The sequence below is a fragment of the Shewanella sp. genome (assembly GCF_048265805.1).
Lineage (GTDB): Bacteria > Pseudomonadota > Gammaproteobacteria > Enterobacterales > Shewanellaceae > Shewanella.
The window spans coordinates 1-52082 of the sequence record NZ_JBLXAT010000028.1 but is presented as its reverse complement, the minus strand read 5'-3'; the positions used below and the strand labels follow the sequence as shown (position 1 = coordinate 52082).

The following is a 52082-nucleotide window of genomic DNA, read 5'->3' as shown; positions in this document are numbered from 1 at the left end:
GGGGTCGCGGGTTCGAGTCCCGTCCGCTCCGCCAACACATTAAAGCCTCGTCATGCGACGAGGCTTTTTTGTTTCTGTAGCACTTAAAAAAACCTAATGCTCATTAGCTGTCCCTGCAAATGTTACCTATTCACGACGCTTGCAAGGCGTCAATACAGCAGTAATTGCTGTTATCCATACCGCGATCACCTCAGCATGCCGTCACATACTGCTGCTGTAATGCAATCAATTATCAATCTGCGTGGTTCATCAGCCGCTTAGCTACATATTTGTAATCAATGCCTCCTTAATTTAGCGTGTTGTAAGTAACACTGACATATATCAATAATCCCGATAAATCATTTCCATAGAATACTCTGGTCGATATTGCCATTGGGGGGCAGCTGTTGACAGTGGCGACTTAGCGCCTGAACTGTAAAGGGATAACGGAGTATGAATCAGTTTGTCATTGCTAATTCGCGTGACTGTTTGGGGTGTCGTGCTTGTGAAGTCGCTTGTGTGTTGTCTCATAACGATGGCAGCTTTCCCGTCTCTGAGGCGTTGTTTCAACCGCGCATTCATGTGTTAAGGCATGAACGTGGTGCGACGGCCTTAGCTTGTCATCATTGTGAAGACGCGCCTTGTGTTAACGCTTGTGCGGTTGCGGCAATAACTTATAGCAATGGCGCCGTACAACTCAAGCAAGCGGAATGCATTGGCTGCCGTAACTGCGTTATTGCCTGCCCATTTGGGGCGGTAGAGATGGTCGAGTCAGTCGCACAACCATTGTTAGCGCAGAAGTGCGATTTATGTGTTCATGACACTTCTGGCCCTGCGTGTGTTGCTGCTTGCCCAACTGGGTCGTTGTCGGTGCTCAATAATGCCGATTTAGCGCAGCTACGGCGGGCGAAACAGCTGAATACCACAAGTGGTCGAGTTACACCTGCAACAGGCCGTTTTGGTGTATTACATCCCCAGATGAATTCGTTAGCGCTTCGACCCCGGCAGATGGCAGCTAAGGCGCCATTGACTGCACGCCAGCAGAGTTTCGTTGAGACCTACCAACCGCTTACAGCTACTCAGGTAGTTGAGCAAGCATCGCGCTGTTTAAGTTGCAGTGATAAGCCGTACTGCCAATGGCGTTGTCCGTTACATAATCAGATCCCTGATTGGTTACAGCTTGCTGCTGCGGGTGATGTTATTGGTGCCGCAACTTTATCTAATCGCACGAGTTCACTACCGGAGATCTGTGGTCGCGTATGTCCACAGGATAAGCTGTGTGAAGGTGGTTGTACGCTTAAGCCGAGCCATGGTGCGGTCACTATTGGTAACATTGAGCGCTACATCAATGACCAGGCGCTGGCGTTAGGCTGGCGTCCAGAACAACATGATGTCGAGCGCAGTGGGCACCGTGTCGCAATCATTGGTGCTGGTCCCGCTGGTTTGGGGTGTGCTGATGTACTTTTGCGTCATGGTGTGCAGCCGATTGTGTTTGAACGCCAACCTGAGATTGGTGGCATGCTCACCTTTGGTATTCCGTCATTTAAATTGGCAAAAACGGTGGTGCAGCAACGGCGTGAGCTGTTTAGTGAGATGGGCATCGAGTTCCGCTTAAACACTGAGATTGGTACAGATGTCAGTATTGACCAGCTACTAGAAGAATTTGATGCGGTGTTTGTGGGGGCAGGCACCTATCAATCTATTCCTGCTGGCTTGGATAACGAGCAAGCTAATGGTGTGTATGAGGCGTTAGTGTATCTTACCGCCAACACCAAACATCTTATGGGTTTGCCGCAGTTGCAACATGAGCCTTATATCAACTTGGCTGATCAACGGGTGATTGTGCTAGGTGGTGGCGATACTGCGATGGATTGCTTACGGACGGCACGGCGTCAACAGGCAGCTAGTGTCACTTGTGCTTATCGGCGTGATGAAGCGAATATGCCAGGCTCAACCAAAGAGGTGGCTAACGCCAAAGAGGAAGGTGCAGAGTTTCTGTTTAACGTACAACCAACGTCGATTCTATGTGATGACCACGGCCACCTTCGGGCCGTGCAGTTTGTCAGAACGGCGCTTGGCGAGGCCGATGCCTCCGGTCGCCGCCGCCCCCAAGTGCTGGTAGGTTCTGAATTTGAGCTAGCGGCCGATGCCTTGATTATCGCGTTTGGCTTTAGTGCCCATTCGATGCCGTGGTTGGAAACTGCAGGTGTTGAACTCAATCGTTGGGGCTTGATTGAAGCCAAACTCACTAGTCGCTATCCGCTACAAACCTCGCATCCTAAGATCTTTGCCGGTGGTGATATAGTTCGAGGCGCTGACTTAGTCGTGACCGCTATGGCGGATGGTCGTTTGGCGGCAAAGGGGATTGTTGCTTCGTTGGGGTTATAACCCGCAGTAACCATGTTAAAAAAGCGTCTGCAATACAGGCGCTTTTGTCGTTTATAGCGCAAGCTAAAAAGTCATCATCTCATACCTTTTTTGCGCCATTTGGCGTACCCTCTATAAGCAATATCGATTAAACGCAGGAGCATGAATGAAGCTGGAAATGATTTGTACCGGAGAAGAGGTGCTGTCCGGTCAGATAGTCGATACCAATGCAGCATGGTTCGCTAATGTCATGATGGAACATGGCATTGAAGTTCAGCGCCGTGTCACCGTCGGCGACCGCGTGGAAGATCTGGTTGCCGTATTTCAAGAACGTAGTCAACATGCGGATATTATTCTGGTTAACGGTGGTTTGGGGCCAACGTCAGATGATCTTTCCGCAGAGGCGATGGCCAAGGCCAAAGGTGAACCTTTGGTGGAAAATAAACAGTGGCGTGAGCATTTGGAACAATGGTTTAGCCAGAATAATCGGGTGATGTCGGCCAATAACCTCAAACAAGCGTGGTTACCGCAGTCAGCCATTATGGTGGATAACCCCGTCGGCACCGCTTGTGGTTTTCGCGTTAAGCTCAACCGCGCATGGTTGTTTTTCACCCCCGGTGTACCGTTCGAGTTAAAGCATATGGTTCGCGAGCAGTTCTTACCGTTTGTACAGCAAGAGTTTGGTATTAATGCTCATGTGGCACTGAACAAGATCTTGACCTTCGGTCATGGTGAATCCTTGCTGGCATCCAAGCTGGAGCCATTGACCATCCCTGCTGGTATTACTCTCGGTTACCGCTCCTCAATGCCGCATATTGAGATTAAGCTGTTTGCTCGCGGCGATGCGGCTATTGCGCAGTTGCCAGCGATCACTGAGCAAGTGAAATCCGTATTGGGTGCTGCCGTTGTTGCGGAAAATAAACCTACGTTAGCGGAAGAGATCCATTCCAAACTGTACCGCTCTGGCAAAACCTTAGCGACCGCCGAGTCATGTACGGGCGGCTTGATCACCAGTCAGCTGGTAGCGTTTCCGGGTAGCTCCAGTTACTTGCATCATGGGTTAGTGACTTACTCCAATGAAAGCAAAGTTAAAGTGCTTGGGGTGCAGCCGCAAACTTTAGATGATTTCGGCGCGGTGTCGATTCCGGTGGTGGAAGAGATGGCCAAAGGGGCGCGAGAGCTGTTAGATAGTGCTTTTGCTTTAGCGACCAGCGGTATTGCGGGGCCTGATGGCGGCACCGAAGAAAAGCCCGTCGGTACGGTAGCTATTGCATTAGCAACACGTAATGCGGTGTATAGTCAGATGGTAAAAATCTCGGGGCGCTCGCGCGAATTAGTCCGTTCCCTTAGCGCTGCAGTCGCGTATGACATGTTGCGTCGTGAGTTGAATGACGAAGCGGTGATTGTCGATTACAGCTCGATTAAACGTTATCCCAAGTAACTTCATCCATAATGAAAAAGGGCTCAATTGAGCCCTTTTTGCTATTTGAACAGTAGAATCAGTTGTCCCGGTTCCACCTTGATACTTTTCGTCATTGACGCGATTTTTGCCTCAGTGGCTTGGTTGCTATCCAACACGTAAATCGGTTGATTTTGTAACAGTACCTTGGCCTGATTAGCAAACTCACGTGCCACCGGACTAATCAGTGTTTGCAGTTTCTCTGGCGTTAACTGCACATCTTCCACCTGCATATCATCCAGATACAAACCGTGATTGCTGGGTTGATAGCGCGGCTTGGCGTTAAACTTTGCCACCATAGTGGCAGACAGTGGAAACAGTGGTGTCTTAATGATTAACGCTGCAGTGGCTTTCACTGAAATCCGCTCTGGTTGTTCACCGAGAGATACCTCCAGTGACTTAACCCCTGATTCAATCCGCATTTCGCCGCTATCCAGCTGGAAGTGCTTCACCACTTTGTCATTAAGATACTGCTGAACTTGCTGTTCAGACACGCTGTACTGGCTAGCACACCCGCCTAGCCAGTACAGCAGCGGTAATAAAAGTAACCGTTTGATCAACCTGTATTCCTCATGCCGGCGGCAACACCGGCGATAGTTAACATCAGTGCCAGCTCTAGTTTAGCACTGGGTTGAGTCTCCTTGCGAGTACGGCCGAGCAGCTCGGCTTGCAGGAAGTTTAATGGGTCGATGTACGGGTTACGCAGCTGAATAGATTCACGATTCCATGGATTGTGAGACATCAGATATTCGCTACCTGTGAGGCGGCTGACTACATCAATCCCTAGCTGTAAGCGATCGATCAGCTTTTTGCCCAAATGGTGCAGCTCTGTTGGCACTAAACATTTCTCATAATAACGGGCGAGGTTAGGTTCTGCTTTGGCAAACACCATCTCCATCATTGAGATACGTGTGGTGAAAAATGGCCACTGCTGTTCCATCTCTTTCAGTAGCGTTTCTTCACCGCGGTCAATCGCTTGTTGCAGAGATTCACCGGCACCGAGCCAAGCTGGCAGCATTAGACGGTTCTGCGACCAAGCGAAAATCCAAGGGATCGCCCGCAGGCTCTCAATGCCGCCGTCCACTTTACGTTTTGCTGGGCGACTGCCGAGTGGCAATTTGCCCAGCTCGATCTCGGGGGTCGCGGCCCGGAAATAGGGCACAAAGTCTGGCTCATTACGCACCACATCGCGATAGGCGGCTACTGAGTCCGCCGCAACACGGTCCATACAATCGCGCCACTCAGCTTTAGGTTCTGGCGGTGGTAACAAGGTGGCTTCCATCACGGCCGAGGTGTACAGCGCCAGCGATTGAATAGCGACTTTTGGCAAGCCGAACTTAAAGCGGATCATCTCGCCCTGTTCGGTCACGCGGATACGGCCTGCGACTGAGCCCGGAGGCTGGGACAAAATTGCATCATGCGCCGGCGCGCCACCACGGCCAACGGTGCCGCCGCGGCCATGGAACAGTACTAATTTAACGCCAGCTGCTTTACACACGGCTACCAGCTGATCTTGTGCTTTGTACTGCGCCCAGCCAGCAGCCATCACGCCTGCGTCTTTCGCTGAGTCTGAGTAACCAATCATCACCTCTTGCATACCGTGGGTGTAATCTCGGTACCACTCGATGCTGAGCAGTTGCTGCATTACATCCGACGCATTGGTGAGGTCTTCCAATGTTTCAAATAACGGCACCACGCGAATAGGATGTTTGCAGCCGCATTTTTTCAGTAGCAATTGCACCGCCAATACATCAGACGGGGTGCTCGCCATGGATATCACGTATGAACCTAAGGCTCGTGGTGGCTGGGCGGCAATTAACTTGAAGGTTGACCACACTTCGTTGACGTCATCCGATGGCTTCCACGTGTTAGGAATGAGTGGGCGACGGCCTCGCAGCTCTTTGAGTAGGAAGGTTTGTTTCTCTTCTTCACTCCAACTGGCGTAATCCCCCATCTCTAAATACTGGGTTAGTTCACTGAGTACTTCTGTGTGGCGGCTGGAATCTTGACGAATATCCAATCGCAGCATGTGAATACCGAAGCAAGCAATGCGGCGCAGCATATCTAGCAGTAAGCCGTTGGCAATCAGGCGCATGCCGCAGTCATACAAGCTGGTATACAGCATCATTAATGGTTTTTTCAGGTCATCTTCGTGCCAGATAATACTGGTGAAATCCACTTCTGGTCGGTGGCCTTCAATGCGTGCATTGAGATAGTCGATAGTGTTGCGTAGTTTTTGCCGAAGATCGCGCAGTACCACGCGGTAAGGCTCAGGGCTGTTGTTGGTGTAAGCCAACAGCTCATCGTTGGCCTTGGTCATCGACAGTTCATCCACCAATAGCACTATATCCTTAAGGTGTAAGCGCGCTGCGGCATGGCGGTTTCGGTCAAGCACCTCTTCGGTGACTTTAGCGGTAACAAACGGGTTGCCGTCACGGTCACCGCCCATCCAGCTAGAGAAGCGCACGGGGGCGAAGTCAGTGGGTAATTGCTCGCCGGTGCGGTCTTGCACTCGGTCATTAAGCTGACGCAGAAAATCGGGAATCGCTTGCCACAGTGATGCTTCAATAGTGGATAGTCCCCAGCGAGCTTCATCAACGGGCGTTGGCCGCTGTTCGCGGATTTCGTTGGTATGCCAAATTTGGGCAATCAATTGGCGCAGACGCAGATGCAACTGTGTGGTTTCCCGCTCACTTAGCTGGGTGTTCTCTAACGCGGCTAAGCAGTCCACAATGGCCGCGTATTTGTAGATCAGCGTGCGGCGCGAAATCTCAGTTGGGTGGGCGGTCAATACCAGATCGATATCGAGGTTGAGTAAACAGTCCATCATTTGCTGCTGATCGACCGCACCATCATCTAACATTTTGCCCAGCAGTTGCTCCACTGGATCTGGCACGCATACCATTTCATCGCAGTTGCGGCTAATGGTATGAAACTGTTCTGCAATGTTGGCTAAGTTGAGGAATTGGTTGAAGGCTTTGGCAACGGGCACCAGTTGATCATCTGGTAGCGCGGTGAGTAACTGCAGCATCTGTTCGCCTGCAGCGGTGTCACCTTGACGTGATTGCTTCGCTAGCAGTCGAATCTGCTCCACCTTATCTAGAAATGATTCACCTAGATCGGTACTCATAGTTTCACCCAGCATCTGACCTAACATACCGACGTTAGCTCTTAGCGGTGCATACATATCTGCCATTTATTGCGTACTCCATTCTGGTGTTAGGCATCGGCCAAACTGAACCATGCACAATACCCATCCTTTTACCTATTGGTCAATATGTAATACAAATGTGACAGCTGCGATTATGAATTCTTCAGTTATTTGCATTTGGTTTGCATATTTAGCGTTTTTGCCGCGTGAGCACCGCCATAATGGTGTTGTGGCCCAATGTGTCTGCCACGTTAAGCACTTTGGCATCGCTTGTGTTGTCGTTGCTCACTAGCCGTTGTGTGAGCTCACTGGCAAATTATTCGACAGTTGGCCAAAAAATCATTATATAAATATTCACATATATTGCATAGATAAACGATTGTGGTAATCTTGCACCCAATTCTGACGTATGTGAATCTCTGTCATCTGGCGCGGCCATGCTTGCCGCCATCGCGATGCTCACGGTTCTCCAAAAATAATAGCTGCGAATAATCCTAGTGGCGTTAAACTAAACAGCGTGCAGTTTTATTGGGCAGTACTATGCTGCCCATTTTTATTGATCAGATAACGATGCGAGTGCGATGAAAAATATTGCCATTATCGGTGCTAGTGGTTACACCGGCGCCCAAATTACCGCCCTTATTCAAGCTGAAGCAGGACTCTCCGTTCAGGGGCTGTATGTATCGGAAAACAGTCTTGACCAAGGTAAGCCTTTGGCCGAGCTGTACCCTGTTTATCAGCAAGTGAAGCATAGCTTGCAACCCTTAACCGCCGCAGCCAAAGCGGCGATTGTGAATGAAGCTGATGCCGTAGTGTTAGCTACTGAGCACGTGATCAGCTTAGAACTTGCTGCCTATTTTTATCAGCAAGGGTTAGCGGTATTTGATTTGAGCGGTGCCTATCGTTTTAGCGATGCTGCGCAATATCCAAAATGGTATGGCTTTGAGCATAACCAGCCGGAAGTATTAGCACAGGCGGTGTATGGTTTAGCGGAGTGGAATGCTGACGCCGTGGCTAAAACGCGCATGATTGCGGTGCCTGGTTGTTACCCAACAGCATCATTAACCGCGCTAAAACCATTGAAGCCATTTTTGACCGACGCTTATCCCGTGATCAACGCCGTCAGCGGTGTGACTGGTGCTGGTCGTAAAGCGCAACTGCATACCAGTTTTTGTGAAGTGTCATTAACGCCATATGGCGTATTGGGGCATCGTCATCAACCCGAGATTGCGACTCAGTTGGGGCAGGAAGTGATCTTCACCCCGCATCTTGGCAACTTCAAACGTGGCATTTTGGCCACGATTACAGTGCAACTCAAATCCGGTACCACCACTGAACAAATCAGTGCCGCTTATGGGGTATACGATAATTCTGACATCGTTAAAGTTATGCATAACCGTTTCCCGAAAGTGGACGACGTAGTGCTCACACCTAACTGTATCCTCGGTTGGAAATACGATGAGCAAAGCGGTTATCTGGTGGTGTCTAGTGCCATCGACAATTTAATGAAAGGTGCAGCGAGCCAAGCTTTGCAATGCATAAAGATTCACTACCAATTGGCTTAATGTGACCCATAAGGAGATTGTAATGAGCACAAATGAAACCGTATTGGTATTGAAGGTGGGCGGTGCATTAATGCAAAGCCCAGAAGGCCTGCAAGGTTTGATGAAAACGGCGGCCAACATGGTCAATGCCGGCCGCAAAGTGGTGTTGGTACACGGTGGTGGTTATCTGGTTGATGAACAGCTGCAAGCCAACGGCATGGTGTCAGAAAAAGTCGATGGCCTGCGGGTGAGCCCGAAAGAACATATGCCGATTGTGGTAGGCGCATTAGCTGGCACCTCCAACAAAGTATTGCAAGGGGCTGCGACCGCTGCCGGCGCCACGGTAGTCGGCCTGAGCTTGGCCGATGGCAATCTGGTTGAGGCCAGCATTAAAGATCCTCGCCTCGGCATGGTGGGGCAGGTCGCACCTAAAGATGGCACTTATTTGAAATTTATTTTATCGCAAGGCTGGTTGCCGATTGTCAGCTCGATAGCGATGACCACTGATGGCGAACTACTCAACGTGAATGCTGATGATGCGGCCACTGTATTGGCTAAATTAGTGCATGGTCAGTTGATCTTGTTGTCGGATGTACCTGGGGTACTCGATGGCAACGGACAACTGTTGAATAGTTTGAATCGCACACAGATTGCTGAGCTTGTCGCACAAGGCGTTATTGCCAAAGGCATGAAGGTGAAAGTGGAGGCTGCCTTGGAGGTAGCCGAACAGATGGGGCAACCAGTTCAGGTTGCTTCATGGCGAGATGCAGCCCAGTTAGCTGCGCTGGCCCGGGGAGAGCACATCGGCACGCAAATACAACCATAGAAAGGACGAATTATGAAGCACCTGTTGTCTCTGAAAGAACTGAGCCAATCGCAATTGTTAGCGTTACTTGAGCTAGCAAAAAAGATTAAAGCCGCACCTGAGGAATACCGCACCGCGCTGGATGGCAAAAGTGTGGTGATGCTGTTTGAAAAGCCCTCGCTGCGTACTCGCGTCAGCTTTGATATCGGAATCAACAAGCTGGGTGGCCACTGTGTCTACATGGATCAGCAAAACGGTGCTTTAGGCAAACGTGAGTCAGTAGCGGATTTTGCCGGCAATATCTCGCAATGGGCGGATGGGATTGTGGCGCGTACCTTTAGCCATGTGACCGTTGAAGAACTCGCCGAGTACGGTTCAGTGCCAGTGATCAATGCGCTATCTGACTTATATCACCCCTGCCAAGCATTGGCCGATTTTCTCACCTTGTATGAAAACGAAGGTGATCTGAAAAACGTCAAATTGGCCTACATGGGTGATGGCAACAATGTGACGCATTCACTGATGCTGGGGGCTGCGGTACTCGGCATGCAGATGACGGTTATCTGCCCTGAAGGCCATTTCCCAGATGGCTTTGTCGTGACCCAAGCGCAACAGCTAGCAGCGGCTTATGGTGGCAGTTTGCTGCTGACCTCAGATGTCGCCGCGCTAGAGGAAGTTGATGCGGTCTACACCGACACATGGATCTCAATGGGTGATAGCACCAAGCTTTCAGATATCGCCGCCAAATTTGGGCAATACCAAGTAACGCGCGAGCTGATGGATAAATATCAAGTAAAATACTTCATGCACTGCCTTCCAGCCCACCGCGGCGTCGAAGTCACCAATGAAGTGATGGATGGTGAAGGCTCGCTGATCCTTCAGCAAGCTCAAAACCGCATGCATGCGCAAAATGCGGTACTGGTAACTCTATTAAGTTGATGGCTGCGGCCTTGGAATTCAGGAAATAATCATGTCTATCGCAAAAGCAAATACTCAAGTAAAGAAAGTCGTATTGGCATATTCCGGCGGCTTGGATACCTCGGCGATTATCCCGTGGCTGAAAGAAACCTATAACAACTGCGAAATCGTCGCGTTTTGTGCCGACGTGGGTCAAGGTGCAGAAGAACTGGTGGGCTTGGAAGAAAAAGCCCTCGCTTCTGGCGCATCAGAATGCTACATCGTCGATTTGAAAGAAGAGTTGGTGAAAGACTACATCTACCCAACCATCGCCACTGGTGCGGTATACGAAGGCACTTACCTGCTGGGTACCTCAATGGCTCGTCCAATTATTGCCAAAGCGCAAGTGGAAGTTGCCCGTAAAGTCGGCGCAGATGCACTGTGTCATGGTTGTACCGGTAAAGGTAATGACCAAGTGCGTTTCGAAGGCTGTTTTGCCGCTTTGGCGCCAGATCTGACCGTGATCGCCCCATGGCGTGAATGGACCATGGAAAGCCGTGAAGATCTGCTGTCTTACTTGGCAGAACGCAATATCAAAACCACCGCATCAGCCACCAAAATCTACAGCCGTGATGCCAACGCATGGCACATCTCTACCGAAGGCGGTGAGTTAGAAAGCACATGGAACGAACCTTCTAAAGCGGTGTGGACTTGGACAGCTGAGCCAGAAGATGCACCTAATAAAGCTGAATATGTGACGCTGAAAGTAGAAAACTGCCGCGTTATTGAAGTTAACGGCGAAGCGCTGTCACCTTACGGCGTGCTGCTGAAACTCAACGAAATTGCTGCACCACACGGTGTTGGCCGTGTCGATATTACCGAAAACCGTTTGGTCGGCATGAAGTCTCGCGGTTGTTATGAAACCCCTGGGGGTACCGTCATGATGGCGGCACTGCGTGCTATCGAAGAGTTAGTGCTGGATAAACCAAGCCGCTCATGGCGTGAACAGATTGCCGGTCAAATGTCGCACTTGGTGTATGACGGCCGCTGGTTCACCCCATTGTGTGAATCGCTGGTGGCGGCATCAGAAGCTTTAGCGAAAGACGTCAACGGTGAAGTGGTACTGAAGCTTTATAAAGGCCAAGTTACCGCCGTTAAGAAACAATCACCTAACAGCTTATATTCTGAAGCATTTGCCACCTTTGGTGCCGACAATGTTTACGACCAGAAACATGCTGAAGGCTTTATCCGTCTGTACTCACTGGCCAGCCGCATCCGCGCACTGAACAGCCAAAAGTAAGCGAGTAAAGCGCAAGGGCGCCGCGGCGCCCTTTTTTATTGAACCGAATACGAGGGATTTATCATGGCGTTATGGGGTGGCAGATTCAGCGGTCCTAGCAGCGAGCTGTTTCAACTCTTCAATGACTCTTTGCCAGTGGATTATCGGCTGGTAGAGCAAGACATTCAGGGCTCAGTCGCATGGGCGAGCGCGATTGCGAGCGTAGGCATTCTAACGAGCGATGAACTTGTCGCTTTGCATAAAGCGTTAGCAGAATTGCTTGATGAAGTGCGTGCCGAGCCAGCGCAAATTGTTGCCTCCGGCGCAGAAGATATTCACAGTTTTGTCGAGCAAAAGCTGATTGAGAAAGTGGGTGACCTCGGTAAGAAACTGCACACTGGCCGCTCGCGTAACGACCAAGTGGCGACCGACTTAAAGCTGTGGTGCAAAGAGGAAGGCGCCGCAGTGCTTGAGTTGCTGCAAGGCTTACGGCAAGAGATGCTGGCCGTTGCTGAACGCGAAGTCGACGCAGTGATGCCGGGCTACACCCATTTGCAACGTGCGCAACCGGTCACTTTTGGCCACTGGGCGTTGGCTTATGTGGAGATGTTTGAGCGCGATATTTCGCGCCTTGAAGACACCGTGAACCGCCTCAACACTTGCCCTCTCGGCAGTGGCGCATTGGCGGGTACGGCGTATCCGATTGACCGTTATGCGCTGGCTCAAAGCCTTAACTTTGCCGCGCCAACCTTGAATAGCTTGGATAGCGTATCGGACCGTGACCACGTGGTCGAGCTGTGTTCCAACGCCTCGATTAGCATGATGCACTTGAGCCGCATGGCCGAAGATATGATCTTCTTTAACTCCGGCGAAGCGAACTTTATTGAGTTGGCGGATAACGTCACTTCTGGCTCATCCTTGATGCCACAGAAGAAAAACCCCGATGCGCTGGAACTTATCCGTGGTAAAGCGGGACGGGTTTATGGTTCGCTGGTGGGCATTCTCACCACCATGAAAGCGCTGCCACTGGCGTACAACAAAGATATGCAGGAAGACAAAGAAGGGCTGTTTGATGTGATCGACAGCTGGAGCTTGTGTCTAAAAATGGCAGCTTTGGTGCTAGAAGGCGTGCAAGTTAATCGCGACAACGCCCGTACCGCAGCACAACAAGGTTATGCTAACGCGACGGAATTGGCTGATTACTTAGTCAGTAAAGGCATGCCATTCCGCGAAGCGCACCATGTGGTGGGGGAAGTGGTGGTGCAAGCGATCAATGAAGGTAAGGCGATTGAGGAGTTGCCGCTGGCACAGTTGCAAGGTTTTGCCGCGGTGATTGCTGACGATGTTTATTCGAACCTGACCATTGAAGCTTGTTTGGAAAAACGTGATGTGCTGGGTGGCACAGCAGTTAACCAAGTGAAAGCTGCAATTGCTGCTAAAAAATAGTAGGGCTACGCTGCACCGCTTTCAAAAACGTTTGATACGTGTCGTCATGAGCTAGCGCTGGACTGCACAATAAAAAGCACGCTACCAAAGCGTGCTTTTTTGTTATGAGCCAATCATTGATGCTATTCGTTGGCGGCGACCACGGCCTCGCTGGCTTCATCGCGTTTAATACGGTAGGTGTACAAGGTCTGCAGCAGTTTATCTTCTAGCGCGAAGCGAGTTTCCATCGTGTCACCCAACTGGGCTAAGTCTTGGTCAAGCGCTAGCAACATGTCATCGTTTTCGGCGTTAGAGTAGGTATCAATAAAGTCGAGCAGGCTGTCGGTAGTTTCGAGTACCTCCGGCATGAGCCGATCAGTAATCGCAGAACCTTCAGGGAAGGAGTGCATAATATGGTTGATGATACGGAAATGACATTCCGAGATGTAATCCACCATATGATCACAAAAAATATGCACCTGCTGCAGCCCAGGTAAGGACTTTTCTGCAGCACCGCGCGGCGATAATCCAGCGAGCTTGAAGTATTGGATGAGCAGTTCTCGACGGGTTTGCAACCAACGGTCGATCAGGCGGCTTTCTCCACCCCATTTTTCTTCGGCTTGAGCGAGTTTTTTCAGCATATTGAGACTCCTTACCGCCTTGATAAATTAAATTTAGGCGAGTTCGACTCACCTTGGCAATCTTTCTTGACTCATCGGACGACTTGATGACACTACTACGCCAGTTTGTTTGCGTCATGACAACAAGAAAATAAAAAGCCCAGCGGCAGATAACTACAGCTGGGCGAGGAAATTTTTTAACGGGCTCGATGTGACGAGCTTCTTGATTGTTCTTGCTAGCGCAGAATTTTTATACCAAAGCGAGGGAACTGGTGCAACTGTTTTTGGTCTTAAGTGGGCTTAGTATGTGTCACTTTCCGCTATTTTATTTCAGTCCGTGATCTGCCATTCAAAACCATTCATTGTGTTAAATTTCATCGAATTGGAATATTCATGGTTGATGGTCACAGAAATACGGTGTTTCGGGTTACATTAGCGCAGCAAATGCTAAACTAGCGCCCCAGCACAACCAACCCAAAGCAACTCAAGGGACAGCCAAATGGCAGAATTGAAGAATGATCGTTATTTGCGTGCACTGCTGAAGCAACCAGTGGACGTAACGCCTGTATGGATGATGCGCCAAGCTGGCCGTTATCTCCCAGAATATAAAGCAACGCGTGCGCAAGCGGGTGACTTTATGTCACTGTGCCGTAACGCTGATCTGGCGTGTGAAGTGACTCTGCAACCTCTACGTCGTTATGACTTAGATGCGGCGATTCTGTTTTCCGACATTCTGACTGTGCCTGACGCTATGGGTTTAGGCTTGTTCTTTGAAGCGGGCGAAGGCCCACGCTTTGAACGTAAAGCTAATACTATCGATACCATCAAGGCGTTGCCAATCCCAGATCCAGAAGATGAACTCGGTTATGTGATGAAGGCCGTAAGCACTATTCGTCGTGAGCTGAACGGCGCTGTGCCATTGATTGGTTTCTCTGGTTCTCCTTGGACCTTAGCCACATACATGGTGGAAGGCGGTTCAAGCAAAGCGTTTGAACAGATCAAACGTATGATGTACTCAGAGCCTGCCGCACTGCACATGCTGTTAGACAAGCTGGCCGATTCGGTGACCCTGTACCTGAATGCGCAAATCGCTAACGGTGCCCAAGCGGTGATGATCTTTGACTCATGGGGTGGCGCACTGTCGCACGCGGCTTATCGCGAATTCTCCCTGCGTTATATGCAGAAAATCATCAACGGTTTGACCCGTGAAGCCGAAGGCCGCCGTGTACCTGTGACTTTGTTCACCAAAGGTGGCGGTTTGTGGTTGGAAGCGATGGCAGAAACCGGTGCCGATGCTCTGGGTCTGGATTGGACTATCGACATCGCCGATGCTCGCCGTCGTGTGGGGGATAAAGTCGCGCTACAGGGCAATATGGACCCATCAGCGCTGTATGCACCTATCCCTCGCATCGAGCAGGAAGTAGCTAACATTTTGGAAAGCTACGGTGAAGGTACTGGCCACGTATTCAACTTGGGTCATGGTATTCACCAACACGTAGATCCAGAACATGCAGGAGCTTTCGTGAAGTCGGTACACGAGCTGTCACGTAAATATCATAAATAAGCATTAGTCTTGCATATCTGTAAAGCCTCCTTGTCGGAGGCTTTCTTATTTTTAAGCACTATTTTCGTGTTAGAGGTTCAATCTACTGCGCTAAATCAATAAAATATGCCCTGATTTTCGGCATGCTGTGCAGGTTTGATTAGCAAAGCATAATAAAAGGATTTTCTAGGATTTGTCCTAGGGCTAAGGTGGCCCGTCTTATCAGTGATATGGCGTTATCTTGTAGGCGGTACTGATGCAGTTGGTGGGCTCACTCTATGTTGTTTAGCGATAGAATTCGCATCTTTATCTTGGTGTTTTGTGTTCCGGCATTATTTGCCGTGAGCTACGGTTTACATCAATGGTTTGAATACCGGATAGAACATCAGCGGACACAAACACAAGCGCTAGAGAATCAGCGCATTGTTAATCATTTTGAAACCGACACACGTCGGCTGTTGTTATTGGCGCAACTGTACGCGACTAATACCGATGAGGTGCAACTGCAACCGCAGTGGCAAGTACCGCTAGAGCAGCGCGGCGTGCAGGTGTTCCATCTGCAAGATAATGCGTTAACGCAACTTGGTAACAGCGCTCCCATTAACAAGCCGCTGCAACACGCTATCCTGCAACTACACTCCCTTGGGCAATACGGTTTTGGTGCATCGTTACTCGATCAACTCCCGCTGGCAATCGGCTATCAACGTGTCGGCGATGATGACTATATTTTAATGGTGCGTCAGTTATCGGCCAGTTACTTTGCCAGCCTACGCCAAGGCGAACTAACCAATAGCATCACACTGCAAGAAGCCAACGGCGCCCAAGTACTAGGCACTGGCAACCAGCATGCTAGTCAAGTGGCGGTGACGTCGGTCTCTGGTGTGCCGTTAATGTTAGCCATTCAACATCAACCCGATTTGTTTGCTGCCATGGCGTGGCGTAATACTGCAATGGTTCTCGGTCTGTGTGTTGGTGGCTTATTAATTATATTGCTCGGCTATCTGTGGTTGCGGCGTTATCTACTCACGCCATTTGGCGCATTAATGCGCCAAATCAATACTATTGACCTTACGTCGGCGCAGATGACCTCGCTTAATGCAGTCGGCCCGCAAGAGTTTCATGCCTTAAGTGACAGTATCAATAGTTTGCTGACGGGCTTCTCACACCACCGTGCGCGCGCTCGAATTACCTTGGAAGCAATTGCCGAAGCGGTGATTGTGACCGACCGTCAGTCCGTGGTGACTTATATGAACCCACAGGCTGAGAAGCTGCTGCAGCTTGCAACGCCGCTAGAGAAGAGCACCACTGTGGGGAATTTGCTCAATATTGATAACAGCCTTGATGCTGAATTGCAGCAGTTTATGGCATCAGCGAGCCACTCGATTGAACATCGTAAAATGCGTTTGCAGTTGGAGCAGGCCAGCATTATTGATCGTTCGCTCACCAACTTGCGCGATCAGCAAGGTGAGGTGATTGGCTCGGTAATGGTGTTGCGTGACATCACCGCCGAGGAAAAGCTCAAGCTTGAATTAAGACGCCGTGCCAACAATGACGCAGCCACCGGTTTGCTCAATCGCCATGCGTTTGAGTGCCAACTTCCCAACTACATTAACCATGCTCGGTCTATTGCCGTGTGTTATCTCGATTTAGAGCAATTTAAATTGATTAACGATAACTGCGGCCATGTGGCCGGTGATCGTATGTTGGCGCTGGTAGCCAAAGCGATGACCAGCGTTATTGGCAAACAGGGGCTGCTTGCCCGCTTAGGTGGTGACGAATTTGGTTTGGTATTACGTGACATCTCCGCCGTCGCGGTAGCGCGTCTGCTAAAGCAAGTGGCGCAGCAAGTGGCAATGCAAGCGGTGCATCATGAAGGTGTGCACTATCGGGTGGGAGTAAGCATCGGCGTGGCGTTTTATCATGGTCATCAGCCTGAAACTCATGAGTTGCTGAAAGATGCCGATATTGCTTGTATCGCCGCTAAACGCAAAGGCTCCAATAAAATCCATTTCTATGATCGACATGATCAACAGCTGAGTTACGAGCGTAACGCGCCAAAGTGGGCGCATCGCATTACTCAAGCGATTGAAACCCAAGAGTTGATGCTGTACTTCCAACCGATACGATCGCTCAATGGCATCAGTAAACGCCAGCGACTAGAGATCTTATTGCGCATTAAAGGCGAGCAAGGCCGAGTGCTACCGCCTGCGCAGTTTATTGCAGCGGCTGAGCGGTTTAAATTGATGCCTGATGTCGATAAAGAGGTGATCCGTAAAGCGTTTGAGTGGTTGTCACAACATCGTGAAGTCATCGGCACTATCTCACTGTCGATCAACCTTTCAGCCAACAGTTTAGGGGCTGACGGTATGATGGAATACATTGCTGATCAGCAGTTGATGTTTGATGTGCCGAGCAGCTGTATCTGTTTTGAAATCACCGAAACTAGTGCGATTCAAAACCGCCAAAAAGCGATGCAGATGTTACAACAGTTGCGCCAAATGGGCTTCGCCTTTGCCTTGGATGATTTTGGCAGCGGCTTTGCGTCTTATGGCTATTTGCGTGAGCTGCCAGTGGATTATGTTAAAATTGATGGCTGCTTCGTGCGCCAAATCGCCACCAATGCGCGTGACTTTGCCATTGTGAAATCGATCCACGATGTATGTGGCATTATGGGCGTCGAAACCGTGGCGGAATTTGTTGAGAGCAGTGAGATCATCGACAAGCTCAATGAGATTGGTATCAACTATGCCCAAGGCTATGCCATTGGACGTCCTAAACCGCTGGAGCAATATCAGCATGGGTTGCGGGTGGTTGGTGCCAATGTGAGTCAACTGCGAGGTCAGGCGGTTAACCAATAACCGTTGACGAACGCTAGCAAATAAAAACGGCGCATGAGGCGCCGTTTTTGATTGTGCGATTTACGCCGTGCGTAGGTTATTTACCTTGCTCACGGGCAATCGCGCGATAGCCGATATCAGTACGGAAGTAGACATCATCCCAGTGGATTTCATCAACCAGCGCGTACGCGGCTTTTTGTGCTTCCGTGACGGTGTTACCCAGCGCGGTGGCGCACAGTACGCGACCGCCAGCGGTGACGACATGTTCACCATCTAGCTTAGTGCCGGCATGGAACACTTTGGCGTTGGTATCACCGAGTGACAAACCATCAATCACATCGCCTTTGCGGTATGCATCAGGATAGCCACCGGCAGCCAATACTACGCCCACTGCGGCGCGTGCATCGTATTCCGCAGTCACTTTATCCAGCTCGCCTTTACAGCCAGCCAAACACAGTTTCACTAAGTCTGATTGCAGACGCATCATGATCGGTTGGGTTTCTGGATCGCCAAAGCGGCAGTTGTATTCCAATACTTTGGCGGTGCCATCTGGCGCAATCATCAAACCGGCATATAAAAAGCCAGTGTAAACGTTGCCTTCAGCGGCCATGCCGTCCACGGTTGGGCGGATCACATTTGCCACCACCCAATCGTGGATTTCTTGCGTGACCACTGGCGCTGGCGAGTATGCGCCCATGCCACCAGTATTCGGGCCGTTGTCGGCGTTATCACGGGCTTTATGGTCTTGGCTGGTGGCCATTGGCAGAATATTCTTGCCATCGACCATCACGATAAAGCTGGCTTCTTCGCCTTTGAGGAACTCTTCGATCACTACGCGCGAACCCGCATCACCAAACTTGTTGCCTGCCAGCATGTCATCAATAGCAGCATCGGCTTCAGCTTGGTTTTGCGCGATGATCACGCCTTTACCAGCGGCTAGGCCGTCAGCTTTGATCACCACTGGAAAGCCAGTTTCAGCCGCCAACTCGGCGGCATAAGCTTTGGCAGGAGCGATTTCTGTTAGGTTTTTGTAGGCCGCAGTCGGAATATTGTGGCGTGCCAAAAAGTCTTTGGTAAACGCTTTAGAGCCTTCCAGCTGTGCAGCGGCTTGGGTTGGGCCAAAGATGTTTAACCCAGCGGCGCGGAATGCGTCTACCACGCCGATAACCAATGGCGCTTCCGGACCAACAATGGTCAGCTCGACCGCATTTTCTTGCGCAAATGCCAGCAAGGCAGGCACGTCAATCGCGCTGATGTCGATGTTTTGCAGTTTTGGCTCGTGGGCAGTACCGGCGTTACCTGGCGCCACGAATACGACTTCAACATCGCCGTTTTGTGCGGCTTTCCACGCGAGGGCGTGTTCACGACCGCCACCACCAATAACAAGAACTTTCATAGAGTTATCCCTTCGCTGAAACGGCAGCGCTACGGCGCTGCCAGCAAAATCTTAGTGACGGAAGTGGCGCATGCCAGTGAATACCATCGCCATACCTGCTTCGTCCGCAGCGGCAATGACTTCATCATCACGGATTGAACCACCCGGTTGGATGATACAGCTAATGCCAGCCGCAGCGGCAGCGTCGATACCATCGCGGAACGGGAAGAAGGCATCAGACGCCATTACAGACCCCTCAACCACTAAACCTTCATCAGCGGCTTTAATACCGGCGATTTTCGCACTGTAAACGCGGCTCATTTGGCCTGCGCCCACGCCGATGGTCATGCCATCTTTCGCGTAAACAATCGCGTTAGATTTAACGAACTTAGCCACTTTCCAGCAGAACAGCAGATCTTTCAGTTCTTCAGCCGTTGGTTGGCGTTTTGATACTACTTTCAGATCAGCTTCGGTGATAACACCTTGGTCGCGGTCTTGCACCAGCATGCCGCCGTTAACGCGTTTGTAATCGAAGCTAGTGGTTTTTTCAGCCCATTGGCCACATTCCAGCAAACGTACGTTAGCTTTCTTGGCAACCACTTCGCGTGCTTCAGCGCTTACTACGGGCGCGATGATCACTTCCACGAATTGACGTTCAACAATCGCCGCTGCGGTTTTGCCATCCAACTCGCGGTTGAAGGCGATAATGCCGCCAAAGGCTGAAGTTGGGTCTGTTTTAAAAGCGCGTTCGTACGCAGCGAAGATGTCGCTATCAACTGCTACACCACATGGGTTAGCGTGTTTGACGATAACGCAGGCAGGTTCAGCAAATTCTTTAACGCATTCCAGCGCCGCATCGGTATCAGCGATGTTGTTGTAAGACAGCGCTTTGCCTTGCAGTTGGGTGGCGGTGGCTACTGATGCTTCATCAGCGTTCAGGTCAACATAAAACGCCGCATCTTGGTGGCTGTTTTCGCCATAACGCAGATCTTGTTTTTTCAGCAACTGAGTGTTGTAAGTGCGCGGGAATTTAGAGTCTTCTGTGCACTCCGCATCGCTGTGCGCTGGCACCATAGTGCCGAAGTAGTTGGCGATCATGCCATCGTACGCAGCAGTGTGCTCGTAAGCGGCAATCGCTAAATCGAAACGGGTATTGTAGGTAGTAGAGCCAGCGTTGGCCGCCATTTCTGCCAACACTTTGTCGTAGTCAGCCGCGTTCACCACGATGGTGACATCTTTATGGTTTTTTGCTGCGGCACGCACCATGGTTGGGCCGCCGATATCGATGTTCTCGATAGCGTCTGCCAAAGTGCAATCAGGTTTCGCTACCGTTGCCGCAAATGGGTACAAGTTAACTGCTACCAGATCGATAGGGCTGATGTTGTTGTCTGCCATTACCTGCTCATCCATGCCGCGGCGGGCAAGAATGCCACCGTGTACTTTCGGATGCAGGGTTTTAACGCGACCATCCATGATTTCTGGGTGACCGGTGTAGTCGGAAACTTCGACAACCGGGATGCCGTTGTCTGCCAACAGACGTGCAGTACCACCGGTGGATAGCAGTTCAACACCTTGCGCATGCAGGGCCTGAGCAAATTCCAAGATTCCGGTTTTATCAGATACGCTCAGCAGGGCGCGACGAATAGGTCTGGCATTATTCATTTTGGGTACAGTTTTCCAGTTTTAGTTTCAAGGATCTTTCGGAAAGCTCAATCTGATCAAGTTGTTGCGGTATAACCTGCATCGTGCTTTACGAAAATCCCTCAAAACGCATCGTATGGCTGCGCGCGAGCTGGGGGCGTATTCTACCGCAAAACCGCTGCTCCCGTTATTTTTTCTACGCGATTACACAATATCAAATCGTGAACAAAGGCGATGAAATAAACAGCGAAATGTCACTAATTTTCATTTGATAGCTGTTGACCTTGGAGTAGACTCTAAGGTTTATACTCCTGCATGAATCAACTACCGAGGTGAGTATGTTTCGTATCGGCGAGCTCGCAAAACAGCATGGCATTAACGCAGATACCCTGCGCTTTTATGAAAAACATGGGCTGTTAGCTCCCTCGGCACGTAGCGATAATGGCTATCGTGTTTATAGCCGCGACGATGCTCAGCGTTTGGCATTTATTTTACGCGCTAAGTCTGTGGGCTTTTCGCTCGGTGAAATTACCGAACTGCTGTCGATTGAAGTGAATAAATCGCAGCGTGTATGCAGCGATGTCAAAGATGTAGTTGATGATAAATTAGTGAAAGTGAATGAGAAAATTGCTGAGTTAGCGCGTTTTCGTTTTTCACTACAGCTCTTATCTGACGGTTGTTGTGGCGGCTCGCACAGCGCCGAGCATTGCACTATTTTGCAAGCACTGGAGTCATGTGACCCAGCAGATTTTTCGCAGTTAGCGGCAGAAACTCATGCTGATAGCTAACGTGGTCAAGTAACGGGAGAATGTCCATGTCGATTATGGATCACTTTATAGCCCTGTTTATGGAATCGGCGCCTTGGCTGTTGCTAGGGTTAATCTTAGCGGGAATGCTAAAAGTATTTGTACCAATGAGCTGGATGAACAAGCAGCTTGGCGGACATGGATTTAAAGCTACCTTAAAAGCCGCACTGTTTGGGGCACCGTTACCCTTGTGTTCCTGCGGGGTGATCCCTGCCGCAGTCGGCCTGCGTCGCAGTGGCGCGTCGAAAGCCGCCACCACTTCATTTCTCGTCTCCACGCCGGAAACTGGCGTTGACTCTGTGACGGTGTCTTACGTGTTACTCGGCCCATTTATGGCAATCGTGCGGCCAATTGCGGCCGTGACCAGTGCCATTGTGGCGGGGTTACTGGTTGGCCGCGATGAAGATAAAGCCGCGCCTGCCGATGAGGGGCAAGCACCCGCGGTGAAGTCATGTTGCGCGAGTTCCGCTACGGCGAGCAATGCATCGCAATCCGCCACAACGTTTAAACCCGCCACGTTTAAGCCGATGGCGGCCGCACCGTTAGTGAATAGCGGCGTAGTGGTGAATGCTGGCACGGAATCAAGCTGCTGTAGTAGCAAGGCGGCGAAAACCGAAAGTAGTTGTTGTGGCACTGACAGCCTTCAGGCCGAAAAGAGCAGTTGTTGTAGCAGCGAACCGAAAGTGGCCGGGAGTTGCTCCTCATCAGCCACGAAAACCGATAGCTGTTGTAGCTCAAGCGCAAGCAGTAGTAGCAGTTGCTGCGGTGATATGCCGTTAGCGAGCGATGCTAGTGTCGGTAAGAAACTATTACAAGGGCTGAAATTTGCCGCGACAGATTTAATTGAAGACACCGCGATATGGTTGCTAGTGGGCTTGTTCTTTGCTGCTTTGGTACAAACCTATGTGCCTGCTGATTTCTTAGCACAATGGGGCGACGGCTTACTGGCAATGTTGGTGATGGTGTTGGTATCCATCCCTATGTATATCTGCGCGACAGCATCGACTCCTATTGCGGCTGGCTTACTACTGGCCGGAGTCTCACCCGGTGCGGTATTAGTGTTTATGTTGGCAGGCCCCGCCACCAACATTGCCACACTCGGCGTGGTAGCCAAAGAGATGGGCCGCCGCGCGTTGTTGGGGTATCTCGGTGGCGTGTTAGGTGTGGCGTTAGTGTTCGGTTGGATCGTGAATATATTGGTGGCTAATTTTGGTTTTGAAGTCATGCCACAACTCGGTGAAGAACATCGCGTATTACCGGATGTCATTGTTAATTATTCAGCGATTATCTTAGCGGTGTTGATGGCTAAGGTGTTGTATGACAAGCTGCCTGGCAAATCTGTCCACAAGGATTGCTGTTCATAACTCATGATGTGCAGACAATTAAAAAGGCGCTCATTGAGCGCCTTTCGTATGTAACAGACTTGAGAAAACACAAATTTTCAATTTATTTGCCTGCTTGAACTGACTCCACAGAAGTGCCTTTACCTTGTTTTTTCGCGGCTTTTAGCGCACGTTTTTCTTTGGCCGTATGTTGTGGTTGTTTCTTTGCTTCTTTGCTGTTCTTGTGTTCTTTACTCATGGTCGTCCTTCCGTATTCTGTTAGGCGTAACCGTTAGACAGCAGGTGTTGCTAAGCTGTCCGGCGATTCCAAGATTCACTGACAGCTGGTGGTGGGATGTTGCCATCAAACCAGTTGTATCAAGCCCTCGCGGCTCGATAGATTCATTCTACGCTTTGCTGATAAAAGCGGAATGCTTCGCTCATATAATAATTTTTGCTTAGAAATAGGTTTTAATTTATTAGCGTCATAAAGAGGCTGGCTCGATACCTGTGGATTGTCACCTATTTGGGACAGTAGGTAAGTTTTGAGGTTACTAATAAATTTAAAGTAACAGTTGTACAATAGCGTCGTTCATGGTGACGCTCCATGGCCGCCTCCCAGCAAGGTCATGGCTTATTTGGTTAAGCTTGAGCGTTAAGTCTTCCGGAAGTGGCTTGGTCACTAAATGCCGATGTGGGAACGATTGGCCGTGCTTCCCGGCGCTTCAATCCCTGCCAATTATTCCACATCGGCTTCCGGAAACTTTAAGTTTTCCCTTCTTGTTTGCTAATCTGCATTTTTATCAATTGAGTGAGCGCCTTATGTTGTGGCAAACCCTGAGTTTTGCAGAGTTATCTACCGCCCAGCTGTATGAGTTACTGCAGTTACGCGTGGATGTTTTTGTCGTAGAGCAGAGCTGCCCATATCCCGAACTTGATGGCAAAGATTGCTTACCTGCAACCCTGCATCTGCTGGGCACTGATAGCCAAGGTAAGTTACAAGCTTATGCGCGTCTGGTGCCACCTGGAGTGTCTTACCCTGAGCTGAGTATTGGCCGAGTGGTGGTTGCTGCCAATGCGAGGGGGCAGGGGCATGCCCAGCAATTAATGCAGCAAGCCATCGCCGAATGTGCACGAGTTTGGCCGCAGCAGGCTATCACTATTGGCGCACAGCAATACTTGTTAGCGTTTTATCAATCGTTTGGTTTCAAATGTGTGTCAACAGGCTATTTGGAAGATGGTATTCCCCATATCGACATGCGGCGTGACAGCTTATAAGAAAAAAAAGGAGCCGATGGCTCCTTTTTTGTTATGGCTTGATATGGCGCTCAAGCGCGGATCTTCAACTGTGGGTCAAGATCAATATTGCCTTCACGGTCGATAGCGGCAAGTTGTTGGCTCTGGGCAACAATGGCCAGCGAGTTGTTGTAGACTTTTCTGATAAACAGGAGACGGTAGCCATATCCTTGCAGTCGATAAAAGGCCATTTTTTGTTCGGCTGTCAGCTCATGCCAAAGCTGCTCGTTTGGCACAGAGGTGTCGCGCCTCTCTTGATAAACTTGTTGTGGGTGGACCATAAACTTCGTCTTTGTGGATTCAACGGTACGCATAATAAATGCCTCGAGTTCGCCCAAACGATAATCGTCCTGATGCTACATTGAGCAACACTAATTTATCGAGCATTAGTGCCGTTCGCTAGTAATAAATGTAACGAAATGTCAATTTATTGAACTGCGTCAATTTCCGATGCGGAGTTTAACAGCTTTATGGTGCGTATTGGGCTGGCAATTTTGATGTTGGCCTGTTGTAGCACATTCCAAATCGCCATATTGATGCGGTACTTATCTTGGTAGTAACTGGCGGTGGGGATCCAGTAGCGAATGCCGAGTTCGAGCCCCGCATCGGTAAAGTTGTTAATGCCCACTTGTACCGGTTGTGCTTTATCTACCGCGCTGAATGAGGCGAGCACCTCTTCAATTAACGGAATGACGCGATTTGGCTCAGTAGCAAAATCGATATTTAGCTTAAGCTCCACCAACTTATTGGCGAAAGAGTTATGCAGAATTTCACCAATAATATGTTTATTGGGAATAGTGATCTGCTCACCTTCCTCATTAGTTAGCGTAGTCATGCCCAGATGGATATCGGCGACTTGGCCAGTGATCTCTTTCACTGTAATGGTGTTGCCGACGACAAATGGCCGAGTAACGATGATCGTGATCCCTGCCGCGTAGTTAGACAACATCCCTTGCACTGCTAAGCCCGCGCCGAGTGACGCCGCGCCAATCGCTGCAATCATCGGGGTGACGCTGATGCCGAGCTTACCTAAACAGATGATGATCACCATGGCGATAATAAAGAGGCGGATCAGATTGCTGACAAAGCCGGACAGGGTGACATCAATATTGTGTTGTCTGAGTTTGTTACTGGTCCAGTTGGCCGCTTTATTGGACAGCCATAAACCCAGCAGAAAGATCAGTAGTGCGCCGAGCAGTTGGAAGCTGTAATTTACTAAAAACTCGACAATGACTTGGTAGACTTGCTGTAGCTGCGCGAGTTCTTGATCTAGTCCATTTTCCGCCATAATGCGCTCCTTCTGCCGCAGTTTGGTAACAAAGTTTATGCTATGGTGGCTCACCGTTGGACGTTGTCCACGGCAGGCTCAATATACAACGAACTGACAAGGTACATAATGAAATCTCCAAAGTTGCTGTTGTTTTTCTGGCTGTTAATGGTGTCCTTCAGTGGGTGGGCGAGCGAATTCGCCATTGGTGATAGGTTGCCGAATGCCCAATTTGAAGATCAATTTGCCAATGCGGCGGTGGTCAATAACGAGACCCGCTGGGTGGTGTTTACCCGCTCGATGGCCGGTGCCGAGGTGGTGCAAGAAGCATTAGCAGGTGCGACTACGGCACAGTTGAGCCATGCCCACCTGATTTACGTCGCGGATATTAGCGGCATGCCATCGCTGATTTTTAAGTTGGTTGCCTTACCGAAAATGCAAGATTTGGGCTACAGCATCGCTTTGGATAAAGAGGGTGAGTTCACTAAATATTATCCTGTTGCTGATGGCACTGCGGCTTTGCTGGATCTGAAAGAGATGCAACTGACGCAAATTCGTTACTTTGACAGTGCCAGTGCGCTCAAGGACGCGTTACAACCTCTCCTCAGTCATTAATCTTTATGCCGATGTTAATCAGCTGTGTAATGTCGGCTATAGTTAATCCATTCCTAATGTTCGTGTTTGAACGAAAAATCTTATTTATCAATTCATTATAACAATGCAGTTTTTGTGACTGAAAGTTATCAAAAATTTGCAGAGTTAAATCGCTTCAATTGATTGATATTTATTGAATTTATTTGATTTGAATCGCGAGCCTCCCATATTGAATAAAAATTTACGGTAATGGCTAAAAAATTCATTGCATCGTAACTAAAAATGTCGTCTACTTCGCACGATTTTCAACCTGACACGGCGAGCAAATTGTTGCCGCATCACAATTAAGGAGACAGAAGGCTGATGAGCCCGTTCCATGCTATTGACGTAGCTGATTACTACGACAGCGAAACTTTTAGCAAAATTAAGGCGTTTGCCGACAGCAAGCCAACGCCATTTGTGGTGATTGATACCAACATCATCTCTAAACAATACGATGATATGGTACATGCCTTCCCTAAGGCTGACGTGTTCTACGCCGTAAAAGCTAACCCCGCGGCGGAGATCTTGTCCTTGTTGCGTGACAAAGGTGCTAACTTTGATATCGCCTCTATCTACGAGTTAGATATGGTGATGGATATCGGTGTAACACCTGACCGTGTCAGTTACGGCAACACCATTAAAAAGCGCCAAGATGTGCGTGAATTTTATAAGCGCGGTGTGCGTATGTTCGCGTCGGACTCTGAGCCTGATCTGCGCATGATTGCTGAAGAAGCCCCTGGTTCACGCGTATATGTGCGCATTCTGACCGAAGGTACTGAGACGGCTGACTGGCCGTTGTCGCGTAAATTTGGTTGTCAGAATGAAATGGCCTACGAGCTGCTCGTTCTGGCGAAAGAACTGGGCTTGGAACCTTATGGTATTTCGTTCCACGTCGGTTCACAGCAACGTGATATTGGTGCGTGGGATGCTGCGATCGCCAAAGTGAAAATGATTTTTGACCGTCTGCGTGATGAGCATGGCATTGTGCTGCAGATGATCAACATGGGTGGAGGTTTTCCAGCAAACTATCTGGACAAAACCAACAGCCTACAAACCTATGCGGAGCAGATCCACTACTTCCTCGTGGAAGATTTTGGTGAAGACTTGCCGCGCATCATTTTGGAACCTGGCCGTTCATTGATCTCTAATGCCGGTGTATTGGTCTCTGAAGTGGTGTTGATCAGCCGCAAGTCACACACAGCGTTAGAACGTTGGGTGTTTACTGATGTGGGCAAATTCAGTGGTTTGATTGAAACCATGGATGAAGCCATCAAGTTCCCGATCTTTACTGAACGTAAAGGCGAGCTGGAACGTTGTGTTATTGCTGGCCCCACTTGCGATAGCGCTGACATCATGTATGAACAATATGCCTATGGTTTGCCAAGCGATTTAGCGATTGGCGACCGCATGTACTGGTTAACTACCGGTGCCTACACCACCACTTATTCGGCGGTGTGTTTTAACGGTTTCCCTCCGTTACAAGCCTACTACTTGTAAGCGGTAACGGTTGGAAACAATAAGGGCGCCAATGGCGCCCTTATTGTTTTATGACTTGTAAGCGGGATGTTCCTTCAATTTATCAAATAGTTGCTGCTTTAAATCGAGCTTGCGTTTCTTCATCTGTTTTAGGTCGGCAGTGAATTCACTGGCAAGGCGGCGTTCCTCTTTGTGGATCTCTTTATCAAGTAGTTCGTGTTCATTGAACAGCTTACGGAACTCGCTGTCGTCGGCTTTTAACTGATCAACCAACGCGCGGTATTCGGAAAACATAGGCTACTCCTTAATATTCATTGGAAGTGACGCTTACGCAGTTATCGCCCGCGTTGCTATCAATAGGGTGAGTGCGCCCAAGATATCAGTGCATGCCGTTACGCTGGGTTTACCCAAGGCGACACAGGCGATAATCAAACTGTAATCGCACTGCCGTTTAATTGCACTATTCCCCTTGTCACAGTTGCTATTGTTTGATCTGAAAAACGTACGTTTTTATATGTGGTCAATGGCGTCGCTTTGGCAAATGGGGTAATCTTACTCTTTGCCACGCTGATATCAGCGTTTTATTTTTTAATGTATTGAAAAGGTTGACTTTATGGCGGACGTGTTTCACTTAGGCCTTACCCGCGACATGCTTAACGGTGCCAGCTTGGCCATTATTCCCGGCGATCCAGAACGTGTTAAACGCATTGCCAATTTGTTAGACGAGCCAGTATTTCTGGCGAGCCACCGTGAATTTACCTCTTATGTTGGCAAGCTAGATGGTCAAGCTGTGGTGATCTGCTCAACTGGGATTGGTGGTCCATCAACTTCTATCGCGGTGGAAGAGTTGGCACAACTGGGCATTAATACCTTCCTGCGCATTGGTACCACCGGTGCCATTCAAACCAAAGTTAATGTTGGTGACTTGATTGTGTCGCAAGCCTCTGTGCGTTTAGACGGCGCCAGCCAGCATTTCGCGCCACTGGAATATCCCGCCGTAGCCGATTTTACTTGTACTACCGCCATGGTTGCCGCCGCGCGCGCGCAAGGTGTTGAGCCACATGTGGGCATCACCGCATCGTCTGATACTTTCTACCCAGGGCAGGAGCGTTACGACACCGTATCAGGCCGTGTGACTCAACGTTTCCAAGGTTCACTCAAGCATTGGCAAGAACTGGGCGTACTCAACTATGAGATGGAATCCGCCACGCTGTTTACCATGTGTGCCAGCCAAGGTTGGCGCGCGGCCTGCGTGGCTGGCGTGATTGTTAACCGTACTCAGCAGGAGATCCCTGATGAAGCGATAATCAAAGCTACCGAAAGCAAGGCGATCACGGTAGTGGTTGAGGCGGCACGTAAGCTACTGGCCTAAGCCGGCTACTATTATTGTCTGGACAGGTTGGCGAGCAACCTGTCCATGGCGCGATAGCCCAGCGCTTGGGCGATATGGCGTCGCTCTACCGCAGGTGACTGTGCCAAATCCGCAATGGTACGTGCGACCCGCTGTAAGCGATGAAAACTGCGCACTGACAAACCTAACTTCGTTACACTCTGCTCCAAAAACACCAAATCTGCTGCGGCAAAGCCCGATTGCTTTAATTCGCTGCCTGACAACTCACTATTGAGTTTGCCTGCACGTTGCAACTGCTGCTGTCGTGCCTGTGCTACGCGCTCGGCGATACTGGCGCTGGTTTCGCCATCACCGCTGTCTGCCGTTAGTGTGCCCGGTGGCAGTTTGGGGACTTCAACCGTGAGATCGAAGCGGTCAATAAATGGGCCAGATAAACGCGATAAGTAACGGCGGATCTGCTCCGGTGTCGCGCGGCTTTCTGGGCCGGAATCACCGCAGGGGCTTGGATTCATCGCGGCGACGAGCTGAAACTTAGCGTTGAATTTTAATTTGGCTGCCGCGCGAGAAATGATTACCTCTCCGGTTTCCATCGGTTCACGCAGGCAATCAAGCACTTTGCGGGGAAACTCAGCGATTTCATCTAAAAATAGTACCCCTAAATGTGCCAACGAAATCTCCCCCGGCTTAGGTATTGCACCGCCGCCGACCAGTGAAACAGCCGAGCAGGTGTGATGCGGTGAGCGAAACGGCCGCTGATAAAACTGCTGCGGTTCAAGGTGCATGCCTGCCACGGAATGAATGGCCGACACTTGCAGCGCTTCCTCATAATCTAGCGGTGGTAATAGCGATAAGATGCGACTCGCCAACATTGATTTACCAGTGCCGGGCGGGCCTAAAAATAGTAAGTTGTGGTTGCCTGCCGCGGCGATCTCCAACGCTTGTTTGGCTTGATACTGGCCGATGACCTCACTCATGCAACCCACATTTGGCGCGGGTGGTGTGATCCAGTTGGGCGAGTCGTGAATATTGGGTAGCGTTTGCTGTCCGTGTAGGAAGGCGGCGATATGTTGCAGATGCGCCGCCAAATACACCTGCTGATAACCGACCAGCTCGGCGTCAGTGCGGTTCGCTTGCGGCATCACTAAGCCAGCAGCAATTTTGCGGGCTTCAATAATCACAGGCAGCAAACCGCTACAGCCGCGGATCTCGCCGGTGAGTGCTAGCTCACCAACAAATTCTAATCCTTCTAATGCCTTAACGGGCAGTTGCCCAGACGCCGCCAAAATACCAATGGCGATGGGCAGATCGTAACGGCCACCTTGTTTGGGCAGATCGGCGGGTGCGAGGTTGATGGTGATGCGGCGCATCGGAAACTCAAAGCCCGCGTTGATAATGGCGCTGCGCACACGTTCGCGCGCTTCACGCACAGAGGTTTCCGGTAAGCCGACTAAGGTAAACGCCGGTAATCCATTAGAGAGGTGGGCTTCAACCCATACAGGTGGTGCATCGACACCGTTTGCCGCGCGAGTGGCTACGCGTGCTATTGCCATGACAGTTCCTTTGTCTATGTTGTAAAACTCATTTAACTAACGCAGCGCGAGGCTGGTTGGCTAATACGCCTAGTTGAGGATACGCCAAATTGGCTGTTGAAAAAAGCGACGTTAATTTTGGCGACTATTGAGCAAATTTTCTGACAATGACGGCAAAAATTTCTCGTTATTCAAGCAGCAACAGCAATGCTAGATTAGCGTCGATTTCAGTGCTACAGCAGTGGTTGTAGCGCAACTACTCATCTTAAGGATTAAACATGAAAGCGTTATTGGGATTGGCGTTGTTGGTAGTTAGCGGTTTTGTGAGTGCTGATGACGAGTTACCAGAGGCAAGTGCTGCAGATGTGCAACAACTGGTGCAAGTATGCCGCCAAATGGCCGTGGAAGATGAGATCACCAAAGAAGAGTTAAGTGAATATCTGCTGGACTGCGTGAATGACCAACTGAATGAGATGGGCTATCACCAAATTGATGCACTGCCTAAGTCTTAAGCAAGCAATTGTTTAGCTACAGACATCTCATCTTCATCTTTTGTAGCTATGCTTATGGCGATGGTTAAGGTCAACTATCTTTTAAACGTTAACCGATTATAATGTGTTCGTTTTTTGTTTCCCTCCTCCTGTTAGCTCGGGACGGTTGCCACATGTCGATATTTAACATGAAGCACATGTTCCTAAGTAACTAAGGCCGATTCGCTAACCGCAACATTGCAGTGAATGTCCGCGCCACTTAAATGATTGCTGTGCAAGCCTGAAGAGATGCAGGCTTGTGCTTACTTCAGGTGATGTATGAGTTTTTTAGAGAATGTACTACTAGTGGTAGGGTTAATAGGCGTGAGCTGTCTATTCTCTATGTCGGAAATTGCGCTGGCGGCTGCACGTAAAATCAGACTGCGACAGATGGCAGATGAAGGTGACCTTCGCGCCGAAAAGGTGCTGGCCCTGCAAGCGATGCCTGGCAATTTCTTTACCGTAGTGCAGATAGGTTTGAATGCTGTTGCCATCATGGGCGGCATTGTCGGTGAATCAGCTTTTACACCGTATTTTGTTAGCATGTTAGGTCACTTTATCGGCGAGCCGTGGTTAGGGCAGCTGAGCTTTGCGTTATCGTTTATTTTGGTGACTAGCTTGTTCATTCTGATAGCGGACCTCATGCCGAAACGGGTCGCGATGGTGATGCCTGAGCGCATAGCGGTCAATTTGGTAGGCACTATGTTGGTATGTATTACGTTACTGCGTCCGTTGGTTTGGCTGTTTGATAGCCTCGCCAGTGCCATTATGAAGCTGTTGCATGTGCCTATGGTGCGTAAAGATGAAATCACCTCTGATGATATCTACGCCATTATGGACGCGGGCGCGGAAGCTGGCGTGTTAGATAAGGGTGAGCAACAGATGATTGAAAACGTGTTCGAGATGCAGTCCTTGAGTGTGACTTCAGCGATGACGGCGCGTGAGAGTTTGATTTTCTTCCGCCAGCAGGAGTCAGAGCAAGATATCAAAGCCAAGATCAGCGTGCATCCGTACAGTAAATTTGTCGTGTGCGATGGCCCACTGGATAACCTCAAAGGCTATGTAGATGCCAAAGAGTTGCTGGTACGTGTCATTAACGGTAAGCCGATAGACTTGCATGACACCTCGCTGGTGCACCCGTGTTTGATTGTGCCTGATACGCTGAGCATGTCCGAAGCGATGGAATATTTCCGTCAGCAGCGCACCGACTTTGCCATCGTGATGAACGAATACGCGCTGGTGGTAGGGATTGTGACCTCAAACGATCTACAAAGTGCGGTAATGGGTGCTTGGTCGCTGCATGAAAGTGAAGAGCAGATCGTCGCGCGTGATGCCAACTCATGGCTAGTCGACGGGGTAACGCCGATCAGCGATGTGATGCGCGCCTTAAATATTGACGAGTTTCCACAGAGCCAAAACTACGAAACCGTGGCAGGTTTTATGATGTACATGCTGCGTAAAATTCCCAAACGTACCGATGCAGTGAATTTTGCTGGCTATAAGTTTGAGGTGGTGGATATCGATAGCTACAAAGTCGATCAGCTACTGGTGACGCGGATTAATGCCGATGAAATTGTGCCAGTGAAGTTGGAACAGAAGCTGTAATCTGCTAAATCACATCAAGGAAGGCCTTAACCAATGGGTCTTCCATACGCTTTTTCTTGCAACAACAGCCCAGCTCAAATGGGGCGATGGCGATAGGTGATTCCAGTTGCCGAATGCGGTCCATCATCGGGCTGTTGTTGACCACGACTTGCGGGGTAATACTGACACCGCATCCTAATGCCACCATCGGCACAATGGCTTCATGGCCACCCACTTGCGCATAAATTTTGGCGTTGATCCCCATGGCGGCAAACCACCGCTCCATTCGCAGGCGACCGGGACCATGGTCGGGCACAATAAAGGGTAATTTTTCCCACGGAATAGGTGATTGATCTAACAAGCTTTGCAGTTGACATTGAATGGCGGGGGCGATCACTGAAAGGGCGACTTTGCCGATGGGCGAGAAATGCAGCTGATGGGGAAAGTCTTCTGGCAGCGCGGCAATGGCAATATCAGCGCGTTGATTCTGCAGTTCGCGCATCGCATTGGCGGCATCCCCAGTAGTGAGGCTGATATCCACCAACGGCTGTTGACGGCGAAACTTATCAATGAGTGCGGGCAGATGGCTATAGGCTGCCGTCACAGAACAATAGATCTGTAACGTGCCGCGCAGCAGGTTTTTATCTGAGTCCAGCTCCTGTTTGAGCAGATACCAGCGGTGCTGCGTATCTTGGGCATATTGGCGAAACAGTTTGCCCGCATGAGTCAGCGCCACAGTGCGGTTATCCCGCTCCATCAACTTGCTGCCCACTTCTTCCTCTAAACGTTGCAACACGCGGCTCAAGGTGGACGGGCTGACATGCAAGTTGGCGGCGGTCTGGCCAAAGTGCAAGGTTTCACACAGATCGAGATAAAGCCGAATTGCGCGAATATCCATGGTTAGCCATCCTCATTTAACGTTTTTCACGTTGCAAAATCTGCAATGCAGTATGCCGAATATATCAATTTTAGCAATCACTATCATCGGCTATATTGAGTTATCGCCGCGTCCTTGGGGGATTCGGCCACAGAATTTTGTGATACAGGTGAGCACATGGCTAATTACTTCAATACACTGAGTTTGCGCGAAAAATTGGCGCAATTGGGACAATGTCGTTTTATGGATCGCAGCGAGTTTGTTAACGGCTGTGAATATATCAAAGATTGGAACATCGTCATTCTCGGTTGTGGTGCTCAAGGTCTTAACCAAGGTTTAAACATGCGCGATTCAGGATTGAATATCTCCTACGCGCTGCGCCCAGAAGCGATTGCCGAAAAACGTGCCTCATTCAAACGCGCTTCTGAAAACGGTTTTAAAGTGGGCACTTTTGAAGAGTTGATCCCCACTGCCGATATGGTGCTGAACCTGACACCAGACAAGCAACACAGCAAAGTGGTTGGCGCGGTAATGCCACTGATGAAACAAGATTCAGTGCTGTCATACTCACATGGTTTCAACATTGTGGAAGAGGGGATGCAAGTTCGCCCAGATATCACGGTAGTGATGGTGGCGCCTAAGTGCCCAGGTACTGAAGTACGTGAAGAATACAAACGTGGCTTTGGTGTACCAACGCTGATCGCCGTTCACCCAGAAAATGACCCGAATGGTGATGGTCTGGAAATCGCTAAAGCCTACGCTAGCGCCACTGGTGGTGACCGTGCGGGCGTGCTGCAATCATCATTTATCGCAGAAGTGAAATCTGACTTGATGGGTGAACAAACCATCCTGTGCGGCATGCTACAAACTGGCGCGATTTTGGGTTATGACAAGATGGTCGCTGACGGTGTTGAACCTGGCTATGCGGCAAAATTGATCCAACAAGGCTACGAAACCATCACTGAAGCGCTGAAACACGGCGGTATCACCAACATGATGGATCGCCTGAGCAATCCTGCCAAAATCAAAGCATTTGAGATTGCTGAAGAGCTGAAAGAGATTCTGCAACCATTGTTTGAAAAACATATGGACGACATCATCAGTGGCGAATTCTCTCGCGTGATGATGGAAGACTGGGCCAACGATGATAAAAACCTGCTGGGCTGGCGTGAAGACACCAACAACGCTGGTTTTGAACAAGCACCAGAATGTGATGAGCACATCGATGAACAAGAGTATTTTGATAAAGCTATCTTCTTGGTTGCCATGATCAAAGCAGGCGTGGAACTGGCGTTCGATACTATGGTGGCTTCAGGCATCATCGAGGAGTCGGCTTACTATGAATCACTGCACGAAACACCGCTGATCGCAAATACCATTGCGCGTAAACGCTTGTATGAAATGAACGTGGTGATTTCTGATACGGCAGAATACGGCTGCTACCTGTTCAACCATGCGGCTATTCCATTGCTGCGTGATTACGTCAACGCACTGTCTCCAGAAGCGTTGGGCGCCGGTTTGAAAGAAACGTCTAACGAAGTAGACAACCGTCGTTTGATTGAAGTGAATAGCGCTATCCGCAATACCGATGTGGAATATATCGGTGAAGAACTGCGTGGTTATATGACTGATATGAAACGTATTAGTTTGGATGCTTAACGTTTAAGTCAACGGGTTGCCGTTCGCGGCATCCGTTGAAGATTTATGGCTAACGGGGAACCAAAACAATAAAAAATTTAATGATTACGCAAATTTTTTATTGTGTTCATAAAAGCCTTTGTGATATTGCTTATTTACTGTTCCGCTCACGACTAGCGCGAGCGACAAAATGTAACGTAAACCACTTAAGCAGATTTATTAACAGGAATCGGTCTTCTAACGATGAACAACAGCCTCAACCTCCTCCTCGTGATTATTATCGCAGTGATTATTGGGTCACAGCGGGGGTGGCTCATGGCGCGAAAGATGACCTGAAGGTCCTGAGAATCATCGAACCCCCGCTCCGCAAGGACCGGGGGTTTTTCTTTTCTGGGGCGAGTAACACGGCAAAACGAGAACGTAAATAATGGAACAAGGGCAGACAATCAGCGGTAGTCAGGCAGTCATTGAGGTGCTGGCCGCCCATGGAGTTGATACGGTATTTGGCTATCCTGGCGGTGCCATCATGCCAATTTACGACGCAATCTATGGCAGTGCGGTACAGCACTTACTCTGTCGGCATGAACAAGGCGCGGCATTTGCGGCGGTGGGTTATGCCAGAGCGAGCGGCAACGTCGGCGTGTGCTTTGCCACTTCAGGCCCCGGCGCGACCAACCTCGTCACCGGGCTGGCGGATGCCATGATGGATTCCATCCCAGTGGTGGCTATTACGGGTCAAGTTTCTTCAAAGGTGATCGGTACCGACGCCTTTCAAGAGATGGATGTACTGGGCATGAGCCTGTCCTGCACCAAACACAGTTTTATGGTCACTAGCCGTGATGAGCTGATCCCAACCTTGTATCGAGCCTTTGAGATTGCCGCCTCTGGTCGCCCCGGCCCAGTGCTGGTGGATATTCCAAAAGATATCCAAGTTGGACAGTTGGAATACAAAACGCCGCTGCAAGCCGTAGCGAGCGAAGCCGCAATCGACCACAGCGCCATTGCCGCGGCTAACGAGCTCATCCGTCATGCTAAGCAACCTATGCTGTATGTGGGCGGTGGTGTGGGCATGGCTGGCGCAGTAGCCGAACTGCGTGATTTTATTGCCCGTACTGGCATGCCGTCGGTCTGTACCTTAAAAGCCTTGGGGACGGTGTCGCCAACCACTCCCAGTTATTTAGGTATGCTTGGCATGCATGGCAATCAAGCCGCTAACCATGCAGTGCAGGAATGTGATTTGCTGCTGGCCGTTGGCGCGCGCTTTGATGACCGTGTCACCGGCAAACTCAACACATTCGCGCCTCACGCCAAGGTGATTCATTTGGATATCGACGCGGCGGAGCAGGGTAAACTGCGGCAACCGCAAGTCATGCTGAACGGTGAGTTGTGCCAACTGCTACCACAATTAGGGGAAGCATTGAATATCGCGCCATGGCAGCAGTACTTGGCCGAGTTAGCCGTGCAATATGCATGGCGTTATGACCGTCCAGGTGAGCTGATCTATGCCCCGAAAATGCTTAATCAACTGGCCAACAAACTGCCAGAAGATAGTGTCGTAAGTTGTGACGTCGGCCAGCATCAGATGTGGGTGGCGCAACACATGTGGTTCCGTAAGCCGCAAGACCATCTGTCGAGCGCAGGCTTTGGCACTATGGGCTTTGGTTTGCCAGCTGCCATCGGTGCGCAGATTTCTCGCCCCAACGCCAAAGTGGTGGCGGTGTCTGGCGATGGTTCATTCATGATGAATGTGCAAGAGTTGACCACCATCAAACGGCGGCAGCTGCCAGTTAAAATCCTGCTGATTGATAACCAACGTTTGGGTATGGTGAAGCAGTGGCAGCAGCTATTCTTTGAAGAGCGCTATAGTGAAACTAACCTGTCAGATAACCCAGACTTTGTTACTTTAGCCTCGGCGTTTGATATTCCGGGACGGACAATCACCCAAGCGGCTGAAGTGGAAGGCGCCTTGGACGAAATGCTCAATGCCCCCGGCGCATATCTGCTGCATGTACGAATTGATGAAGCGTTTAACGTTTGGCCGTTGGTACCACCGGGTGCAGCCAACAGTGACATGATTGAAGATTTGGAGGCGTAACCATGATCCATCAGTTGGATTTGACCTTAGAACAACGTCCTGAAGTATTGGAACGTGTGCTGCGTGTGGTGCGCCATCGTGGTTTTCGTGTGTGCCACATGAACATGACCGCGCAGGAAAATAATAGCCTGCAACTGCACATGGCGGTGGATAGTGAACGCGCCATCGAGTTACTCAGCCGTCAACTGGAAAAATTATTAGATGTGACGCATTGCGTGGTTAGCACACCAGCCGCTATGTCACAAACCGTGAGTGCCTAAGCTGCAACATTGCGCCGCCATCACGACAACGCATTAAAAGATAAAGGAAGTTAGCAATGCCGAAATTACGTTCTGCCACCAGTACCGAAGGCCGCAATATGGCCGGAGCCCGCGCCCTGTGGCGTGCCACCGGAGTTAAAGACAATGATTTTGGTAAGCCGATCATCGCCATCGCTAACTCATTCACTCAATTTGTCCCAGGGCACGTGCACCTGAAGGATATGGGCTCGCTGGTGGCATCCGCCATCGAAGAAGCGGGCGGTATCGCCAAAGAGTTCAACACCATTGCCGTGGATGATGGCATCGCCATGGGACACGGCGGCATGCTGTACTCACTGCCATCACGCGAGTTGATTGCCGATAGCGTGGAATACATGGTTAACGCCCACTGTGCCGATGCGCTGGTGTGTATCTCCAACTGCGACAAAATCACCCCGGGGATGCTGATGGCCGCGCTGCGCCTCAATATTCCGGTGGTGTTTGTCTCTGGTGGCCCAATGGAAGCGGGGAAAACCAAACTGTCCGATAAACTGATCAAGCTTGACTTGGTTGATGCCATGGTTGCCGCTGCCGATGATCGTATCTCTGATGAAGACAGTGAAAAAATTGAACGTAGCGCCTGCCCAACCTGTGGCTCATGCTCTGGCATGTTTACCGCTAACTCTATGAACTGTCTGACCGAAGCCTTGGGCTTGTCACTGCCGGGCAACGGCTCAATGCTGGCGACGCACGCCGACCGCCGCGAACTGTTCTTAGAAGCGGGTCGCCGCGTAATGGCGCTGGCAAAACGCTACTATCAACAGAATGATGACAGCGTATTACCGCGCAACATTGCCTCTTACAAAGCGTTTGAAAACGCCATGACATTAGATATCGCCATGGGCGGGTCTTCTAATACCGTGCTGCACTTGTTGGCCGCAGCGCAGGAAGCGGAAGTCGACTTCACCATGGAAAACATCGACCAGTTGAGTCGTAAAGTGCCACACCTGTGTAAAGTGGCGCCATCGACACCGCTATATCACATGGAAGATGTGCACCGCGCGGGTGGCGTTATGGGTATTTTGGGTGAGCTAGATCGTGCTGGTTTGCTACACACTGACGTGCCGCATGTGGCGGCTAATGGCGGCACGCTGGCCGAAGTATTGGCGAAATACGATGTAGTGACCACCCAAGATGAAGCGGTGAAACAGTTCTTCCGCGCAGGTCCTGCCGGTATTCCAACCACGGTAGCGTTCAGCCAAGATTGCCGCTGGGAATCGCTGGACGATAACCGCGAAAACGGGTGTATCCGTAACCGCGAACACGCCTTTAGCCAAGAGGGGGGGTTAGCCGTATTGTTCGGTAACATCGCCGCCAATGGTTGTATCGTTAAAACCGCTGGCGTTGATGAATCCATTTTAAAATTCACAGGTAAAGCACGCGTATATGAGAGCCAAGAAGATTCTGTGGCTGGCATCTTAGGTGGCGAAGTGGTGGCTGGTGATGTGGTGGTGATCCGCTACGAAGGCCCGAAAGGTGGCCCCGGCATGCAAGAGATGCTGTACCCCACCAGCTACCTGAAATCTCGCGGTTTAGGTAAAGCTTGCGCCTTGATCACTGACGGTCGTTTCTCTGGCGGAACCTCTGGTTTGTCTATCGGTCACGTATCGCCAGAAGCGGCCGCAGGTGGTGAGATTGGCTTGATTGAAACGGGTGACATCATCGAAATCGATATTCCAAGCCGTGCTATCTCATTGAAAGTGGCGGATGACGTGCTGGCGAGTCGCCGTGCGGCGATGGAAGCCAAAGGCGCGCAAGCGTGGAAACCGGTATCACGCCAACGCCCAGTATCGCTGGCACTGAAAGCTTATGCCTTGATGGCGACTAGTGCTGATAAAGGTGCCGTACGCGATCGCACCATGTTGGAGGATTAATATGTTAGCGCTCGCGTCCCAGTCGCAACTGTCACTGGCCAACTATTACTTGCAGCGAATTCTGCTATCCAGCGTCTATGACGTTGCCAAAGTGACGCCGCTGTCTAACCTCAAAAAACTGTCGGCGCGGCTTGGCTGTGATGTGTTCCTCAAGCGGGAAGATATGCAGCCAGTGCACTCATTTAAATTGCGCGGCGCCTATAACCGCATTGCTGAGTTAAGCAGTGAAGAAGCCGCTTGCGGCGTGGTGTGTGCCTCGGCGGGTAACCACGCACAAGGGGTGGCGTTATCGGCCGCCAGTCGTGGTATCAGCGCGGTGATTGTGATGCCGAGCACGACGCCAGATATTAAAGTTGATGCGGTACGCCGGCTGGGTGGCAACGTTGTGTTGCACGGGCAAGCTTTCGATCAAGCAAACGAATACGCTATGTCATTGGCGCGCGACGAAGGTCGGGTCTATATCGCGCCATTTGACGATGAAGCCGTTATCGCTGGGCAGGGCACCATCGCCCAAGAGATGTTGCAACAGCAACGCGATCTCGATGTGGTGTTTGTCCCTGTCGGCGGTGGTGGATTAATTGCCGGTATTGCCGCTTACTACAAAGCGGTGAAACCGGAAGTCACCATCGTGGGGGTTGAACCTGTCGATGCCGCCTGTTTGAAGGCGGCCATGGAGGCGGGGGAAGCGGTAACGCTCGACCAAGTTGGTCTATTCGCCGACGGTGTGGCAGTAAAACGCATTGGTGCCGAGCCATTCCGCTTAGCCAAAGAGTACGTTGACGAAGTCATCACTGTGACGTCCGATGAAATCTGCGCTGCTATCAAAGATATCTTTGAAGACACCCGCGCTATCGCCGAGCCTGCAGGCGGGTTGTCACTGGCTGGGCTTAAAAAGTACATGGCTCAGCACCAAGGTGAAGAGCGTAAAGTGGCAGCTATTCTCAGCGGCGCCAACGTGAATTTTCACAGTTTGCGTTATGTGTCAGAGCGTTGTGAGTTGGGGGAGCACAAAGAAGCAGTGCTAGCTGTGACGATTCCGGAGCGTCCGGGCGCATTTTTGCAGTTTTGTGAAACCTTGGGCAAACGGGCGATTACCGAGTTCAACTACCGCTTTAGCGGCCGTGATCGCGCAGTAGTGTTTGCGGGGATCCGTGTTAACCAAGGCCAACCCGAGCTGGATGAGTTGGTGCGGTCGCTGGTTAGCAATGGCTTTGCCGTACAAGATCTCACCGAAGATGAAACCGCTAAGCTGCACGTGCGTTACATGGTGGGCGGTTTACCGCCAGAAGCCTTGCATGAGCGGCTGTTTAGTTTTGAGTTTCCGGAGCATCCCGGCGCCTTGCTGCAGTTTTTACAAACACTGCAAAGCCAATGGAACATCAGCCTATTCCATTATCGCAACCACGGTGCGGCCTTTGGTCAAGTATTGGCTGGCTTTGAAGTGCCCACTGCCGATGATGCAGCCTTTGCGACCTTCTTGGATGAGTTGGGTTTTGCCTATCAAGATGAAACTAACAGTCCGGCCTATCAACTATTTCTAGCGCATCGACCAAGTTAACTTTCCAAAAAACCTCCTTACTTTTTGCCCCATATATCGAATGCTTGCTCGGTGTATGGGGTTTTTTCTTGGGCGTAAAACTACGGTTAATTAGCCAAAAGCCGAGCAGTGCCCATTAGTCATCTGTGATATGGTCAAAGCTTGTGTCTGAGCAGAATAATGCACCGTGCCGCACGGTAGCATCGCTCACGATGAGCACAGCTATCAACCTCGCAGCTAGGAGACCCGTATGATTGCCGCACCGCAAATTCAAGCGTTTAATCCCCCTCGTCGTATTTTGATGGGACCCGGACCTTCAGATATCTTCCCTGAAGTGCTCGCGGCGCAAGCGCGGCCAACGGTGGGTCACCTCGACCCGTTATTTATCGGCATGATGGATGAACTCAAAGCGCTGATCCAATATGCGTTTCAAACCAAAAACGAAATGACAATTGCTGTTTCTGCTCCCGGTAGTGCAGGCATGGAAACGTGTTTCGTTAACTTGGTCGAACCCAGTGAAAAAGTGATTGTTTGCCGCAACGGCGTGTTTGGTGAGCGCATGCGCCAAAACGTCGAGCGTATTGGTGCGACTGCGGTGGTGGTTGATACGCCTTGGGGCGAGCCGGTTAATGTCGCCGATGTACAGCAAGCGCTGGCCGCGCATCCCGATGCCAAATTCCTCGCCTTTGTGCATGCAGAAACCTCCACTGGCGCGCTGTCAGATGCTAAAACCTTATGTGCACTTGCCAAGGAGCACGGTTGCCTGAGCATTGTTGATTCCGTGACCTCGCTGGGTGGTGTCGAGCTGCGGGTGGATGAGTGGGGCATTGATGCTATTTATTCTGGCAGCCAAAAATGTTTGTCGTGCGTGCCAGGCCTATCGCCCGTATCGTTTTCAGTGGCAGCGGTCGCTAAGCTCAAATCCCGTAAAACGCCGGTACAGAGCTGGTTCCTCGACCAATCTTTGGTGATGGGCTATTGGAGTGGTAATGGCAAACGCAGCTACCACCATACCGCGCCAGTTAACGCGCTGTATGCCCTGCATGAGTCGTTGCGCAAACTGGCCGATGAAGGCCTAGAACACGCTTGGCAGCGCCATAGCGACATGCACCAACTGCTTAAAACCGGCTTAGAAAAACTCGGTATCAAGTTTGTGGTGGATGAAGCATCGCGCTTACCGCAACTTAACGCGGTGTATATTCCTGAGGGCGTGGATGATGCCGCCGTGCGTAGCCGTTTATTGAATGACTACAATCTTGAAATCGGTGCGGGTCTTGGCGATCTTGCTGGTAAAGCATGGCGTATCGGCTTGATGGGCTATGGCGCCCGCCGCGAGAACGTTGCCTTGTGTTTGCGGGCGCTGGAAGAAGTGCTGGGCTAAGTGGCCGTTGAACATTAAAAAGCAGCTCATTGAGCTGCTTTTTAATTCTTTGCTGCCCATTCACTTTCTGTGGCATCGGTAAGCAGCCGTGGGCCACCGCGGTACTTTACATGAACCTTAAAGCAGCGGTCGGTATATTCTGATGTATTAAACCGCAGGCTGAACTTTGTTGCATCCAGCTTGCTTAGTTGACTAAGCAAGCTGGCCGCGCCGTGTTTATCACGCGTTTGATTTGAACAAACATCAAACATAAAAGTTCAACAGCCCCTAACAGCACCCTAATGATGTATCTGGGTAATTTGGTAGTTTGCAAGTCATACGATATGACTTTGCCGTGTTTGTCAGCTTAGACTCTAAGATCCATTGTCCCGCTACAGCAAGGAAATCCCTCTCGTGGTGCATCAATAGCACAGTGATGTTTAAACTCTGTGGTCAGTTGCAAACGGCTCGCCATGACAAGAAGCAACATCCCCCAAGGTGATTCAAACGTTGGTGCCAGAGTGGCAAACATCAATTCGATTAGCATCCTGTCTCCTCATGGTGAATCCCTTAGTTAGTCGGGCTCACCATCTATCAATCTGGGGCGATATGTTGTTTGTGGTCCATCGCCACCGTTACATGGTTGGCATCGAAAACAGGGTGTCATTGATGCGTGCAGTAACGCGTTAAACGGTACATGTCGCTGGTAAAAATCACCACGGGCCAGCACTCACTCCTCGGTTTGTTTTTCTTGTCACCTCTTACGGTTGATGGTGCCGCGCTTTGGCATAGGCATTGTTGTTGTATTGGTTATCACTAGGCTGAAGCTAGCGCATTGCATCAGTAACGGTACGCCCTTCATGCAGTCTCTCAAATCGGGGTAATTTGACTAACTCTTATACTTTCAACGGTTGGCTTGATACTCTTGATTTATTGATGTAACTACCTATATGTAACCATTTGTAATATTTTAAAGTAAATATAAAACAATAGCATATATAATTTAACGCGTACGAAGATATTATCTATATATTTTAATGATCGACGCTCGATTAATTACCGCTAAAACGGTGGCTTTGCTTTAGTGTGTCGCGGCTATGGTGGTGCAGCACTGCGGATATCGGTGGGTGTTTTGTTGACGTTGGTGTCGGAACACAATGCGATGCTCAGCAAGCAACTCGGGCGTTAGTGAACGGCTGACGCTCGATATTTGCTGCCAAAAATGGGGCGGTTACGCGGGGAAAATTACTGGTTATGGAGTGCAGTGAACAAGGTCATGCTGGTGGTAAAAATCACCGCTAACCAGATCCAACCACCGGTTTTAGATTTCACATGGCGCCGCTGATAGTGTTGCACTATGGCAGCAATATCGCCTTTTAGTTGACCAAAGCGGTTGATTTGATAGCGGTCGCTATCGGGCATAATCACGAAATATTCGCGGTGGGATTTAATGAACTGTTGTAGCTGCTTGACTGAGATGTCGCTGGCCTGTGCGAGTCGCGTAAGGTCGACGCCCTTGGGTGAGTTGGCGTGTAATACACGTAGTACTTGCTCAAGTTCGTTGGCTGTCATTGTTGGTGATGGCTACCTCGATAACTTTCGAATGTCGATAATGGCATCTATCCCTAGCCGTTGTAAATGATAAATCCCAACCGACATCTCTATTTACTGTTGAGCTGTATACTTCTGCTTATTGATCAATTGCTTGGTCAAACCATGCCATTATCTGTGTCGCAATTTCGACTCTGGCGGTGTTGGGATAAAAGCGGTTAGCCAACAGTACAATGCCAAGCTGATGTTCCGGAACAAACACCACATAAGCGCCAAAACCACCGGTTGAACTGGTTTTATTAAATAGTCGCGCCCCCGTGATGCGGCTTGCTACTGGTTTGACGGCGCGTGACTGCAAAATCATCTCGCTGCTATTGCCTTCGAGTAACACAGACTCTGCCACCGGGTGGGGATATTGTTCCCAGCCTAATCCTTGTTGCATCTTACCGAGCTGATAATAACCCACCTGCGTGGTGGCTATAGCATGCTGATAAGCGACTGCCAGTGTTGAAGGATCTAGCTGCAATTGCACATATCTGAGCATGTCTGTTGCGGTGGATTTAATGCCATAAGCTTCGGCATCTAATACCGCAGGATTTACATGCACCGGCTGTAGCTGTTGGTTATAGCCCCAAGCGTACTGTTGCTGCGCCGCAGCGGGCACTTCAACATAGGTATGGTGTAGCCCAAAGGCGGGTAGCAGTTGATTGGTGATTAAGTTGGAAAAATCATCGCCCAAAGCGCGACTGGCCAGATAGCCAAATAAGGCAATGCTTGGATTGGAGTACTGGCGTTGCTCGCCCATGGTGGTAGTGGGTTGCCACTGTTGAAAATAATGCAACATGTCAGCGTTATCTTTTACGCTATCAGGGAATTGTAACGGCAAGCCGCCAGCGCTATAGGTTGCCAGTTGCAGCATGGTCGCATTATCAATCGCGCTGCCTTTGAGTGCTGGCCAGTAATGGCTAGGGTGCGCAGTTAGTTCAATTTTTCCTTGGTCAATCGCGTAACCCGCGAGCAGCGCATTAAAGGTTTTACTGACCGAACCCAACTCAAAAATTGTATCGGAGGTGACGGGCGTTTGTTGTGCTAGCGAAGCCACGCCAAAGTTAAAGTAGCTCGCTTGCCCTTGGTAAGTAATGGCCACCGCCATTCCGGGAATTTGGTATTGCTGCATCACGGGTGTCACTGCGGCATTAACTATCTGCTGCAGTTGCTTAGGTTGTTCACCGTCGCTCGCTATCACCTGCATAGAGAGTAACGCGCTAGCGATAAGCCCAATAAACCGAGAACGGTAAGCGATAGTGTGAGATAGCGCTGACATGGTGGCCTAGCAAGTAATCAATGTTGGCTTAACCATAACTTAGCTGCTGGGTGAGTAACAGCTTATTTAGAGCGAGGCGGTAAAGTGCTGCTGTGGCTTATCTGCGGCGGAGCGGTGCTGTTACAAGAGCCGCACATCATGCTCGCGGCTGGATTTTTGGGGCTGATGGCGCTGCCAAAGTGTGGTGCTATTTTTTACAGTGCCATGGTACATGGCAATATCAAGCTCAAGCCTGAAGAGATAGCCAAGGCTGCTGACTAGCGCACTTTATAACGTGTTGAGCATGCGCTGTTAGCATATGCTCGTTAACTTAGTCATCCTCAAAAATAAGCTTGAAGCCGTCACGTTGGCACAGCGGGCTAGCCGCTAGTTTGTCTAGCTCGCCAGCTTTATATTGGCCGGTGATTTCTAGCTTACGTAACGCGGGCATGCGGCTACCCTGCAGAAATATATCTGGCAAGCTGTAATCTGTATCCACATTGGCATCAATGGATAAGTCGAGAAACACCTGTTCCAGTTTCGAAAAGTGACTGCTGAGCAGGTAGGTTAAGGTTTCATCGCTGATAGGGCCGCGGTTGAGGCTAGATTGATAGTCATCTAACTCTACGGATAACTCGGTCAATTCGGGTAAACTCAGGTTGGTTGTCAGGCTAAAATTACCCACTAAAGATAAATATTGTAACGCAGGCGAGTGGTTGAGTATGGGCGTCACATCGCCGAGCCAGCCCGTGGCACCTGGGCCGTTAACATACAGAAAGTAGTCACCTAAGTAGAGTAGTTTGAGTTTGGGAAATTCGGTTTGGCTTAGTGCGTTGATTAATGGGCGTAAATCGCGCTGATCGTACTGCGGATTATAGCTGCAATATCCCACGGCTAATCGTTCAGTTTGCGCGGGAAAGTCCGATGCGGCAAATGCCGTGACTAACGGCAGACCTCGCTCACCTAATACAAACTCAAAGCCAGTACAGCCAGCCGCCAGACTCGTGAGTGGCCGCCCTGCTTCTTCGGCACTAGAGGGAATACCAAAGCTGCAGGTAAGGGAGGTTGACGGCCGATGTTGGTAACTCTTTTGCTCTGCGGGCAGGGCGTTAATAAGCATTGATAACTGATCCATAGTTGTTCACCTAGCGATGCATTCGGCTGTCCTTAGCTGCTGCGGGGTAATCATCATAACCCAATGCTGATTTAAACGGGAGGGGGAGATTTGCACGCCGTTGCCAAAAAGTAAGGGCTCAATGTGAGCCCTTACTTTACTGCGTAAATAAGATTATTTGGCGCTGGTAGCGCGATTGACGTAGTCGATTGGTATCCATTCATAACCACTACCGTTGCTACGCAGGTGGCCAATACCCGGGAAGGCTAAGTGTGGGCCTGCGACCAGTTCGCCGTCTTTAGCAAATTCAGCAAACGCATTGCTACGTACCGCTTGCGCTTTAGACTGATCTTGGTCGTAAATAATGGTCACTTTCGGGTTAGCAAATTGCACTGCGGCGATATGGATGATATCGCCAATAAAGGTGATGCTTTCACCTTCGCTATCTAAGCGATAAAACGCGGCGCCGGGGGTATGACCAGGATGCACGGTGGCAGTAATGCCAGGCAATACTTGCTCGCTACCGCTGAAGGTTTTGACCTGTTTTGCATCAAGATAAGGTTTGAGCGTGGTACGGGCACCATCAAAATAACCTTGACCATAAGGTGAGTTCTTCATCTGTTCATTATCAAAGAAGAAATCGATATCGGGTTTGCCCACATGGATGGTGGCGTTAGTAAATACTGGCTTACCATCTTTGATCAGGCCACCGGTATGATCTGAATGTGAGTGGGTAAGTAGTACATCGGTAATATCCGCTGGTTTGATGCCGATAGCCGCTAAATCGGCCAGTACCTTACCGCCTTTGTCTGGGCCAAACATCTGACCCGCGCCGGTATCAACCAGCACAGTATGTTGTGGCAGTTGGATCAAATAGGCATTAATGGAGCCCTCTACCGGATTGCTTTGGAAGTTATACGCCAACTGCTTATCGATCTGCGCTTGGCTAATATTGCGCAGTAAGTTTTTAGCATCTTGTGGCACCGTGCCGTCGTTGAGGGCCGTTACCCGTACTTTACCAATTTGCACGGTGTAGCCACCGGCTTGTTGGCTGAGCAAGTGTGGTTCATTTTGAGCAAAGCTTAATGGGGCGTGCAGTAAAGCTGTGGCAAATAAAACCGTGGTTACCTGGCGTGAAAGCGTCGACATGGTATAACTCCTTGTAAATACGAGTGACAGCTATTGTGCGCCGTCACGCCGTAAAAGCAAAGTTATATGCATTATCAGTAATATATAAACAGCACATTGCTATTAACTTAATGTTTGCTGCTGATCAACTGCCAGTCTTGCTCATCTAAACCAAACAGCCCTTGTGCTGCGGCTTTGGCTTGTTGCAGTGTGGCGTAAGCGGCATCGGCGGTGAAAAATCCTTGCGGGCTGATGACTAAGTAATAGCCTTGCCGCTCCTCTCCCACAATCTCCAGTTGGATCTGCCGTTGGCTGCTGGGTAACACTCTGTCAGCTGGTGGTTCTAAACACCAACAGTTGGGATTGCCAAAAATGGTGCCAGTGGCATTGCTAAGCATTCTGATCATGGTTGTTATCTCGTTAAGTACCAACAGCGCTGAACCATTGGCTGGGTTAATCGTTAAAAAAACGGACTTCCTTGTCCAAGTGGGATTTTCCAAGTGAACTCGTTACGTGTGCTCCGCTTGATGGCGGGTGAGGTACATCAAAATCAGCAGGATCACGACCAGCAAGCCTGTCCCCATTAGCAGGGCGTAGTCTTCCAACTGGAGGATGGAGTAGAGCACGGCATAGAGCGCTGTCAGCATCATTAGCATTACGCCGCCTTGGCGTTTACTGCGGCTGGCACTCGCGACGTACAGCGGAATCGACAATAGCGGTACGGCTGCGGCGGCAATGTAGGCAGATAAAAACGCCATATGTTCCGACAGCGATAACAGCAACAGGTAAAACAGACACATCGCACAACCCACCAACAGATATTGCACCGTTGATAGCCGCGACTTTTGCCCCAATTCAAAAATCAGCAGCATGATGTAGGTCAGCAAAATAAACAGAATGCCGTATTTCAGTGAGCGTTCGATTTTGCCGTAGTGCGTGACCGGTTCGAATAGCGTGACGTTGGCAATCACTTCAGTGACACCACGTTCAACGTTAGCGCTAAATACCTGCGGATAGTTGCGGGTCAGGTGGCTAATGTTCCACGTTGCGTCAAAGGCTGAATCTGTCATTGTGCGGCTGGCTGGCAGATAGCCTTTAAAGCTGGGGTGCGGCCAATCGGCTTTAATGTGGATATGGCTGGAATCGCCCAGTGGCAGAATGTTTAGCCCTTCAGAACCCCGTAGCGTTAACGCATAAGACAGCGTGAATTGATATTGGTTAGGCGCAAGGGCTATGCGGCGTTGGAAGCCGGTAGTCATGCCGTAGATATTGGGTAACTGGGTGCCAGAATCGAGCGTTGGCATTTGCTGCTCATTTGCTAAATTAAAGCGAGTAACTTGCTCAATGGCTTGGTTATCCGATACGCCAAACACAATACGGGCATGGCTGATATCCCATTTGACTAAGTTCGCCATGTCGGGTTTGTCGATAACAAACTCGGCTTCGCCGCTGATATCGCCCTGATACACCAATGACTGATAAATACCGCGGGTACGAAATTGATGTTGCAAGTCGGCATCTAGCGTCAGCTTGTATGGCAGGATCACCACTTCATCATCAAACACTTGCCGTTGGCGTTCGACTTTGCCATCGACCTTAGTTTCGGTGAATTTTTCATATTGATAAGGGATCACTAACGCGGGCCCGCCGAGGGTTTGTTGGCTGCCCCAGCTTTGGCCGATTTCTTTAACCACTTGCTGATGTAGCTCGGCGCGCTCATTACTGACCGATTGGATTAGCCCCAGCGGCACCAATGATACTAGCCCTAATCCCACCAGAATACAGAGACGTACTGTAAGTTGGGCCCGATATAAGGCAGCGCCTTCGAGCGGCGCTTTGTTTTTATTAGTGCTTTGATAAATGAGGTATCCACAGCCGGCAATCACGGCCAAGGTTACGAGTAAGGTCAATGACGATGCTATGTCCAACATAGTGCTAATCCTTTAGTAAAAATAACCGCTAGGGGCTGTTTATCTTTGCTGGTTGTTTTTACAGCAGACAGAGCGTGATTTAGGCAAGGCAGGTGATGTGCCGTGTAGTCATTCTCCATAAACAGCCCCTAGATTAGAGCAGGATTAGGCGCCGACTGCTGTGGCAATCTGCGGGTCAATTGTGGCAAAAATATGGCAGGGGAATTTAGTTGCGTACTTTACGGCGTAATAAGCGTTGTATCAGTACTTGGCTACACCACACAATCACGCCCGACAGTAGCGCTGATACCAGCACATCCGCCGGCCAGTGCATTCCCAGCAGTATGCGGCTTATACTCACCCACCACGCCCACGCGATGAGCAAAAATGCCCAACCAAAGCGCTGTTGTGGCAGCAAGGCATAACAACCGCACAAAGCCAAGGTGCAGCTAAACAGGGTATGACCTGAGGGAAAGGAATAGCCAGTTTCAAACTGCCACTGTTGCCACACCAAACTGGAGAGCGGCTGTGGCAGTTGCTCCAGTGCTAGGCCATGCAGCAGGGTGCTGCGCGCTGCAGTATCGCTGGCGTAAAACTGGGATAAATCTAACAGGCCGTGATTGGCGAGGTATTCCACATAGGGGCGCGACTCTTGAAACAGATTTTTTAAGCCGTGGCTGACGATTAGATTGAGCCCCAACGCCAGTAAGGTCGCCAGCAACATCGGCCCGCGTTGCGGCGCAGGAATGAGCCGCCAGATGAGCAGTAGCACTACCGCGCTAGTGACGATACCCCAAGGGCGAGTACCGGTCATTGTGATGGCGTAGTTGAGGTTGGCCAATGAGCTGCTGAGATCCAACCAAGGAAATAACGATACCCCCGTACTAAACAGGAGTAGTGGCGGTAGCAGTAGCAAGCCCCAACTGAGCAGTAACCATTGGTTAGCAGGGAGATCTGTACGCATACACCGTCCTAGACACTGTGGGTTATGGGGGAGGCCGAGGTTCAGCGGGTTATCACCACAATGAGCAAAGCTTGAGATGCTAAACCAGCGTGAGCTGTTATGGTCGCAAATGTCGTGCAGGACTGCAAAAAGCTAATGTGACAAAAAAGGTGTGATTTAGCTCGCAGGTTACTGAGTTATATGTGTTTTTATACATTGATATGAAAAAATATATCGGTGAAATTTTTTATCAAACTCTAATAAAAACAACAGTGTGTTAACTTTATAAAATCATTATTTTTCAATGTGATAATCATTGTCTAGCATGGCTTCGATGATTTTTTTCAACCGATGCTAATTAACGGCCATTTTTGCGCCAAATAGGCCGATTGACAGTCGTTATTCCGGTGGAATAATGCGCGCACTTTTTTGTACATTTCGATTAATCACCATGTCAATTTATACTCGGCCAGTGCTGTTGTTGCTCAGTGGTTTGCTACTACTGACCTTGTCTATTGCGGCGCTCAATACCTTAGTACCTTTGTGGTTGGCGCGTGAACAAATGGCCACTTGGCAGGTAGGTATGGTGAGCTCGTCATATTTTGCTGGTAACTTGCTCGGCACCTTGCTAGCGGGGCATTTGATTCAGCGGTTAGGTTTTAATCGTAGCTATTATGTGGCCTCGATGACCTTTGCTATCGGCTGTGTTGGCCTAGGTATTATGACAGGTTTTTACAGCTGGTTTCTCTGGCGTTTTGTGGCTGGCGTTGGTTGCGCCATGGTGTGGGTGATCGTTGAAAGTGCACTGATGTGCAGTGGTACTTCACGCAATCGCGGTCGGCTATTGGCGGCGTACATGATGGTGTATTACTGTGGCACTGTAGTGGGTCAACTGCTGCTGACCAAAGTCTCTACCGAGCTAATGAGTGTGTTGCCATGGGCGATTACGTTGGTGTTGTGTTCAGTATTGCCATTGCTGTTTACCCGCATAGTCAATCAGCAACAACGGCCGCAACAAGCCAGCCATATGTGGTTAATGCTGCGTTTGCGCAAGTCTCGTTTAGGTGTGCACGGTTGTGTGATTTCCGGCATTGTGCTCGGCTCTATGTATGGTTTGATGCCGCTGTATCTGAACCACTTAGGGATGGACGATGCTAATGTTGGCTTCTGGATGGCGCTGCTGATCAGTGCGGGTATCGCTGGGCAATGGCCGATTGGCAAATTGGCTGACCGTTATGGCCGTCTGCTGGTGCTACGTGTGCAAGTGTTTGTGGTGATCCTCGGCTCGCTGGCAATGCTGGTGCATGCGGCGTTAATGCCAGCCTTGTTTATTTTAGGTGCAGCGGGTTTTACTTTGTATCCAGTAGCGATGGCATGGGCATGTGAAAAAGTGGCTCAACATCAGCTGGTGGCCATGAACCAAGCGCTGCTGTTGAGTTACACCGTCGGTAGTTTAGTGGGGCCGTCACTGACCTCCATGCTGATGGAAAAATTCTCCGATGGCTTGCTGTTTATCATGATCGCCAGCGTATCACTGGTGTATTTGATGATGTTGATGCGTAAAGGTCAGCGCCACCCTCGGCCAGTGGCACCAATTTAAGCCTTGTCTATGAAAAAGGCGCTTATTTAAGCGCCTTCATGAGTACCACGGTAGATGTGTAAGCGGTTAATAAACCCCACATACCAATAGTACCCACACTTTGACATAGTGCCTTTTTCAACGGAGGCACTATG

At 50.1% G+C, this 52082-nt stretch carries 43 protein-coding genes and 1 pseudogene; 26 read left to right on the top strand and 18 right to left on the bottom strand.

The features are described 5' to 3' along the window. Positions 1 to 432 precede the first annotated feature (432 nt). The 3 genes and pseudogenes from ACN0TT_RS16765 to ACN0TT_RS16755 form a co-directional block, all read left to right on the top strand. Positions 433 to 840 (top strand): annotated as a pseudogene (locus tag ACN0TT_RS16765) (4Fe-4S dicluster domain-containing protein); the annotation flags it as partial. A gap of 117 nt (positions 841 to 957) precedes the next feature. After that, the gene (locus ACN0TT_RS16760; RefSeq protein ID WP_417763293.1) at positions 958 to 2367 is read left to right on the top strand and encodes an FAD-dependent oxidoreductase; all 1410 of its coding nucleotides are present in this window, start codon (positions 958 to 960) and stop codon (positions 2365 to 2367) included. 145 nt (positions 2368 to 2512) lie between these two features. Continuing rightward, positions 2513 to 3787: a CinA family nicotinamide mononucleotide deamidase-related protein gene (locus tag ACN0TT_RS16755; RefSeq protein WP_417763292.1), complete on the top strand. Its 1275-nt coding sequence runs from the start codon at positions 2513 to 2515 to the stop codon at positions 3785 to 3787. A 41-nt stretch (positions 3788 to 3828) separates the two neighbouring features. Here ACN0TT_RS16755 and ACN0TT_RS16750 read toward each other — a convergent pair whose 3' ends face one another. Both ACN0TT_RS16750 and ppc read right to left on the bottom strand, forming a co-directional pair. Then, entirely contained in the window at positions 3829 to 4365 is a 537-nt protein-coding gene (locus ACN0TT_RS16750; RefSeq protein WP_417763291.1) for a DUF1439 domain-containing protein, read from the bottom strand. Next, complete coding sequence (ppc, locus tag ACN0TT_RS16745; protein WP_417763290.1) at positions 4362 to 7001, bottom strand: phosphoenolpyruvate carboxylase; 2640 nt, start codon at positions 6999 to 7001, stop codon at positions 4362 to 4364. Before ppc ends, ACN0TT_RS16750 begins: the two co-directional genes overlap by 4 nt. Positions 7002 to 7537: 536 nt before the next feature. Here ppc and argC point away from each other — a divergent pair. The 5 genes from argC to argH all read left to right on the top strand — a co-directional run bounded on the left by argC (position 7538) and on the right by argH (position 12927). Next, positions 7538 to 8521: an N-acetyl-gamma-glutamyl-phosphate reductase gene (gene argC, locus ACN0TT_RS16740; protein ID WP_417763289.1), complete on the top strand. Its 984-nt coding sequence runs from the start codon at positions 7538 to 7540 to the stop codon at positions 8519 to 8521. 22 nt (positions 8522 to 8543) lie between these two features. Next, entirely contained in the window at positions 8544 to 9326 is a 783-nt protein-coding gene (gene argB, locus ACN0TT_RS16735; RefSeq protein ID WP_417763288.1) for an acetylglutamate kinase, read from the top strand. A 12-nt stretch (positions 9327 to 9338) separates the two neighbouring features. After that, the gene (locus tag ACN0TT_RS16730) at positions 9339 to 10244 is read left to right on the top strand and encodes an ornithine carbamoyltransferase (RefSeq protein ID WP_417763287.1); all 906 of its coding nucleotides are present in this window, start codon (positions 9339 to 9341) and stop codon (positions 10242 to 10244) included. A gap of 31 nt (positions 10245 to 10275) precedes the next feature. Further along, complete coding sequence (locus ACN0TT_RS16725; RefSeq protein WP_417763286.1) at positions 10276 to 11502, top strand: argininosuccinate synthase; 1227 nt, start codon at positions 10276 to 10278, stop codon at positions 11500 to 11502. Positions 11503 to 11565: 63 nt separating this feature from the next. Next, positions 11566 to 12927 carry an argininosuccinate lyase gene (gene argH / locus ACN0TT_RS16720; RefSeq protein ID WP_417763285.1) on the top strand — a complete coding sequence of 454 codons (1362 nt, stop codon included), beginning with the start codon at positions 11566 to 11568 and terminating at the stop codon, positions 12925 to 12927. A gap of 122 nt (positions 12928 to 13049) precedes the next feature. Here the strand turns inward: argH and rsd are convergent, their stop codons facing one another. Further along, positions 13050 to 13547 (bottom strand): sigma D regulator, encoded by a 498-nt coding sequence (gene rsd, locus ACN0TT_RS16715; RefSeq protein WP_417763284.1) that lies wholly within the window; start codon positions 13545 to 13547, stop codon positions 13050 to 13052. A gap of 478 nt (positions 13548 to 14025) precedes the next feature. Here rsd and hemE point away from each other — a divergent pair, with 478 nt between their 5' ends. Together hemE and ACN0TT_RS16705 are read left to right on the top strand one after the other, a co-directional pair. Then, positions 14026 to 15090 carry a uroporphyrinogen decarboxylase gene (gene hemE, locus ACN0TT_RS16710; protein ID WP_417763283.1) on the top strand — a complete coding sequence of 355 codons (1065 nt, stop codon included), beginning with the start codon at positions 14026 to 14028 and terminating at the stop codon, positions 15088 to 15090. 257 nt (positions 15091 to 15347) lie between these two features. Continuing rightward, on the top strand, positions 15348 to 17927 hold the full coding sequence (locus ACN0TT_RS16705) for a putative bifunctional diguanylate cyclase/phosphodiesterase (protein ID WP_417763282.1): 2580 nt from the start codon (positions 15348 to 15350) through the stop codon (positions 17925 to 17927). Positions 17928 to 18003: 76 nt separating this feature from the next. Here ACN0TT_RS16705 and purD read toward each other — a convergent pair whose 3' ends face one another. Further along, positions 18004 to 19302, bottom strand: coding sequence for a phosphoribosylamine--glycine ligase (purD, locus tag ACN0TT_RS16700; RefSeq protein ID WP_417763281.1), 1299 nt, complete (start codon positions 19300 to 19302; stop codon positions 18004 to 18006). 51 nt (positions 19303 to 19353) lie between these two features. Next, on the bottom strand, positions 19354 to 20943 hold the full coding sequence (gene purH / locus ACN0TT_RS16695; RefSeq protein WP_417763280.1) for a bifunctional phosphoribosylaminoimidazolecarboxamide formyltransferase/IMP cyclohydrolase: 1590 nt from the start codon (positions 20941 to 20943) through the stop codon (positions 19354 to 19356). Positions 20944 to 21260: 317 nt separating this feature from the next. Between purH and zntR the strand changes: the two genes are divergently transcribed. Together zntR and ACN0TT_RS16685 are read left to right on the top strand one after the other, a co-directional pair. Beyond that, complete coding sequence (gene zntR, locus ACN0TT_RS16690) at positions 21261 to 21710, top strand: Zn(2+)-responsive transcriptional regulator (RefSeq protein WP_417763279.1); 450 nt, start codon at positions 21261 to 21263, stop codon at positions 21708 to 21710. 26 nt (positions 21711 to 21736) lie between these two features. Continuing rightward, the gene (locus ACN0TT_RS16685) at positions 21737 to 23092 is read left to right on the top strand and encodes an SO_0444 family Cu/Zn efflux transporter (RefSeq protein ID WP_417763278.1); all 1356 of its coding nucleotides are present in this window, start codon (positions 21737 to 21739) and stop codon (positions 23090 to 23092) included. Positions 23093 to 23174: 82 nt separating this feature from the next. On the opposite strand, the gene ACN0TT_RS16680 is transcribed toward ACN0TT_RS16685, so the two are convergent. Continuing rightward, entirely contained in the window at positions 23175 to 23309 is a 135-nt protein-coding gene (locus ACN0TT_RS16680; protein WP_417763277.1) for a hypothetical protein, read from the bottom strand. 563 nt (positions 23310 to 23872) lie between these two features. Between ACN0TT_RS16680 and ACN0TT_RS16675 the strand changes: the two genes are divergently transcribed. Continuing rightward, a complete protein-coding gene (locus ACN0TT_RS16675) occupies positions 23873 to 24328 on the top strand; it encodes a GNAT family N-acetyltransferase (protein WP_417763276.1) in 456 nt (151 codons plus the stop codon). Between the two features lie 50 nt (positions 24329 to 24378). Here ACN0TT_RS16675 and ACN0TT_RS16670 read toward each other — a convergent pair whose 3' ends face one another. After that, complete coding sequence (locus ACN0TT_RS16670; RefSeq protein ID WP_417763275.1) at positions 24379 to 24627, bottom strand: hypothetical protein; 249 nt, start codon at positions 24625 to 24627, stop codon at positions 24379 to 24381. A gap of 146 nt (positions 24628 to 24773) precedes the next feature. Then, a complete protein-coding gene (locus ACN0TT_RS16665; RefSeq protein WP_417763274.1) occupies positions 24774 to 25634 on the bottom strand; it encodes a mechanosensitive ion channel family protein in 861 nt (286 codons plus the stop codon). 108 nt (positions 25635 to 25742) lie between these two features. On the opposite strand from ACN0TT_RS16665, the gene ACN0TT_RS16660 reads away from it, so the two are divergent. Both ACN0TT_RS16660 and ACN0TT_RS16655 read left to right on the top strand, forming a co-directional pair. Then, positions 25743 to 26228, top strand: coding sequence for a hypothetical protein (locus tag ACN0TT_RS16660; protein ID WP_417763273.1), 486 nt, complete (start codon positions 25743 to 25745; stop codon positions 26226 to 26228). 342 nt (positions 26229 to 26570) lie between these two features. Continuing rightward, on the top strand, positions 26571 to 27746 hold the full coding sequence (locus ACN0TT_RS16655; protein WP_238898148.1) for a type III PLP-dependent enzyme: 1176 nt from the start codon (positions 26571 to 26573) through the stop codon (positions 27744 to 27746). A gap of 48 nt (positions 27747 to 27794) precedes the next feature. Here ACN0TT_RS16655 and ACN0TT_RS16650 read toward each other — a convergent pair whose 3' ends face one another. Further along, on the bottom strand, positions 27795 to 28019 hold the full coding sequence (locus ACN0TT_RS16650) for a YdcH family protein (RefSeq protein ID WP_417763272.1): 225 nt from the start codon (positions 28017 to 28019) through the stop codon (positions 27795 to 27797). 319 nt (positions 28020 to 28338) lie between these two features. Between ACN0TT_RS16650 and udp the strand changes: the two genes are divergently transcribed. Continuing rightward, on the top strand, positions 28339 to 29097 hold the full coding sequence (gene udp, locus ACN0TT_RS16645) for a uridine phosphorylase (RefSeq protein ID WP_417763271.1): 759 nt from the start codon (positions 28339 to 28341) through the stop codon (positions 29095 to 29097). 11 nt (positions 29098 to 29108) lie between these two features. Here the strand turns inward: udp and ACN0TT_RS16640 are convergent, their stop codons facing one another. Further along, on the bottom strand, positions 29109 to 30626 hold the full coding sequence (locus tag ACN0TT_RS16640; protein ID WP_417763270.1) for a YifB family Mg chelatase-like AAA ATPase: 1518 nt from the start codon (positions 30624 to 30626) through the stop codon (positions 29109 to 29111). 257 nt (positions 30627 to 30883) lie between these two features. On the opposite strand from ACN0TT_RS16640, the gene ACN0TT_RS16635 reads away from it, so the two are divergent. Continuing rightward, the gene (locus ACN0TT_RS16635) at positions 30884 to 31117 is read left to right on the top strand and encodes a hypothetical protein (RefSeq protein ID WP_417763269.1); all 234 of its coding nucleotides are present in this window, start codon (positions 30884 to 30886) and stop codon (positions 31115 to 31117) included. Between the two features lie 297 nt (positions 31118 to 31414). Next, positions 31415 to 32740, top strand: a complete 1326-nt coding sequence (locus ACN0TT_RS16630) for a hemolysin family protein (protein ID WP_417763268.1) — start codon at positions 31415 to 31417, stop codon at positions 32738 to 32740. 4 nt (positions 32741 to 32744) lie between these two features. Here ACN0TT_RS16630 and ilvY read toward each other — a convergent pair whose 3' ends face one another. Then, entirely contained in the window at positions 32745 to 33617 is an 873-nt protein-coding gene (gene ilvY / locus ACN0TT_RS16625; protein WP_417763267.1) for an HTH-type transcriptional activator IlvY, read from the bottom strand. Positions 33618 to 33773: 156 nt separating this feature from the next. Between ilvY and ilvC the strand changes: the two genes are divergently transcribed. From ilvC to ACN0TT_RS16595, 6 genes are all read left to right on the top strand, one after another. Further along, the gene (gene ilvC / locus ACN0TT_RS16620; protein WP_417763266.1) at positions 33774 to 35255 is read left to right on the top strand and encodes a ketol-acid reductoisomerase; all 1482 of its coding nucleotides are present in this window, start codon (positions 33774 to 33776) and stop codon (positions 35253 to 35255) included. A gap of 406 nt (positions 35256 to 35661) precedes the next feature. Beyond that, on the top strand, positions 35662 to 37329 hold the full coding sequence (gene ilvG / locus ACN0TT_RS16615) for an acetolactate synthase 2 catalytic subunit (RefSeq protein WP_417763265.1): 1668 nt from the start codon (positions 35662 to 35664) through the stop codon (positions 37327 to 37329). Between the two features lie 2 nt (positions 37330 to 37331). Further along, on the top strand, positions 37332 to 37589 hold the full coding sequence (gene ilvM / locus ACN0TT_RS16610) for an acetolactate synthase 2 small subunit (RefSeq protein WP_417763264.1): 258 nt from the start codon (positions 37332 to 37334) through the stop codon (positions 37587 to 37589). A 56-nt stretch (positions 37590 to 37645) separates the two neighbouring features. Beyond that, positions 37646 to 39502, top strand: coding sequence for a dihydroxy-acid dehydratase (gene ilvD / locus ACN0TT_RS16605; protein ID WP_417763263.1), 1857 nt, complete (start codon positions 37646 to 37648; stop codon positions 39500 to 39502). Position 39503: 1 nt separating this feature from the next. Further along, a complete protein-coding gene (gene ilvA / locus ACN0TT_RS16600) occupies positions 39504 to 41060 on the top strand; it encodes a threonine ammonia-lyase, biosynthetic (protein WP_417763262.1) in 1557 nt (518 codons plus the stop codon). Positions 41061 to 41289: 229 nt separating this feature from the next. Continuing rightward, positions 41290 to 42420 (top strand): pyridoxal-phosphate-dependent aminotransferase family protein, encoded by a 1131-nt coding sequence (locus ACN0TT_RS16595; RefSeq protein ID WP_417763261.1) that lies wholly within the window; start codon positions 41290 to 41292, stop codon positions 42418 to 42420. A 1224-nt stretch (positions 42421 to 43644) separates the two neighbouring features. On the opposite strand, the gene ACN0TT_RS16590 is transcribed toward ACN0TT_RS16595, so the two are convergent. Both ACN0TT_RS16590 and ampC read right to left on the bottom strand, forming a co-directional pair. Continuing rightward, complete coding sequence (locus ACN0TT_RS16590) at positions 43645 to 43971, bottom strand: hypothetical protein (protein ID WP_417763260.1); 327 nt, start codon at positions 43969 to 43971, stop codon at positions 43645 to 43647. A 118-nt stretch (positions 43972 to 44089) separates the two neighbouring features. Continuing rightward, entirely contained in the window at positions 44090 to 45274 is a 1185-nt protein-coding gene (ampC, locus tag ACN0TT_RS16585) for a class C beta-lactamase (protein WP_417763259.1), read from the bottom strand. A gap of 84 nt (positions 45275 to 45358) precedes the next feature. Here ampC and ACN0TT_RS16580 point away from each other — a divergent pair, with 84 nt between their 5' ends. Next, positions 45359 to 45535: a hypothetical protein gene (locus ACN0TT_RS16580; protein WP_417763258.1), complete on the top strand. Its 177-nt coding sequence runs from the start codon at positions 45359 to 45361 to the stop codon at positions 45533 to 45535. 49 nt (positions 45536 to 45584) lie between these two features. Here the strand turns inward: ACN0TT_RS16580 and ACN0TT_RS16575 are convergent, their stop codons facing one another. The 5 genes from ACN0TT_RS16575 to ACN0TT_RS16555 all read right to left on the bottom strand — a co-directional run bounded on the left by ACN0TT_RS16575 (position 45585) and on the right by ACN0TT_RS16555 (position 50369). Further along, a complete protein-coding gene (locus ACN0TT_RS16575) occupies positions 45585 to 46388 on the bottom strand; it encodes a hypothetical protein (protein WP_417763257.1) in 804 nt (267 codons plus the stop codon). Between the two features lie 153 nt (positions 46389 to 46541). Then, positions 46542 to 47516: an MBL fold metallo-hydrolase gene (locus ACN0TT_RS16570; protein WP_417763256.1), complete on the bottom strand. Its 975-nt coding sequence runs from the start codon at positions 47514 to 47516 to the stop codon at positions 46542 to 46544. A gap of 107 nt (positions 47517 to 47623) precedes the next feature. Then, the gene (locus tag ACN0TT_RS16565; protein ID WP_417763255.1) at positions 47624 to 47902 is read right to left on the bottom strand and encodes a hypothetical protein; all 279 of its coding nucleotides are present in this window, start codon (positions 47900 to 47902) and stop codon (positions 47624 to 47626) included. Between the two features lie 102 nt (positions 47903 to 48004). Continuing rightward, positions 48005 to 49426, bottom strand: coding sequence for a cell envelope integrity protein CreD (gene creD, locus ACN0TT_RS16560; RefSeq protein WP_417763254.1), 1422 nt, complete (start codon positions 49424 to 49426; stop codon positions 48005 to 48007). Positions 49427 to 49631: 205 nt separating this feature from the next. Then, positions 49632 to 50369 carry a phosphatase PAP2 family protein gene (locus ACN0TT_RS16555; RefSeq protein WP_417763253.1) on the bottom strand — a complete coding sequence of 246 codons (738 nt, stop codon included), beginning with the start codon at positions 50367 to 50369 and terminating at the stop codon, positions 49632 to 49634. Between the two features lie 394 nt (positions 50370 to 50763). Between ACN0TT_RS16555 and ACN0TT_RS16550 the strand changes: the two genes are divergently transcribed. Further along, on the top strand, positions 50764 to 51948 hold the full coding sequence (locus tag ACN0TT_RS16550) for an MFS transporter (RefSeq protein ID WP_417763252.1): 1185 nt from the start codon (positions 50764 to 50766) through the stop codon (positions 51946 to 51948). Positions 51949 to 52082: the final 134 nt, after the last annotated feature.

Coding starts and splice junctions, on each gene's coding strand:
- ACN0TT_RS16760 (WP_417763293.1), top strand. CDS start 958: ATGAATTCGTTAGCGCTTCGACCCCGGCAGATGGCAGCTAAGGCGCCA.
- ACN0TT_RS16755 (WP_417763292.1), top strand. CDS start 2,513: ATGAAGCTGGAAATGATTTGTACCGGAGAAGAGGTGCTGTCCGGTCAG.
- ppc (WP_417763290.1), bottom strand. CDS start 7,001: ATGGCAGATATGTATGCACCGCTAAGAGCTAACGTCGGTATGTTAGGT.
- argC (WP_417763289.1), top strand. CDS start 7,538: ATGAAAAATATTGCCATTATCGGTGCTAGTGGTTACACCGGCGCCCAA.
- argB (WP_417763288.1), top strand. CDS start 8,544: ATGAGCACAAATGAAACCGTATTGGTATTGAAGGTGGGCGGTGCATTA.
- ACN0TT_RS16730 (WP_417763287.1), top strand. CDS start 9,339: ATGAAGCACCTGTTGTCTCTGAAAGAACTGAGCCAATCGCAATTGTTA.
- ACN0TT_RS16725 (WP_417763286.1), top strand. CDS start 10,276: ATGTCTATCGCAAAAGCAAATACTCAAGTAAAGAAAGTCGTATTGGCA.
- argH (WP_417763285.1), top strand. CDS start 11,566: ATGGCGTTATGGGGTGGCAGATTCAGCGGTCCTAGCAGCGAGCTGTTT.
- rsd (WP_417763284.1), bottom strand. CDS start 13,547: ATGCTGAAAAAACTCGCTCAAGCCGAAGAAAAATGGGGTGGAGAAAGC.
- hemE (WP_417763283.1), top strand. CDS start 14,026: ATGGCAGAATTGAAGAATGATCGTTATTTGCGTGCACTGCTGAAGCAA.
- ACN0TT_RS16705 (WP_417763282.1), top strand. CDS start 15,348: ATGTTGTTTAGCGATAGAATTCGCATCTTTATCTTGGTGTTTTGTGTT.
- purD (WP_417763281.1), bottom strand. CDS start 19,302: ATGAAAGTTCTTGTTATTGGTGGTGGCGGTCGTGAACACGCCCTCGCG.
- purH (WP_417763280.1), bottom strand. CDS start 20,943: ATGAATAATGCCAGACCTATTCGTCGCGCCCTGCTGAGCGTATCTGAT.
- zntR (WP_417763279.1), top strand. CDS start 21,261: ATGTTTCGTATCGGCGAGCTCGCAAAACAGCATGGCATTAACGCAGAT.
- ACN0TT_RS16685 (WP_417763278.1), top strand. CDS start 21,737: ATGTCGATTATGGATCACTTTATAGCCCTGTTTATGGAATCGGCGCCT.
- ACN0TT_RS16680 (WP_417763277.1), bottom strand. CDS start 23,309: ATGAGTAAAGAACACAAGAACAGCAAAGAAGCAAAGAAACAACCACAA.
- ACN0TT_RS16675 (WP_417763276.1), top strand. CDS start 23,873: ATGTTGTGGCAAACCCTGAGTTTTGCAGAGTTATCTACCGCCCAGCTG.
- ACN0TT_RS16670 (WP_417763275.1), bottom strand. CDS start 24,627: ATGGTCCACCCACAACAAGTTTATCAAGAGAGGCGCGACACCTCTGTG.
- ACN0TT_RS16665 (WP_417763274.1), bottom strand. CDS start 25,634: ATGGCGGAAAATGGACTAGATCAAGAACTCGCGCAGCTACAGCAAGTC.
- ACN0TT_RS16660 (WP_417763273.1), top strand. CDS start 25,743: ATGAAATCTCCAAAGTTGCTGTTGTTTTTCTGGCTGTTAATGGTGTCC.
- ACN0TT_RS16655 (WP_238898148.1), top strand. CDS start 26,571: ATGAGCCCGTTCCATGCTATTGACGTAGCTGATTACTACGACAGCGAA.
- ACN0TT_RS16650 (WP_417763272.1), bottom strand. CDS start 28,019: ATGTTTTCCGAATACCGCGCGTTGGTTGATCAGTTAAAAGCCGACGAC.
- udp (WP_417763271.1), top strand. CDS start 28,339: ATGGCGGACGTGTTTCACTTAGGCCTTACCCGCGACATGCTTAACGGT.
- ACN0TT_RS16640 (WP_417763270.1), bottom strand. CDS start 30,626: ATGGCAATAGCACGCGTAGCCACTCGCGCGGCAAACGGTGTCGATGCA.
- ACN0TT_RS16635 (WP_417763269.1), top strand. CDS start 30,884: ATGAAAGCGTTATTGGGATTGGCGTTGTTGGTAGTTAGCGGTTTTGTG.
- ACN0TT_RS16630 (WP_417763268.1), top strand. CDS start 31,415: ATGAGTTTTTTAGAGAATGTACTACTAGTGGTAGGGTTAATAGGCGTG.
- ilvY (WP_417763267.1), bottom strand. CDS start 33,617: ATGGATATTCGCGCAATTCGGCTTTATCTCGATCTGTGTGAAACCTTG.
- ilvC (WP_417763266.1), top strand. CDS start 33,774: ATGGCTAATTACTTCAATACACTGAGTTTGCGCGAAAAATTGGCGCAA.
- ilvG (WP_417763265.1), top strand. CDS start 35,662: ATGGAACAAGGGCAGACAATCAGCGGTAGTCAGGCAGTCATTGAGGTG.
- ilvM (WP_417763264.1), top strand. CDS start 37,332: ATGATCCATCAGTTGGATTTGACCTTAGAACAACGTCCTGAAGTATTG.
- ilvD (WP_417763263.1), top strand. CDS start 37,646: ATGCCGAAATTACGTTCTGCCACCAGTACCGAAGGCCGCAATATGGCC.
- ilvA (WP_417763262.1), top strand. CDS start 39,504: ATGTTAGCGCTCGCGTCCCAGTCGCAACTGTCACTGGCCAACTATTAC.
- ACN0TT_RS16595 (WP_417763261.1), top strand. CDS start 41,290: ATGATTGCCGCACCGCAAATTCAAGCGTTTAATCCCCCTCGTCGTATT.
- ACN0TT_RS16590 (WP_417763260.1), bottom strand. CDS start 43,971: ATGACAGCCAACGAACTTGAGCAAGTACTACGTGTATTACACGCCAAC.
- ampC (WP_417763259.1), bottom strand. CDS start 45,274: ATGTCAGCGCTATCTCACACTATCGCTTACCGTTCTCGGTTTATTGGG.
- ACN0TT_RS16575 (WP_417763257.1), bottom strand. CDS start 46,388: ATGGATCAGTTATCAATGCTTATTAACGCCCTGCCCGCAGAGCAAAAG.
- ACN0TT_RS16570 (WP_417763256.1), bottom strand. CDS start 47,516: ATGTCGACGCTTTCACGCCAGGTAACCACGGTTTTATTTGCCACAGCT.
- ACN0TT_RS16565 (WP_417763255.1), bottom strand. CDS start 47,902: ATGATCAGAATGCTTAGCAATGCCACTGGCACCATTTTTGGCAATCCC.
- creD (WP_417763254.1), bottom strand. CDS start 49,426: ATGTTGGACATAGCATCGTCATTGACCTTACTCGTAACCTTGGCCGTG.
- ACN0TT_RS16555 (WP_417763253.1), bottom strand. CDS start 50,369: ATGCGTACAGATCTCCCTGCTAACCAATGGTTACTGCTCAGTTGGGGC.
- ACN0TT_RS16550 (WP_417763252.1), top strand. CDS start 50,764: ATGCGCGCACTTTTTTGTACATTTCGATTAATCACCATGTCAATTTAT.